Annotated in this window: 51 protein-coding genes and 2 tRNA genes (1 of these 53 only partly in view); 33 read left to right on the top strand and 20 right to left on the bottom strand. The window is 60.1% G+C overall.

What is annotated here, in order from left to right; translation table 11 throughout:
• Positions 1–436, top strand: partial view of an efflux transporter outer membrane subunit gene (locus tag DTI93_RS07500; RefSeq protein WP_043558044.1) — the end only. The gene continues 1073 nt to the left of window position 1, outside the view; only the last 436 of its 1509 coding nucleotides appear in the window; the start codon falls outside the window, past its left edge; the stop codon is at positions 434–436.
• Here the strand turns inward: DTI93_RS07500 and DTI93_RS07495 are convergent.
• On the bottom strand, positions 433–1395 hold the full coding sequence (locus DTI93_RS07495; protein WP_249080152.1) for a glycosyl transferase: 963 nt from the start codon (positions 1393–1395) through the stop codon (positions 433–435). The genes DTI93_RS07500 and DTI93_RS07495 overlap by 4 nt on opposite strands.
• Before the next feature lie 119 nt (positions 1396–1514).
• Between DTI93_RS07495 and DTI93_RS07490 the strand changes: the two genes are divergently transcribed.
• From DTI93_RS07490 to DTI93_RS07465, 6 genes are all read left to right on the top strand, one after another.
• The gene (locus DTI93_RS07490; protein WP_166651579.1) at positions 1515–1673 is read left to right on the top strand and encodes a hypothetical protein; all 159 of its coding nucleotides are present in this window, start codon (positions 1515–1517) and stop codon (positions 1671–1673) included.
• Positions 1673–2602 carry a DnaJ C-terminal domain-containing protein gene (locus DTI93_RS07485; protein ID WP_249080150.1) on the top strand — a complete coding sequence of 310 codons (930 nt, stop codon included), beginning with the start codon at positions 1673–1675 and terminating at the stop codon, positions 2600–2602. Before DTI93_RS07490 ends, DTI93_RS07485 begins: the two co-directional genes overlap by 1 nt.
• 153 nt (positions 2603–2755) lie before the next feature.
• Positions 2756–2902 (top strand): hypothetical protein, encoded by a 147-nt coding sequence (locus DTI93_RS07480; protein ID WP_156878828.1) that lies wholly within the window; start codon positions 2756–2758, stop codon positions 2900–2902.
• A 58-nt stretch (positions 2903–2960) separates the two neighbouring features.
• Positions 2961–4526 carry a peptide MFS transporter gene (locus DTI93_RS07475; RefSeq protein WP_086431322.1) on the top strand — a complete coding sequence of 522 codons (1566 nt, stop codon included), beginning with the start codon at positions 2961–2963 and terminating at the stop codon, positions 4524–4526.
• 252 nt (positions 4527–4778) lie between these two features.
• Positions 4779–6311 (top strand): carbohydrate porin, encoded by a 1533-nt coding sequence (locus tag DTI93_RS07470; RefSeq protein WP_103765273.1) that lies wholly within the window; start codon positions 4779–4781, stop codon positions 6309–6311.
• Positions 6312–6479: 168 nt separating this feature from the next.
• On the top strand, positions 6480–7829 hold the full coding sequence (locus tag DTI93_RS07465) for an outer membrane beta-barrel protein (protein ID WP_081562818.1): 1350 nt from the start codon (positions 6480–6482) through the stop codon (positions 7827–7829).
• A 9-nt stretch (positions 7830–7838) separates the two neighbouring features.
• Here DTI93_RS07465 and queF read toward each other — a convergent pair whose 3' ends face one another.
• Positions 7839–8327: a preQ(1) synthase gene (queF, locus tag DTI93_RS07460; RefSeq protein WP_043558053.1), complete on the bottom strand. Its 489-nt coding sequence runs from the start codon at positions 8325–8327 to the stop codon at positions 7839–7841.
• Between the two features lie 153 nt (positions 8328–8480).
• Between queF and typA the strand changes: the two genes are divergently transcribed.
• Both typA and DTI93_RS07450 read left to right on the top strand, forming a co-directional pair.
• Positions 8481–10301 (top strand): translational GTPase TypA, encoded by a 1821-nt coding sequence (gene typA, locus DTI93_RS07455; protein WP_043558056.1) that lies wholly within the window; start codon positions 8481–8483, stop codon positions 10299–10301.
• A 135-nt stretch (positions 10302–10436) separates the two neighbouring features.
• A complete protein-coding gene (locus DTI93_RS07450; RefSeq protein ID WP_043558466.1) occupies positions 10437–10730 on the top strand; it encodes a putative quinol monooxygenase in 294 nt (97 codons plus the stop codon).
• An 87-nt stretch (positions 10731–10817) separates the two neighbouring features.
• Here the strand turns inward: DTI93_RS07450 and DTI93_RS07445 are convergent, their stop codons facing one another.
• Positions 10818–11846 (bottom strand): NAD(P)/FAD-dependent oxidoreductase, encoded by a 1029-nt coding sequence (locus DTI93_RS07445; protein ID WP_249080149.1) that lies wholly within the window; start codon positions 11844–11846, stop codon positions 10818–10820.
• Between the two features lie 190 nt (positions 11847–12036).
• On the opposite strand from DTI93_RS07445, the gene tsaE reads away from it, so the two are divergent.
• From tsaE to DTI93_RS07415, 6 genes are all read left to right on the top strand, one after another.
• Positions 12037–12507 (top strand): tRNA (adenosine(37)-N6)-threonylcarbamoyltransferase complex ATPase subunit type 1 TsaE, encoded by a 471-nt coding sequence (gene tsaE, locus DTI93_RS07440; RefSeq protein ID WP_283162738.1) that lies wholly within the window; start codon positions 12037–12039, stop codon positions 12505–12507.
• Positions 12507–15578, top strand: a complete 3072-nt coding sequence (gene addB / locus DTI93_RS07435) for a double-strand break repair protein AddB (RefSeq protein ID WP_249080147.1) — start codon at positions 12507–12509, stop codon at positions 15576–15578. Before tsaE ends, addB begins: the two co-directional genes overlap by 1 nt.
• 2 nt (positions 15579–15580) lie before the next feature.
• On the top strand, positions 15581–19294 hold the full coding sequence (gene addA / locus DTI93_RS07430; RefSeq protein WP_249080146.1) for a double-strand break repair helicase AddA: 3714 nt from the start codon (positions 15581–15583) through the stop codon (positions 19292–19294).
• A gap of 243 nt (positions 19295–19537) precedes the next feature.
• On the top strand, positions 19538–19867 hold the full coding sequence (gene trxA, locus DTI93_RS07425) for a thioredoxin TrxA (protein WP_043558061.1): 330 nt from the start codon (positions 19538–19540) through the stop codon (positions 19865–19867).
• A 121-nt stretch (positions 19868–19988) separates the two neighbouring features.
• Positions 19989–21179, top strand: a complete 1191-nt coding sequence (gene rnd / locus DTI93_RS07420; protein WP_043558063.1) for a ribonuclease D — start codon at positions 19989–19991, stop codon at positions 21177–21179.
• Between the two features lie 146 nt (positions 21180–21325).
• Positions 21326–22012 carry a GcrA family cell cycle regulator gene (locus DTI93_RS07415; protein WP_192848392.1) on the top strand — a complete coding sequence of 229 codons (687 nt, stop codon included), beginning with the start codon at positions 21326–21328 and terminating at the stop codon, positions 22010–22012.
• A 94-nt stretch (positions 22013–22106) separates the two neighbouring features.
• Here DTI93_RS07415 and DTI93_RS07410 read toward each other — a convergent pair whose 3' ends face one another.
• Entirely contained in the window at positions 22107–22607 is a 501-nt protein-coding gene (locus DTI93_RS07410) for a polymer-forming cytoskeletal protein (RefSeq protein ID WP_232317282.1), read from the bottom strand.
• 251 nt (positions 22608–22858) lie between these two features.
• On the opposite strand from DTI93_RS07410, the gene DTI93_RS07405 reads away from it, so the two are divergent.
• Positions 22859–23845, top strand: a complete 987-nt coding sequence (locus DTI93_RS07405) for an adenosine kinase (RefSeq protein WP_043558069.1) — start codon at positions 22859–22861, stop codon at positions 23843–23845.
• Positions 23846–23926: 81 nt separating this feature from the next.
• On the opposite strand, the gene hpnK is transcribed toward DTI93_RS07405, so the two are convergent.
• The 4 genes from hpnK to DTI93_RS07385 form a co-directional block, all read right to left on the bottom strand.
• Positions 23927–24763, bottom strand: a complete 837-nt coding sequence (hpnK, locus tag DTI93_RS07400) for a hopanoid biosynthesis-associated protein HpnK (RefSeq protein WP_043558072.1) — start codon at positions 24761–24763, stop codon at positions 23927–23929.
• Positions 24764–24921: 158 nt separating this feature from the next.
• Positions 24922–26346, bottom strand: a complete 1425-nt coding sequence (gene hpnJ, locus DTI93_RS07395; protein WP_043558074.1) for a hopanoid biosynthesis associated radical SAM protein HpnJ — start codon at positions 26344–26346, stop codon at positions 24922–24924.
• Positions 26347–26429: 83 nt separating this feature from the next.
• The gene (gene hpnI, locus DTI93_RS07390) at positions 26430–27605 is read right to left on the bottom strand and encodes a bacteriohopanetetrol glucosamine biosynthesis glycosyltransferase HpnI (RefSeq protein WP_249080144.1); all 1176 of its coding nucleotides are present in this window, start codon (positions 27603–27605) and stop codon (positions 26430–26432) included.
• 172 nt (positions 27606–27777) lie between these two features.
• Positions 27778–28434, bottom strand: coding sequence for an ABC transporter substrate-binding protein (locus DTI93_RS07385; protein ID WP_181005180.1), 657 nt, complete (start codon positions 28432–28434; stop codon positions 27778–27780).
• Positions 28435–28791: 357 nt separating this feature from the next.
• On the opposite strand from DTI93_RS07385, the gene hpnH reads away from it, so the two are divergent.
• The 6 genes from hpnH (at position 28792) to DTI93_RS07355 (ending at position 33798) form a co-directional block, all read left to right on the top strand.
• On the top strand, positions 28792–29991 hold the full coding sequence (gene hpnH / locus DTI93_RS07380; protein ID WP_043558082.1) for an adenosyl-hopene transferase HpnH: 1200 nt from the start codon (positions 28792–28794) through the stop codon (positions 29989–29991).
• A gap of 75 nt (positions 29992–30066) precedes the next feature.
• Positions 30067–31359 (top strand): hemolysin family protein, encoded by a 1293-nt coding sequence (locus DTI93_RS07375; protein ID WP_043558084.1) that lies wholly within the window; start codon positions 30067–30069, stop codon positions 31357–31359.
• Between the two features lie 285 nt (positions 31360–31644).
• Positions 31645–32058, top strand: a complete 414-nt coding sequence (gene dksA / locus DTI93_RS07370; protein WP_043558086.1) for an RNA polymerase-binding protein DksA — start codon at positions 31645–31647, stop codon at positions 32056–32058.
• A 56-nt stretch (positions 32059–32114) separates the two neighbouring features.
• A tRNA-Thr gene (locus tag DTI93_RS07365) sits at positions 32115–32189 on the top strand.
• A gap of 93 nt (positions 32190–32282) precedes the next feature.
• On the top strand, positions 32283–32645 hold the full coding sequence (locus DTI93_RS07360; protein ID WP_043558089.1) for an arsenate reductase: 363 nt from the start codon (positions 32283–32285) through the stop codon (positions 32643–32645).
• Between the two features lie 172 nt (positions 32646–32817).
• Complete coding sequence (locus DTI93_RS07355; RefSeq protein WP_143539921.1) at positions 32818–33798, top strand: hypothetical protein; 981 nt, start codon at positions 32818–32820, stop codon at positions 33796–33798.
• A gap of 21 nt (positions 33799–33819) precedes the next feature.
• Here the strand turns inward: DTI93_RS07355 and DTI93_RS07350 are convergent, their stop codons facing one another.
• Positions 33820–35370, bottom strand: a complete 1551-nt coding sequence (locus tag DTI93_RS07350) for a glycosyltransferase family 2 protein (RefSeq protein WP_249080143.1) — start codon at positions 35368–35370, stop codon at positions 33820–33822.
• Entirely contained in the window at positions 35360–35833 is a 474-nt protein-coding gene (locus DTI93_RS07345) for a hypothetical protein (protein WP_081562809.1), read from the bottom strand. The genes DTI93_RS07350 and DTI93_RS07345 overlap by 11 nt, the downstream gene beginning before the upstream one ends.
• A 143-nt stretch (positions 35834–35976) precedes the next feature.
• Here DTI93_RS07345 and gap point away from each other — a divergent pair, with 143 nt between their 5' ends.
• Entirely contained in the window at positions 35977–36999 is a 1023-nt protein-coding gene (gap, locus tag DTI93_RS07340; protein WP_043558101.1) for a type I glyceraldehyde-3-phosphate dehydrogenase, read from the top strand.
• A gap of 2 nt (positions 37000–37001) precedes the next feature.
• Complete coding sequence (locus DTI93_RS07335) at positions 37002–38195, top strand: phosphoglycerate kinase (RefSeq protein ID WP_043558103.1); 1194 nt, start codon at positions 37002–37004, stop codon at positions 38193–38195.
• A 152-nt stretch (positions 38196–38347) separates the two neighbouring features.
• Here the strand turns inward: DTI93_RS07335 and rpoH are convergent, their stop codons facing one another.
• The gene (gene rpoH / locus DTI93_RS07330; RefSeq protein ID WP_043558106.1) at positions 38348–39271 is read right to left on the bottom strand and encodes an RNA polymerase sigma factor RpoH; all 924 of its coding nucleotides are present in this window, start codon (positions 39269–39271) and stop codon (positions 38348–38350) included.
• 227 nt (positions 39272–39498) lie between these two features.
• On the bottom strand, positions 39499–40500 hold the full coding sequence (locus DTI93_RS07325; RefSeq protein ID WP_081562808.1) for an RluA family pseudouridine synthase: 1002 nt from the start codon (positions 40498–40500) through the stop codon (positions 39499–39501).
• Between DTI93_RS07325 and DTI93_RS07320 the strand changes: the two genes are divergently transcribed.
• Positions 40499–40909, top strand: coding sequence for a hypothetical protein (locus DTI93_RS07320; RefSeq protein ID WP_249080141.1), 411 nt, complete (start codon positions 40499–40501; stop codon positions 40907–40909). The genes DTI93_RS07325 and DTI93_RS07320 overlap by 2 nt on opposite strands.
• Positions 40910–40932: 23 nt before the next feature.
• Here DTI93_RS07320 and DTI93_RS07315 read toward each other — a convergent pair whose 3' ends face one another.
• Complete coding sequence (locus DTI93_RS07315; protein WP_103765261.1) at positions 40933–41259, bottom strand: helix-turn-helix transcriptional regulator; 327 nt, start codon at positions 41257–41259, stop codon at positions 40933–40935.
• Between the two features lie 154 nt (positions 41260–41413).
• Between DTI93_RS07315 and DTI93_RS07310 the strand changes: the two genes are divergently transcribed.
• Complete coding sequence (locus tag DTI93_RS07310; protein ID WP_249080139.1) at positions 41414–42499, top strand: alkene reductase; 1086 nt, start codon at positions 41414–41416, stop codon at positions 42497–42499.
• Between the two features lie 72 nt (positions 42500–42571).
• On the opposite strand, the gene rlmB is transcribed toward DTI93_RS07310, so the two are convergent.
• Positions 42572–43375, bottom strand: a complete 804-nt coding sequence (gene rlmB / locus DTI93_RS07305) for a 23S rRNA (guanosine(2251)-2'-O)-methyltransferase RlmB (RefSeq protein ID WP_248461045.1) — start codon at positions 43373–43375, stop codon at positions 42572–42574.
• Between the two features lie 75 nt (positions 43376–43450).
• On the opposite strand from rlmB, the gene DTI93_RS07300 reads away from it, so the two are divergent.
• A tRNA-Tyr gene (locus DTI93_RS07300) sits at positions 43451–43536 on the top strand.
• A 70-nt stretch (positions 43537–43606) separates the two neighbouring features.
• On the opposite strand, the gene DTI93_RS07295 is transcribed toward DTI93_RS07300, so the two are convergent.
• Positions 43607–44086, bottom strand: a complete 480-nt coding sequence (locus DTI93_RS07295; RefSeq protein ID WP_086442156.1) for a hypothetical protein — start codon at positions 44084–44086, stop codon at positions 43607–43609.
• A 152-nt stretch (positions 44087–44238) separates the two neighbouring features.
• On the opposite strand from DTI93_RS07295, the gene DTI93_RS07290 reads away from it, so the two are divergent.
• Positions 44239–46776: an excinuclease ABC subunit UvrA gene (locus DTI93_RS07290; RefSeq protein WP_249080137.1), complete on the top strand. Its 2538-nt coding sequence runs from the start codon at positions 44239–44241 to the stop codon at positions 46774–46776.
• Positions 46777–46819: 43 nt separating this feature from the next.
• Here the strand turns inward: DTI93_RS07290 and DTI93_RS07285 are convergent, their stop codons facing one another.
• The 3 genes from DTI93_RS07285 to DTI93_RS07275 form a co-directional block, all read right to left on the bottom strand.
• The gene (locus DTI93_RS07285; protein ID WP_249080135.1) at positions 46820–47887 is read right to left on the bottom strand and encodes an NAD(P)-dependent alcohol dehydrogenase; all 1068 of its coding nucleotides are present in this window, start codon (positions 47885–47887) and stop codon (positions 46820–46822) included.
• 102 nt (positions 47888–47989) lie between these two features.
• Positions 47990–48946 (bottom strand): AraC family transcriptional regulator, encoded by a 957-nt coding sequence (locus DTI93_RS07280; protein WP_249080134.1) that lies wholly within the window; start codon positions 48944–48946, stop codon positions 47990–47992.
• A 46-nt stretch (positions 48947–48992) separates the two neighbouring features.
• The gene (locus DTI93_RS07275) at positions 48993–49580 is read right to left on the bottom strand and encodes an NAD(P)H-dependent oxidoreductase (protein ID WP_043558122.1); all 588 of its coding nucleotides are present in this window, start codon (positions 49578–49580) and stop codon (positions 48993–48995) included.
• 257 nt (positions 49581–49837) lie between these two features.
• Here DTI93_RS07275 and DTI93_RS07270 point away from each other — a divergent pair, with 257 nt between their 5' ends.
• From DTI93_RS07270 to DTI93_RS07250, 5 genes are all read left to right on the top strand, one after another.
• Positions 49838–50689, top strand: a complete 852-nt coding sequence (locus DTI93_RS07270) for a response regulator transcription factor (protein WP_166651581.1) — start codon at positions 49838–49840, stop codon at positions 50687–50689.
• Between the two features lie 17 nt (positions 50690–50706).
• A complete protein-coding gene (locus tag DTI93_RS07265; RefSeq protein ID WP_052348897.1) occupies positions 50707–51231 on the top strand; it encodes a flagellar basal body-associated FliL family protein in 525 nt (174 codons plus the stop codon).
• 16 nt (positions 51232–51247) lie between these two features.
• The gene (gene fliM / locus DTI93_RS07260) at positions 51248–52480 is read left to right on the top strand and encodes a flagellar motor switch protein FliM (RefSeq protein ID WP_052348898.1); all 1233 of its coding nucleotides are present in this window, start codon (positions 51248–51250) and stop codon (positions 52478–52480) included.
• Complete coding sequence (locus tag DTI93_RS07255; RefSeq protein ID WP_043558125.1) at positions 52464–53027, top strand: hypothetical protein; 564 nt, start codon at positions 52464–52466, stop codon at positions 53025–53027. Before fliM ends, DTI93_RS07255 begins: the two co-directional genes overlap by 17 nt.
• A gap of 130 nt (positions 53028–53157) precedes the next feature.
• Entirely contained in the window at positions 53158–54120 is a 963-nt protein-coding gene (locus DTI93_RS07250; RefSeq protein WP_043558127.1) for a flagellin, read from the top strand.
• 86 nt (positions 54121–54206) lie between these two features.
• Here the strand turns inward: DTI93_RS07250 and DTI93_RS07245 are convergent, their stop codons facing one another.
• Both DTI93_RS07245 and DTI93_RS07240 read right to left on the bottom strand, forming a co-directional pair.
• A complete protein-coding gene (locus tag DTI93_RS07245) occupies positions 54207–55160 on the bottom strand; it encodes a glycosyltransferase (RefSeq protein ID WP_249080132.1) in 954 nt (317 codons plus the stop codon).
• Positions 55161–55211: 51 nt separating this feature from the next.
• Complete coding sequence (locus tag DTI93_RS07240; protein WP_103765256.1) at positions 55212–56090, bottom strand: glycosyltransferase; 879 nt, start codon at positions 56088–56090, stop codon at positions 55212–55214.
• Positions 56091–56198 lie beyond the last annotated feature (108 nt).

The raw sequence follows: 56198 nt of genomic DNA, 5'->3' as shown, positions 1-56198 counted from the left end.
CATCCTGCATGGGGGTAAATACAGCGCCCAGATCGCCCAGGCCAGAAGTGAGGCGGAGGCCAGTCGCCTGCAATATCGTCAGACCGTTCTGAATGCTTTTCGGGAAGTGGAAGACAGCCTCGATGACTGGCATCAGGACAGCGAGCTGGTGCGGGAAGAACGGGAGGCCGCCACGCAGGCCGGTCTGGCCCTGTCCCGTGCCCGCAAGCTCTATGCCGCCGGGCTGACGGGCTATCTGGATGTTCTCAACTCCCAGCAGACCTACCTGTCCCGCCGGGTGGCCGCCGTGTCGGCTACCGGCAAGCGCATGGATGATGCCATCTCGCTCTACATTGCTTTCGGTGCCGGTTGGCAGGGGCGGGAACTTTCCAACACCACCCTGAAGGTGGAACAGCATGAGAGCAAGGACATGATCCTGCGGGCCTTCAGCCGTTAGGTCATATCTGGCTGGCGGGTGTCCCGGTAAGCCTGCATCGTGCCGAACCGCAGATTGAGGGCCTGTGTTCCTCCTGCCCGGTCGGGCACGTCCAGCGTCACGGTCGGGTCCAGCCGCATGGCGTCGTGCCCGGCGAGATGGACGATGCCGACAGGGCGGTGCGGAAAAGTGACCTCGCAGAGCAGGCCCGTTCGTGAGTCGATCTGCCACGGTCCCAGATAATTGCATCCGGCAGGCATCAGGGCGGTGGCGTAGCCATCGTGATAGCTTGTCAGGGCTATGGCGAGCTGGCCGGAGCTGAATATCTTGCCGTGCCGCAGGGCTTCTTCCTGCCAGTGGCGGAGCCGGGGCCAGTGCGGAGCCGTGCGGGAGAGGGCGAAAACACCGGCATTGAGGGTGGGGCGCACGCCGATATGACGGCATATCGCCCGGGGCAGCCGGGCCAGACGGGAATTCTTGTACAGGATGGTGCGGAGCTGCACGAGGCTGAAGGGCAGCCAGCGCAGCCGGAACAGCGGCTTGTGCAGGAAGAGTTCCGGCGTGATGGCCAGAGCGTGCGGCGTCTGCTCGGCGGCCTGGAAGAGAAGCTCCACGGCCTGACAGTCCTGCACCCAGGCATCTGCATCGATCCATACCAGCGTGTCATGCTCCGGGAAGAGCTGGTCCAGCCACATCTTGGAGAGTTCGATGGCCAGATTGGGACGCCTGCGCATGGCCCATCGTGAGACATGAGGAAAGGCTCTCGGGGTACGGACAGTGATGCCATTCTGCTCCAGCCATGTGACCTGTTTCCGCTTCAGCCCGCCATCAATGCAGGCGACCGGCAGCCCGGCCAGCTCCGGGAAGCGGCGGATGGAAGCGACCAGCTCCTGAAGCAGGGGAAAATAACGGCTGTCGCTGCCTGTAATGATGAGGCGGCGGGAAAGGTTGGCAGGGGAGGGGCTGTCAGCATGCAGCATGAAGAACTGTCTTTCGGCAAGGTCTGGGAAAGTGTCGGGAAATGCACGGGCAAAAATTCATTCTCTATTGACCTTACCTTACAGGCACACCACTTCTTTGGGAAAGAAAGGTTTTTTCCATGACAGGCACACCAGTACAGTCAGCCGCCGATTTCCTGCGCCCCCGGGTGCAGACCCTCATCAGGGAGGCGGAAGCTGCTGGCTATTCCAGAAGCAGGGTTCTGGCCGTGCTGATCGACCTGCTGGATGATACGGATCTGGAGGATACAGGACAGTAATGGCGACTGACCCATATAAGGTTCTTGGCGTAAGCAGTACAGCGTCGGAGAAGGAAATCCGCAGCGCCTACCGTCGGCTGGTCAAACAGTATCACCCTGACCGCAACCCCGGTGATACCAAGGCGGAGGAGCGCTTCAAGGAGATTGGCAAGGCGTACGAGATTGTCGGTGACGAGGAGAAGCGTGCCCAGTTCGATCGTGGCGAGATCGATGCGGATGGCCAGATGAGGGGTCCCTTTGGCGGGGGCGGTTTTGGTGGCGGTGCCGGGGCCGGTGGCCCAGGTGGTGGCTTTGGCGGATTTGGCGGTTTCTCGGGCGGTGGTTTCAATCCGGAGGATCTGGGGGACATTTTCGGTGCCTTTGGTGGCGGGGGCGGTGGTTTCCGGTCTGCCCGTTCCCGGCGGGGCGAGGACCTGCATGGCGAGCTGCGTATCAGCATGGAGGAATGTGCTCTTGGTACCCGGCGTGATGTCAGCCTTGGTGGAGGGCGTGAGGTGTCCGTCACCATTCCTGCGGGCATCGAGGATGGCAAGACGCTTCGTTTGCGGGGGAAAGGTCAGCCGGGGCAGCCCGGCATGGATGGTCGGCCCGGCCCTGCCGGGGATGTGCTGCTGAAGATTCATGTGGCGGAAGACCCCTATTATAGGCGTGAGGGGCGGAATTTGCGTGTCACGCAGGATGTTGACCTCCATACGGCCATTCTGGGTGGCAAGGTGCATGTCCGTACCCCGGGTGGAACGGTGGCGCTGAAGGTCAAGCCACATTCTGACAGTGGCACGGTCCTGCGTTTGACTGGTCGTGGTATTGCGGCGGATAAACGGCATGAGGCGGGAAATCTGCTGGTGACCCTGCGTGTTGTGCTGGGGACCATTTCGCCGGAGCTGGAAGCCCTCGTGCGGCGTGAAGCCGAGGAGAAAACGGAGAGCTGAGGGCCAGTCCCTGCTGGAGTGTGGTGTGTGGCAGGGTGGTGAAAAAGGAAGGCAGGCCCTCTGTCCCGCTTTGGGATGTGAAGGGCCTGCCTCTGGTGTGTTGGTGATGGCCCTGCAAGGGGTTGGGAGTGGCGGGGAAAGGACGGGTTAGCCATGGTCTGGGGGATGTCTTTCTGGCTGCGTGTCAGACAGTCCAGCGTTCTGGGAGCATTGGTGGCCATCGTGTTTGTTGTGGCCCTGTGTGTGCTGGGCCTGGTGGGGATTGCCCATGTGGATGGGTTCCACCTCGCAGGGGGCTGATTTTTGCGCTAGTGAGGAGGGAGCCAGTGTCCTTCCCGTAACGGAGTAGCGTGCCCTCATGACCGATCAGCAACATTCTGCGGCGTCCTTTTTTGTCGCACGGCGGCAGGCTTTTGCTGTCGTCATGGCCATCGAGCTGTGGGAGCGTTTCGGTTATTACGGCATGCAGGCTGTCCTGACCGTTTTCATGGTCACCCAGCTGCACATGCGGGATCATGACGTTAACCTCATGCAGGGGGGACTGGGATTTTTCATCTACAGTCTTCCTGTTTTGGGGGGGCTTCTGGGGGATCAGTGCCTCGGGACAAGACCCACCATGCTTGTGGGGGCCTTCGGGCTGACAGCCGGATATGGTCTTCTGGCCATGTCTCTTGGCAGTCAGGCTGTTTTCCTTCCGGCCCTGACACTGATTGCCCTCTCCAACGGGTTGTTCAAACCCAATGCGGGGACGCTCGTTCGGCGCATTTACGCTGGGGATGGCACGGCACTGGATGCCGCTTTCACACTCTACTATATGGCCATCAATGTTGGATCGACCGTCTCCATGCTGCTGATGCCGTGGCTCCAGCAGCGCTATGGGGCGGCTGTGGCCTTTCTGGCCTGTGCCGGGGGGCTGCTGGTCGGGCTTGGCTATTATGCAATGCGGGCCGGGCGTATGCGGAGGTTTCTTGCCGCACGGGCGGTTGAGGCAGTCCGGCGGCATGGGCCATCCTCCATGCCTGTTCCTCTGGTGGAGCGTCTTTCCACTCCCGTGCTGAAAGGGGCGCTGGGCGCTGGAATCCTGCTGGCCCTGCTGGTGGTCTGGGGATTTTGCACATGGGTGCTGTACAGCCCGGCGCTGGTCCAGCTCTGCATCATTCTGGCAGGGGTGGGGCTTCTTCTGCTCTGGGTCTGGCTTTATGTGCGGGCGAAGGACGGTGAACGGCCCGGTCTGCTGCTGACCTACATCCTCTGTGCTCAGACAATGGCCTACCAGATCTTCTACCAGCAGATGCAGACCTCCCTGACACTGTTTGCCATGCGGGATGTCTCTGGCGTGTACCAGCTGGGGTCATGGCGGCTGTTCACCATGTCGGCAGGCCAGTTCCAGGCGCTCAATCCGATCGCTGTCATGTTGTTCAGCCCGCTGCTGGCATGGCTGTACCGTCGTCATGCGGGTAGGGGGCAGGATGCTTCACCCGCCATCAAGATACTGCTCGGTTATGGCTTGGTCGCTCTGGCTTTTTGCATCTGGTGGTTGGCCGCTGGCCATAGCACGGGGCTTGTTTCGCCGTGGGTCATGGTGGCCGGGTATGGCACCATGTCCCTCGGGGAGCTGCTGACCATCGGTCTTGGGTTGGCCATTGTGGCCCGTTATGCCCCGGCCCGTGTCAGCGCAGTGCTGATGGGGGCCCTGTTCCTGCTCTGGGGGGTCGGCATGTATCTGGGGAGCCTGGTGGCTGATCTCGCCAGTGTTCCGGCCGATGGTGGGGGCAGCCTGGCGGGTTATGCTGCCCTGTTCCGGGAACTGTTTCTGGGGTGTGTGGGGCTGTGTGTTGTGCTGGCCCTGCTTCTGCCGCTGACCCGCCGCCTCGGGCAACAGCATCGTAGCTGGACGGTAAATAAACCGGCAACGGTCACATGAACTTGAAGAGGTGGATGACGACTGATCTGGTATAGACAGATTTCACCACTGGAAGTCAGCGATAAAATTTATATAAAGGGACGGTGTCATCCTTTGCCGCAGTGCCGCTTGTGGCCTGTCTGGCATTGTCGTGCTGAAGGCTGCCATGGCGCATCTGGCCTTCAGGTTCCTGTCCTGATCAACGGCTATGAAGGCTAATCTATGCGTGGAATGTGGCAAAAGGCTGGTACAGCAGCAGTAGGTGTCGCTTGGATGCTGGGAGCCCATGCCGTTTTTGCGCAGGATGCTGCCGGGCCGGCTGCCGTGAAGGAGAAAGCGGCAGCAGGTGGGGAGATCACGACGGCCCAGAGGGATGAGCTGTTGAAGGAACGGAATTACGGTGCGCCTGCAAGGGATGAGCAGCGTGCTTTCGGGTCCGTGCCTCTCCCGATCCCGGGTGACGTCTTCTCCCGCGGGGCCAGTGAGCAGGCTTCACCAGAGAAGCAGAAGGGGCTTTTCCCCAACAGCTGGCACGATTTTGCCAATCAGGATGGTTTTTTTGGTGACCCCTGGGGCGCACGGAGCTGGCTGGCCGATCATGGCGTGACGATCGGCGGGCGTTACTTTCAGGACACCGCAGGCAATCCGTTCGGGGGGAAATCCCGTGCGGTCCGCTATGCGGATGAAGAGGCCCTGTCTCTGGATTTCAACCTGAAGAAGCTGCTGGGCGTTGCCTTCAATGCGGGCACACTGCACTTCCTGACACTGGCCCGTCAGGGGGCCGGGCTGGGAAACACGTTGCCGGCTGTTGACAGCCCGATGGAAATTTACGGGGCCGGTGAGACTATGCGCCTTGGCCGCCTCAGCTGGGAAATGCACTGGAACAAGTACGTACATACCGAGGTTGGTGAGATCAACACGGAGAATGACTTCGAGCAGTCTTCCACCTATTGGGGGGCCAACCTGTACTGCCAGTTCCAGAACAACGGCATCTGCGGGATGCCACAGTCCATTGCCATGAATTCGGGTTACGGCTTCTATCCGACGGCCCATCCCGGTGCGTGGATCAAGCTGTATCCGGCGGGGAATGACCATTATCTGGTGCAGTTCGGGGCTTACAGTGTGGACCCGACGATCACCGGCGTGCGGAATGGCTGGAAGATGAACCTGCACGGGGCGACAGGTACCTATCTGCCGTTCCAGCTGGGCTGGCATCGGGGCGGGACGGATGATTATAGCGGCCCGTTACAGACGAACGTGAAGATCGGCGGCTATTGGGACACGTCCGAGGTCAAGAACGTCTATGGCCAGATGGGAACATATTACATTCCGGCTTCTGCGGCGCAGGATGCGCCCGTCTCCAAGGTGAGGGGCCGGTTTGGTGGGTGGTTCCAGTTTGACCGCATGTTGCAGCGGGATGGAGCGGACCCGCACCGGGGAACGGCGTTTTTTGCCTCCTTCACATGGGGCGATCCCCGCACGGCCATTGCGCCCTATTTTGTGACGGCGGGTATTACCCGGAAGGGAACGTTCGCCAGCCGCCCCAATGATACAATCAGTTTTGGCATGAAGGCCCTCTGGGCCAATCCGAAGGTCACACACTGGATCGAACATCTCCAGCACACGGGCCGGGGTGCCGGGCTGTATGCTCCGCATTCGGAAGAAGCCATCGAACTCAATTATGGATACTGGCCCACACGCTGGCTGCTGCTGCGGCCCGGCTTGCAGTATCTCTGGAGCCCCGGTGCTCTGAAACGGTACAAGGATGCCATGCTGATTGATCTGGAATCAGCCATTTCTTTCTGAGGTCATCCCGCCTGCTGTAGGTCACAAAAGGTCGTCTTTGGGACGGCCTTTTTTCATTTTCGGCAGCAGAATATCACTTTTCATCCCATTCTGTCTGTTCTGGATATTGTCCCGCTTTTCAGAAGGTGGATATACTTACGATACCGGAACAATAGGTGGGGTGGCTCAATGCGGTATTGGCAGTATCTTCTGGTGGTCGGGGTGTGCGGTGGAGCTGTGTCATGGCTGGAAGGCGCACAGGCCGCTCCCAGCGAGCAGGGGGGGCCCGTTCAGGCCACGCTGGCCGGCACGTCCTCTTCTTCCGTTCCGGCAGCTCCATCACCTGCTCCGGTGGCGGCCCCCAGTGCCGTCCAGCCTGCCGCACCGGCCGGGAAGAGCTGGTTTTCCGACATTGATGTCGGTCTCCAGATTGAGGGCGGGGCCATGGCCAATACCGGCCATCCTGGAAATGGCATGAATTTCGGTCAGCTTCTCCAGTCCCACAGTGATACGGGGATGCTCAATCAGGTCGCCCTGACCATTACCAAACCCGTTGACCCGATTGGTGACGGTTACGGGCTGGGGGCGAACATCCAGATGCTTTATGGTTCTGATGCCAGAGCTTACGTCATCACGGGGATTTCAGACCGCTGGCTGGATCATCATCGCTACCAGCTTACCCCCATTCAGGCCAACATCGCCCTGCATATGCCGTGGCTGACGAAAGACGGGCTGGACATGCAGCTGGGCATCCTGTCCTCCCCCATGGGGGTGGAGGTGCTGAATCCGGCAGGGCGGGCCTTCTACACCATGTCCTATACGGCGCAGTATTCCAATCCGTTCGAGCATGTCGGCTTCTATGGGCAGTGGCACCTGAATTCGCATTACGCTGTTCTGTTCGGGATGGATGCCGGGAACCAGAAATCATTTGGCCGGGGCAACAACAATGGCGAACCGGCCGGTTATGTGGGCTTCAATGCCAGCCAGCTGGCAGGAGGTGCCCTGTCCCTGACCTATCTGCTGCGGGTCGGGCCGGAAGACCCCCGCCGTGCGCTGGGCAGCCACCGGGCGCATGAGGCGCAGCGTTTCTGGAACGACCTCAACGCCACATGGCAGATCAACCCCAAATGGAGCCTGACAGCCGAGGCCACGCAGGTTCATGATGAGGGGCTGGATGCCAATACATGGAGCGGCGTCATCTGGGGAGCCTATGCGGCAACATCCACCCTGACCTTCAATGCCCGGGCGGAAGTCTATCGGGACAGCACGGGCCAGTTTGTCGTGCAGTACCCGGAGGACACAGGCTATGGCCGGTCACTGCTCGGCCTGCCCGCCCGGACCTACAGCGCCCCGGCAACGACGTATGGCGACCTGTCCTTCAATGCCGTGTGGCGGCCGAATATCGGCCATCATGTCAAGCTGCTTCAGATCCGTCCGGAAATCCGGTTTGACCGTTCGTTGAACAACACCCGGCCTTTTGCGGATTTCCGGCATCAGAACCGTATTCTGATTGGCGGAGACGTGACGCTCGGTTTCTGAGGGGGAATTTCAGCCACGCCCCCGGTATCCGGGCACATCCTGTGCGGGAATCCAGACATCGTCCGGGGCGGGGCCTGTCTGCCAGAAGACGTCGATCGGCATCCCGCCACGAGGGTACCAGTAGGCCCCGATGCGCAGCCATTCCGGGTCCAGCAGTTCGACAAGGCGTGTGGCGATGGTTACCGAGCAGTCTTCATGGAAGGCTCCGTGATTGCGGAAACTGGTGAGGTAGAGCTTGAGGGACTTGCTCTCCACGATCCAGTCCCGTGGGATGTAGTCGATGACGATATGGGCAAAGTCCGGCTGTCCTGTCACCGGGCAAAGGGAGGTGAATTCCGGAGCGGTGAAACGGACAACATAACGCCGCCCTTTATGGGGAGCCGGGACACGCTCCAGCTCGGCGGTTTCAGGCGACTCCGGCTGTACGGTCTGTCGGCCAAGCTGGCTGAGGCTTTCCGTGCCGGGGGCGGTGGGGCCTTTGGGGGGATGGGTGGTCATGAAACGGCTCCTTTTCTGCTGGAATGAGAAAGATGAAGGCATGAAATACGATGCTGCATGGCTTGATACACGGTTCGGATTTGCAAAAAAATCAGTTTCGGTGCAGTAAGGGCACCATTCTGTCCCAATCTGTCACTTCCTGAAAGATCGTCCATGGACATCCGTAACATTGCCATTATTGCCCATGTCGATCATGGGAAAACAACACTCGTGGATCAGCTGCTCCAGCAGTCCGGCACCTTCCGTGAGAATCAGGCCGTCACCGAGCGTGCGATGGACAGCAATGATCTCGAGCGTGAGCGCGGGATTACCATCCTGGCCAAATGTACTTCCGTCGTGTGGAAGAACACCCGTATCAACATCATCGACACCCCGGGCCATGCCGACTTCGGTGGTGAGGTGGAGCGCATCCTGAGCATGGTCGATGGGGCCGTGATTCTGGTGGATGCCGCCGAAGGTGCCCTGCCGCAGACCAAGTTCGTGCTGGGCAAGGCACTGGCCCGTGGTCTGCGCCCGATGGTTGTCGTCAACAAGGTGGATCGTGGCGACGCCCGCCCGGACGAGGTGCATGACGAGGTGTTTGACCTCTTCGCCGCTCTCGGTGCCAATGACGAGCAGCTGGACTTCCCGATGCTGTATGCGTCCGGCCGCCAGGGCTGGGCGGATACGGAGCTGGAAGGCCCCCGTGAGAACCTGCACCCGCTGTTCGACCTCGTCCTGAAGCATGTGCCCAGCCCGGGCCTGGACAAGGACAAGCCGTTCGCCATGGTCTCCACCATTCTGGAGAGCGACAACTTCCTTGGCCGTATCCTGACAGGCCGCATCGAGCAGGGCCGTGCGAAGGTGAACATGCCCATCCGTGCCCTGCGGGCTGATGGCAGCGTGGTCGAGACAGGCCGCATCACCAAGCTTCTGTCCTTCCGTGGTCTGGACCGTGTGCCCGTCGAGGAAGCCGAAGCGGGCGACATCGTGGCCATTGCCGGTCTCTCCGAGGCCACCATTCCCGACACGCTGGCCGAGCCGTCCATCGAGGAGCCGCTGCCCTCCACACCGATCGACCCGCCGACCCTTTCCATGACCTTCCGCATCAATGATGGTCCGCTGGGTGGTCGTGAGGGCAAGAAGGTGACGTCCCGCCAGATCCGTGACCGTCTCTTCAAGGAGACGGAAGGCAACGTGGCCATCAAGGTGACGGACAGCCCGGAAAGCGAGGCTTTCGAGGTTGCCGGCCGTGGTGAGCTGCAGCTGGGCGTGCTGATCGAGAACATGCGCCGTGAGGGTTTCGAGCTGACCATCGGCCGTCCCCGTGTGCTGTTCCGTGAGAATCCGGAAACGGGTGAGCAGGAAGAGCCGTTCGAGGAAGTCGTCATCGATGTGGACGAGCCTTATTCCGGCGTGGTCGTGGAGAAGATGTCCCTGCGCAAGGGCGTGATGCAGGACATGCGTCAGTCCGGCGGTGACAAGGTCCGCCTGACCTTCATGATCCCCTCCCGTGGTCTGATCGGCTATCACGGCGAGTTCCTGACCGACACCCGCGGGTCCGGTCTGATGAACCGTCTCTTCCACTCCTACCAGCCGCATGCTGGTGCGATTGAAGGCCGCCGCAACGGCTCCCTGATCTCTGCCGAGGATGGTGCGACGACTCCGTATGCGCTTTTCTCCCTTCAGGATCGTGGGACGCTCTTCGTGGATGCGGGTGAGAAGATCTACACCGGCATGATCCTCGGTGAGCATTCCCGTGAGAATGATCTGGAAGTGAACGCCGTGCGTGAGAAGAAGCTCACGAACATGCGTGCCTCCGGCAAGGATGATGCCGTTGTGCTGGTTCCGCCCCGCAAGATGAGCCTCGAGCAGGCCATTGCCTACATCGAGGATGATGAGCTGGTGGAGGTCACGCCGTCTGCCATCCGTCTGCGCAAGCGTTATCTGGACCCGCACGAGCGCAAGCGTGCCGCCCGTGGTGCGAAGGGCTGAGGCCCGGACTTCCGTTTTGGGTCATGAAAAAGGCCGGGGCGTCTGCTCCGGCCTTTTTCCATGTCAGGCTGTATCAGATGTCTGCCCCTCTGTGGCATGATGGCGGGGCTTCACAAGGGAAGAAGGGAAAATGTCATGACCAAGAGTCTCTACGCGACCATGAAAGCCCTGCCCGGCCACCGGGAGAAGGTGGCCAGCCTGCTGACGGCTCTGGCCGAGAACGTGCGGGCCGAGCCGGGTTGCGTGCGGTTCGTGGTGTACACGCTGGAAGATGAGCCGGACCTGTTCCATGTCGAGGAAAGCTACCGGGATGAGGCGGCCTTCAAGGCCCATATGGGGACCGAGCATGGCCGTGTGTTCAACAAGGCCATCGAAACCCTTGTTGAAGGTGGTGCCTCCAGGGTCGTGTTCCTGAAGGGCGTTGCCTGAACGGGGACCATCCGGCAGACGAAAAAAAGCAGGCGTCCCGTCATAGGGCACCTGCTTTTTTCATGGGCGGTGGGTGGGGGAGCCGTATCAGGGCGTGCCCGGCTGGCCCCGGCTTGTGGAATGTTCAAAGCGCAGGGCCTTGTCAGGATGGGCGACATGGTGGGCCGCATGGGCGGCCACGGCTCCCTCCGAGAAGCCCTGAAGGATCAGCTTCATCTTGCCGGGATACTGGGCCACGTCGCCAATGGCGAAGATGCCTTCCAGACTGGTCTGCATGGTGGCGGGATTCACGGGGATGGTGCTGCGCTGTGTCTCCAGCCCCCATGCGGCCACCGGGCCAAGGTCGGTTGAGAGACCGTAGAAAGGCAGCAGCACGTCTGCTTCCAGAGAGCGGACCGTGTCATCCATGGCGATGAGGTCCACATGGGTCAGCTGGCCGTTTTCGCCCTTCAGGCCGTGCAGCTGGTAGGGAACGGCTTTTTCGATGGCCCCGGCGGTGATCTTGGCCTCGATCTGCGCCAGTGTCTCCGGTGCCCCACGGAAGCGGTCCCGCCGGTGGACGAGATAGACCTTTTCGGCAATGTCGGAGAGGGAGAGGGCCCAGTCCAGCGCAGAATCTCCGCCCCCGGCCACGACGATGCGCTTGCCGGTGAAGTCGGCCCGTTTTTTCACATAATACTGCACGGCCCCGCTGCGCTCATAAGCGTCCAGCCCGTCCAGCGGAGGGCGGTTTGGCCCGAAGGCACCAGCACCGGCAGCGATGATGATGGCCTTGGCATGGATGGTATCGCCACGCTCATTCTTCAGGGTGAAGGCCCCCGGCCCACCTTCCAGATGGCTGACCCGGCTGCCGAGAAGGCGGGGCACGCTGAAGGGAGCGATCTGCTCTTCAAGGGCGGCAATCAGGTCACCTCCGGTGATGGAGGGATGGGCCGGAATGTCGTAGATCGGTTTTTCCGGGTACAGGGCCGCACATTGCCCGCCCACACTGTCCAGAACATCCGTCAGGATGCAGTCCAAGCGTAACATCCGGCATTCAAAGGCGGCAAAAAGTGCCGTGGGGCCTGCGCCAATGATGGCGACATCTGTCGTGTGGGAAGAAGCTGCATGTGTCATGCTGGTATTCATAAGCATTTTTTTGCCGCTCGAGTAGAGGTTTGTTTGGCCATGTGAGCCCGGAACAGGCCCCATTGGCTGGTTCTGCTGAGAGAAACGGCCGGGGGTTGTGGGGCTCCCTCTTGTGTCCGGGGGAGGCTTCAGCAATGCTGGCGCCTGTTACGGGTAGCGATACGGGGCGTTGTGTCTGATGGACGTGCATCTTTCTTCTCAGCAGCAGACAGTGCTTCTGGCACGGCATCTTGCGGACATGGTGCGACAGGGGGACTGTGTGGCCCTTCAGGGTGAGATGGGAGCCGGCAAAAGTACGTTTGCCCGGGCACTGATCCGCCATATGGCTGGTGATGAGGCTCTGGAGGTCCCCAGCCCGACCTTTGCGCTTGTCCAGCCTTACGAGACGAAAGCCGGAACGGTGTTCCATTATGACCTCTGGCGACTTTCCGGGCCGGATGAACTTTATGAACTCTCATGGGATGATGCCTGTGAAAGCATCATGCTGGTGGAGTGGCCCGATCGTGCTGAGGATATGCTGCCAGCCGGGGCCCTGCATCTGACATTTGCGCAGGGGACCGGCGAGGAGGCCCGCATCGTGACCCTGCATGGCTGGCCGGAGGAACGGTTGAAGGCCCTGTCCTCTTTTTCTGAAGGGAGGAAAGGCTGATGGGACAGGCACATCCGCTCAATATTGCAACCATTCCGGCATCCTGTCCGTTTCTGGATACGGTCGTGCAGAACTGGCTGGAGCGTGTGGGGGGGGAGGCTGGCCCGGACGGGCGCAGCGGTGGTGACAATGGCACGATTCTGGTGCCTGGCCGCCGTGTGGCCCGTGCCTTGATGGAAGCCTTCCTGCGGGTTCTGGATGGCCGTCCGGCCCTGCTGCCTGCCATCGTGGCTCTGGGAGATGTGGAGCAGCAGAGCCTGTTTCCCATGACGGTTGATGAGACTGTTCCGCCTTCTGTGGGGCCGGTTTTCCGGCTGGCCATTCTGGCCCGGCTGATTCTGGCGGCACCTTTTTTCACGACCGTATCAGGCCGGGACGGCGGTACGATCGACCGGGTCTGGCCGCTGGCGCAGGCTCTGGCAGAGCTGATGGATGATGCCGAGCGGAATGGTGTGGACTTATATGAAGCCCTGCCGAAAGCCGTGGCTGATGATTTTGCCGGACACTGGCAGAAGACGCTGGAGTTCCTTCGGATCGTCACGGAAGCATGGCCTGCCATTCTACGGGAGGAAGAGCGTAGCAACATCATGGCCCGTCAGGTCGCCCTGATTGAGGCGCAGGCCCGCCTCTGGGCGGATATGCCGCCGGATTATCCGCTCTGGGCCGTAGGCTTTGTGGATGGGTCTGCCGGGGTGGCCACGGCGCTGGAGGCTGTGGCGGCCCTGCCACGAGGCATGGTGGTCTTTCAGGGGCTGGATTGCGGCATGGAGGATGAGTGGTGGAACCAGCTTCCTCCCACCCATCCACAGGCCCTGTTTCGTGAATTCCTGTCCCGGGCCGGGATAAATCGGGCGGATATTGCCATATGGGGATATCCGCTGCGGCCGGAGCGGGAAAATCTTTTCCAGCATGTCATGTTGCCAGAGGCAGGCATTGCCTGCTGGGGGCAGCCGGTGGGTGATGTCCGTCCTTCTGGCATCAGTCTGCTGCCAGCAGCGGATTCGCAGCAGGAAGCGCAGGCCATTGCCCTGATCCTGCGGGACGTGGCCAGCCAGCCGGGGCGTTCCGGTGCTCTTGTGACGCCGGATCGTGGTTTGGCCGACCGTGTCCGGGCGGAGCTTCTGCGTTTTGGTATCCATGCGGATGATAGTGCAGGAGAGCCGCTGGTCCGTACCCCTGCGGCCGTATTCCTGCGGCTGATCGCCCAGGCCGTGACGGCCCGGTTCAGCCCGGTGGCATTGCTGTCCGTTCTCAAGCATCCGCTGGCAGCTCTGGGGGGGAGTCCCGGCCGTGCCCGGGCCAGTGCCCGCCTTCTGGAAAGGCGGCTGCTACGGGGGCCGGCTCCCCAGCCGGGGATGGATGGACTGCGCCATGCTCTTGAGGCTTTGCAGGAGGCGCAGCAGACGGATAATGGCTATCAGGCTGATGCACCAGACAGCCCGGAACGCCTCGCAATATTTCTGGACAGGATGGAAGAAGCGTTCAGGCCCCTGCTGGGGCTGGAGTCAACCGCCCGTGTGCCAGAGCTTCTGGCTGCCCTTCTGGAGACAGCCGAACAGCTCGCAGCGGTGGAGGGTGAGGGGTACGGGGCTGACCAGCCCCGCCCTGGGTCCCGCCTCTGGCTGGGGGAAGATGGCGGGGCCCTGTCCCGGCATTTCGTGGAGCTGATGAGCCATACGGGGGACTTGCCACCCCAGCCCCTGAGGGCACTGGAGGGATTTCTGACGGCCAGCATGGCGGGCAAGACTTTGACAGGGCTGCGGGGCTACCAGGGGGGTGTGGAACTCGCCCATCCCCGAATCTCCATCTATGGCGTGCTGGAAGCCCGCCTGCTGGCTTTTGATACCGTCATTCTGGGAGGGCTGAATGAAGGCAGCTGGCCTCCCGCAGCGGAATCCGGCCCGTGGATGAGCCGCCCGATGCGCCAGCGTGTCGGCCTGCCGTCACCGGAGCGGCGGATTGGTGCACAGGCGCATGACTTTGTATCTGCTGCCCTGTCGTCGGAGCAGGTCATCCTGTCCAATGCCCAGCGGCGGGAAGGGTCACCCGCCGTCCCGGCCCGGTGGCTGATGCGCCTTTCAGCGTTTCTGGAAGGGAGGCAGATCACGCTTCCCGTTCACCCGGCACTGGCGTGGCAGACCATGCTGGACATGCCTGCCGGGGAGGCAAAGCCCGTAGCTCCCCCCGAGCCACGGCCTCCCCTGCCTCTGCGCCCCCGGCGGCTGAGCATTACCCAGCTGGATACGCTCAAGCTGGACCCCTACACCATCTATGCCCGTCATGTGCTGGGGCTGAAGGTTCTGGCCCCGCTGGAAGAAGGGGCGGAACACGCCGATTACGGGAAGATCGTCCATACGGCTCTGGAGCGCATGATCAGGGAGCATCCCGGTACATGGCCGGCCCATGCGGCACAGATTCTGCACCGTCATTTTGATGATGCCCTTGATGAGGCTCTGGTGAATCCGGCCCTTGCCAGCTGGTGGCGGCCTCGCCTGCATCGTATTGCCGACTGGGTACTGGCGCAGGAGGAGTGGCGTCGTGTAGGGCGGCTGAACTGTACGTCTCACACAGAGGTCTCTCTGGCATATACGCTACGGGGCCTGCCGGGTGGTGACTTCCATATTACAGGACGGGCCGACCGGATTGATCTGTGGAATACGCCGGGGCAGGAGGACACCATGGGGCGCATCCTTGATTACAAGACAGGAACACCCCCTGAAAGCAACGAGGTGATCGCAGGCTGGTCATCCCAGCTGGTGCTGGAGGCTGCCTTCCTGAAAGAGGGTGCTTTCGAGGGGTTGCCTGCCGTGGAAACGGACGCGTTGGCCTATTGGAAACTGAGCGGCGGAGAGGAACCCGGCAAGGAAGAGGTCATTCCCGCCGTGAACGCAAAAGTGACGCTGGGTGATCTGGTTGGCCCGGCTCTTGAGCAGCTGCGGACTCTTCTGACGGATTATGACGATCCATCCCGGCCTTACCGGTCTCAGCCATGGGCAGGGAAAGAGCACCGTTACAGCGATTACACCCAGCTTGCCCGTGTGGCGGAATGGCGTCTGGCAGGAGACGATTAAGAATGATCCAGCTTGCATCACAGGGACAGGATAACCATCAACGGGCCCTGAAAGAGGCCAATGCGGCACAGAAAAAGGCGTCGAATCCCATGGCTTCCGTCTTTGTGTCGGCCTCGGCAGGGTCGGGGAAGACAAAGCTGCTGATTGACCGGCTGTTACGTCTCATGCTGCCACTGGAACAGATTGGTGAGGATGGGCAGCCTGTCCTTCTGGACGGGTCGGAGCCTTCCCGCATCCTGTGCCTGACCTATACGAAAGCCGCTGCTGCTGAGATGGCGCATCGTCTGCAAAGCCATCTCGGTCGCTGGGTGTCTCTTTCAGATGAAAGACTGGGAGAGGCACTGACTGCACTGGATGTGCCCAACACGGCTGCTACGCGGGAGTGTGCCCGTGGGCTGTTCCTGAAAGTGCTGGATGCGCCGGGCGGTTTGCAGATTGAAACCATTCATGCCTTCTGCCAGTCCCTTCTGCGGCGCTTCCCACTGGAGGCAGAGCTGGACCCGCATTTCGTCCTGATGGAAGAGGCGGACGGACAGATGGCCCTTCGCCGTGCGCTGGAGGACAGTCTGGCGCAGAATCAGGACCCTGTGCAGGTTCTGGCAGGCCTGACCGGTTTTGACAGGCTGATGGGCCTGCTTGGGCAGTTCAATGCTCAGTCAGGTCTGCTTCAGCCCCTGTTGCGGCTTTGGGAGATGTGGCCGGAGCGGGTGCAAGAGGCCTATCAGGGGCTTCTTGATGTAGGGAGCGAGTTTTCAGAGGTTCTGAAGGTCGAAGCCTGCCAGCTGGAAGATGAAGCGGCATGGCGGGCGGACATTCAGGCAGCTTTGCCGCAGCTGGCGCCTTCCAAAAGGGAAAAGTTCGAAACGTTCCTGAGATGGCTGGAGTGTGACAATCCTGCCGAGCGGGATGATGCCTTCCTGCTGTCGCTCCTGTTCAAGCAGAAAGGCGGGGTCATGGACATGAGCCGCCATCTGGGGGCCAAGGCCCGCAAGGCGGCCCCTGATTTGGTACAGCGTCTTCTGGATGAAGCCAGACGCCAGCAGGAGATGCAGGAGCGCATCCGTATCCAGCGGCTTCTGGAGATCAACACGGCTTTTCTGTCCCTTGCCCTGCCGGTCATGGGGCGTTTTGCCGATGAGAAAAGAAACCGTGGCACGGTCGATTATAATGATCTGATCGCCCGGACGAGGGCTGTCCTGCGGGAGCCGGGGGCAGCATGGGTGCTGTACAAGCTGGATGGCGGTATAGACCATCTTCTGCTGGATGAGGTGCAGGACAATTCCGGCCTGCAATGGGAAATTGCCGGGGCCCTGACGACAGATTTTTTCTCTGGTTCCGGCGTGCGGGAGGACATGCCCCGTCCCCGGACCATCTTTGCGGTGGGGGATTTCAAGCAGTCCATCTACAATTTCCAGGGCGCAGAGCCGGAACAGTTCCACAAATGGCGGCAGGAATTCGCTCGCCGTGTGAAGAATGCCGGTCTTCTCTGGGAGGAACCTCAGCTCAATGTGTCGTTCCGGTCCCTCTCGCCGGTTCTGAAATTTGTTGATGCCGTTTTTGCGGGAGAGGCTGCACGGGACGGCCTGCGGGAGCCGGGGGAAGATGGCAGGCTCATCCACCGTTCGGCCCGGTCCGGCGGTGGGGGGCGTGTGGAGCTGTGGCCTCTGGTACCTGTGGATGGGACAGTCGGAGAAGTGCCTGATCCATGGCGTGCGCCGGAGAAGAACGAGGATCAGCGTAGCACCCAGCAGCGTCTGGCCGATGCGCTGGCCACGCATATACGGGCGCAGATCGGCCGTCCGCTCCAGTCGGACACGGCCCCGCTGAAGGCCGGAGAGGTGATGATTCTGGTGCCCAAGCGCTCCGCCTTCCTGCGGGCGCTGATTCGGGCCCTGAAGGCACGGGATGTGCCGGTGGCCAGCTTCATCAGCAGCGGGCTGGTGGAGCAGCCAGCCGTGCAGGACCTGATGACCCTCTGTGATGCGCTGCTTCTGCCGCAGGATGATCTCAGCCTGGCCAGCGTGCTGACATCCCCCCTTGGTGGGTTGAGTGATGAGTCTCTCATGGCCCTGGCCACGGCGGATGGGCAGCGGCGTGAGCTGGGGCGGGGCGGGATGCCGCTCTGGAGTCTTCTGGCCCGGCGGCATGAGGAGCGGCCGGAATGGCGGGCGGCATGGGAGCGGTTGCAGGCCCTCTACAAACGTGTGGATTATGATTCACCCTACGAGATTCTCATGCAGGCGCTGGGTGTGCAGGGGGGACGGACCCGCCTTCTGGCCCGTCTTGGTGCTGAAGCTGCCGAACCGGTGGATGAACTGTTGACGGTCGCCCTGACATATGAAACCCAGCATCCGCCATCCCTCCAGGGTTTCCTGCACTGGCTGCGTGCCAGTACGGTGGAGAGCAAGCGTGAGGTGGAGGCCGAGATTGATGCCGTGCGCATCATGACGGTCCATCGGTCCAAGGGGTTGCAGGCCCGTCTGGTCATTCTGCCTGATATGACAGGTACGGCTGGCCGGCCTGACCCTCTGCTCTGGACAGAGCTGGATGCCGATATGCCGGAGGGTGGCCTTGCGGATGATGCGTTACATGGGCCGCTCTGGATACCACAGGTCAAGATGGGGACGGAGCGGACACGGGAGCTTCTGGCACACCAGCAGGCCCGCCAGAAGGAGGAGAAGAACCGTCTGCTCTACGTGGCTCTGACACGTGCCAGTGATGCGCTGCTCATCTGTGGCTGGAAGCCAAAGAAGAACAGCAGTCAGAGCTGTTGGTATGATCATTGTCTGGCTGGCATGAACCGTCTGAAAGAGCAACTGGGAGAGGAGGCTGTCGGTTCGTCCGGGGATGGGCATGATGATCTGGAGAGTCTCTTCCGGATGGGATTGACGGTGAAGGATGAACCTTTCGCAGGAGACTGGGAGGGGGAAAGTCTTGTGCTGGAGATGCCCGTCATGGCTTCGGCAGTAGCGGGGATACGTCCCGATGCGGCGCCGGTCCGGCCTGCTCTGCCTGCCTGGATGGGACAGGCACCGGACTGGCAGGTGACCCCTGCCCCCCATGAGGATGCCCTGGCCCGTCCGCTGGCCCCAAGCCGACCGGAAGCGGCGGCCTATGGGCCATTGCCTGCGGCCCGGTCCCCTTTGGAGATCATGCGGGAGGGGCTGGTCATTCCACAGCCGGCCCGTCGCCGTCAGGATGCCATGGAGCGGGGGACGCTGGTCCACAGGCTGCTCCAGTTCCTGCCGGACCTGCCCGCATCAGAGCGGCGGCTGAAGGCCGAAGCATGGCTGCGGCATACCATGCCGGGGTTGGCGGAGGAGGACGTGACCAGTCTGGCAGGGCATGTGGTTTCTGTCGTGGAGATGGATGTTCTTGCGCCGCTTTTCGGGCCGGGGAGCCGGGCCGAGCAGGGTGTGTCCGGTACGCTGGGCCGCCCGGGGGACGGGTCGGGTCGGGTCGTGCTGGGGCAGGTGGACCGCTTCCGCTTTGATGGACAGACGGTCTGGCTCTGCGATTACAAGACGGGCCGCCCCCCATCCCGGCCGGAGCGTGTACCATCGGCCTATCTGGGGCAGATGGCCAGCTACCGGCGTGTCATGCAGGGGCTGTATCCCCATTGTCCCGTGCGGTGTTTCATTGTCTGGGTGGATGGGCCTGCCGTGACGGCGCTGCCGGAGTCTCTGCTGGATGTACAGGAAAACCTCCCCCGATGACCGGGGCATGGCATGATGTCTGTTACCCTCTGTTTATCATAGAGAAAACATATTACGCTGCACGGCAATACCTGTTTCTCAAGTAGATGGTCCATCTGCGAAGGTAACAGTACCGGAGAAGTCATGATTGCATGAGGGCGTATGAGGCCCCGGTCATGGTGGGGTGTGCTGCTGGTCACTGCGTCTGATCTATGGCAGAGACACTACAGGTGAGATCGTGTTTGTGTGGGGAAGGATCATATCATGAGCGAGCATACAGTAGCTGTGACGGATCAGAGCTTTGAGGCGGATGTCCTGAAGGCTGAGGGATTTGTTCTGGTGGATTTCTGGGCAGAATGGTGCGGCCCCTGCCGTATGATTGCCCCGGCGCTGGATGAGATCGGCAGGGATTACAAGGGCCGTGTCACGGTGGCAAAGGTGGATATCGACTCCAACCCGGAGACCCCGACGACCTTCGGTGTGCGCAGCATTCCGACGATGATCCTCTTCAAGGCAGGCAAGCCGGTTGCCCAGCAGATGGGCGCCCTGCCGAAGAGCCAGCTCAAGGCATGGCTGGAGGCCCATATCGATTGATGCCGTTTTGCCATGGCGGATGGCATGAGGCCCGGATGGCAGGGGTTACCCTGCTGCCGGGCCGTTTTCATAAAGGGGGAGCGCATGAGGGAGATGGTCAGTTTCCGGCAGACGGTGTAGAATGGCCGCCATGTCAAAAAAGCCTGATTTTCCTGCCCCTGTCATGATCACTACCTCGGCTGGGGTAGCATCCCTCTGTGAGAAGCTGCGTCACGAACCGTTCGTGACGGTGGATACGGAGTTTGTACGGGAAAGAACCTACTGGCCCCGCCTGTGCCTTGTCCAGCTTGGTGGTTGTGAGGATGTTGCCCTGATTGATGCCTGTGTGCCGGGCATTGACCTGTCTCCCTTGGCGGCTCTTCTGGCAGAGCCTGCGTGCGTGAAGGTTTTTCATGCTGCCCGGCAGGACCTTGAGATTTTCCTCCATTTATTCGACCAGCTGCCCGTCAATGTGTTTGATACGCAGGTAGCGGCCATGGTGGCCGGGTTTGGTGAGCAGGTCGGGTATGACAATCTCGTGTCTGCCATGACAGGCCAGGGCATCGACAAGTCACACCGTTTCAGCGACTGGGCAGCCCGGCCTCTTTCAAAGGCGCAGATCGCCTACGCCAGTGCGGATGTGACCCATCTGCGGGTCATTTATGAAAAGCTGTTGGGCCAGCTGGAGGAACAGGGCCGCCTGCCCTGGGTGAAGGATGAGCTTGCGGCTTTGGGGGAAGTCAGCCTCTTCCGGCCGGATCCCAGAGGGCTCTGGATGAAGCTGAAACCCCGCACAGGCAACAGGAAGGTACTGGCTGTCCTGCGGGAGGTGGCTGCATGGCGGGAAGAAGCGGCCCAGCAGGCGGATATGCCCCGCCAGCGAATCATTCGTGATGAAAGCCTGCTGGAGATTGCCGTGGCCCGTCCGCATGATAGCGGGACGTTGGCACGGATCCGTGGTGTCACGGCTGATTTTGCCAGAAGTGATCTGGGGCGTGATCTGCTGGCTGCCGTACAGCAGGGGGAGCAGTGCCCGGAGAGCGAGCGGCCGGAACTGCCGCACAAACGCAAGGCGGAGCGGCCCCGTGCGCCTTCCGGTGTGCTGGCTCTGCTCAAGGTTCTTCTTACGGCCCGGAGTGAGGAAGGGCGCGTGGCAGCCCGGCTGATTGCCTCCTCGGATGAGCTGGAGCGTCTGGCGCAGGGGGAGACGGACCTGCCGGTCCTCAAAGGATGGCGGGCCGAACTGTTCGGGCATGAGGCGCAGGCCCTGCTCCGGGGGGAGAAGGTTCTGTTTGTCAGTAAAGGCCAGTTGCAGGTCGTGGACAGGGGATGAAGCCCTGTTGCCCGGAAACTGCGCTGGTGGATGAGCCACACGGCAGGTGAGGAGATGGGGCCGGTTTTGGGTTGGCCCGGTTTCTGCTAAGCATGGTGGGAGACCGCCATGGCTGTGTGCTGTGGGAACGAGTGGAGAAAACGTGGATGGCTATGGAATGGACAGATGAGCTGATCGCGCGGCTCAAGGAGCTTTGGGAGCAGGGTCTCTCAACGGCTGAGATTGGCCGTCAGCTTTCTATTACGAAGAATGCGGTTGTTGGCAAGGCTCATCGCCTTGGGTTGCCGCCTCGTCCGTCTCCCATCCGCAACAAGGCCGCGGCGGAGGGCTCTGCCAAACCGGCACGTACCCGGACCCGCAAGGCCGAGGCCACATCTGAGGCTGTGGAGGAGAAGGCCGCCTCCGCAGCGCCTGCCAAGCCTGCGGAGAAGAAAAAGGCTGCGGCTCCCAAGGTGGTGAAAGTGTCTCCTGCTGCTGCGGAGGAGCCGGCAAAACCAGCCAGTGTCAAGGCGGACAGACCGGCCGGAGCCGAAAAGCCAGCCAAGGCATCAGCTCCGAAAGCAGCTGCAGCGGCTCCTGCTGAAAATCCCAAAGCAGCCGAGCCAGCGGCACGTCCGGCAGCGCCGGTCGCCCAGCGTAAGGTGGCTCCGCCGCGGCGTGTGCGTGATACGATCGATCGCACCTTGCGGCAGGGGCCGACATGCCAGTGGCCTCTCGGAGATCCCGGCACGCCAGACTTCCATTTCTGCGGTGCCACACCACTGCCCGGCAAGCCTTATTGTGCGGAACATGCCGCCATTGCTTATGTGAAGATTCGGGATCGTCGTCACTGAGAGCGTGACTGCGGCTTGCGGGCTGTCATGAAAAAGGCTGCCATCCCGTGCAGGAATGGCAGCCTTTTCCGTTTCCAGATGATGAGGGGGCAGGTCAGCCCTTGGGCTTGCCTGCTGGGGCCTCGGCCGTTTCATGGGGGTGGTTGTGGGGATGGTCTTTCGTGCCAGGCAGTGGTGCGGTGATCATGCCCAGCTTGCCGGTGATCTGCCCGCCTTCTTCCACCTGCAGGCGACGGCATTCCGCATCGCCAAGCAGGCGTCCGCTGGCCCGAATGGTGAGCGTGTTGCGAACGGTCAGTTCGCCCTCCAGCGTACCGGAGACTTCTGCACTTCCTGCCTCGACCTTGCCACGGAAGCAGCCGTCTGGGGCGACGGCGAGCTCCTTGACGGTGAGGTGGTCTACCTCAAGCGTGCCTTCAATGATGAGGCGTTCGATGTTTTCGACAGTACCACGGATGGTGATGCCATTATGGACAACCAGCGTACGGGCATTATCGGTGTAGCCGCCTTTGTCCTGACCACTGAAGCGGCTGGAGGAAGCCCGTTGGCGGGGCGCAGAACCGGGCATGGGGGAGGGAGGCGTGGGAAGAGACATGATTTCCTTTGGTCGGGTGGTTGGAGTGGGCTGCATCACGGCAGAGCGGTTGAAACATGATGCCGGAACACCGTTCCAGCAGGTGTACGACCCGGATAGAGCCAGAAGATGTTTCTGGCCAGGTGGCGGGACCAGTAAAGGGGGCTTTTTCATAACCTGTCAATGCCGGGTGGCAAAGAGGCATTGATATGCCCGCCACGGGCGTTATGGTATCAGGCTGATCGCCTGAAAACGAAAGAAAGTCGCCATTTATGTCTTCCACTGCTCCCAGATATGACCTTCTCTGCATTGGCAATGCCATTGTGGATGTGCTGGCCACCGTCAGCAGCGAGATGCTGGCCGAGTTTGGTGCCACTCCGGGCAGCATGACCCTGATTGATGCCCCCACGATGGCACGGATCGAACAGCGTATTCGTGTCGAGCAGGTGGCCGGTGGGGGCTCGGCTGCCAACAGTGCCGTTGTGGCTGCCCGTATGGGAACGAAAACGGCCTATCTGGGCAAGGTAGCTGCTGACAGGGCTGGTGAAGAGTTCACGGCTGACATGAAGGCGCAGGGCATTGCCTTTCCGTCTGTTCCGCTCGCCGGGGAAGAGGGAATCCCGACGGCCCGTTGCATTGTGCTGATTACGCCGGATGGTCAGCGTACCATGTTCACCTATCTGGGCGCCTGTGTGGAGTTCACCCCGCAGGATGTGATGGCCGATGTCGTGTCTGGCTCGGCCATCACCTATCTGGAGGGGTATCTGTTCGATCGTCCGCAGGCGCAGGAGGCGTTCTATCAGGCTGCCCGTCTGGCCCATGAGGCGGGGCGCAAAGTGGCCCTGACACTCTCAGATGCGTTCTGCATCCAGCGTCATCAGGCGGCGTTCCGTTCTTTTGTGTCGGAATCGGTTGATATCCTGTTTGCCAATGAAGGGGAAATCCTGGCCCTTTACGAGACGGAAGATTTTGATGAGGCCCTGAAGGCTCTCTCTGGGGATGTGGCGCTGGGTGTCGTGACACGGGGTGAGAAAGGGGCTGTCGTGCAGGCTGGTGCTACACGGCATGATGTTCCGACAAAGCCTGTGAAGGTTGTTGATACGACGGGGGCCGGGGATGCTTTCGCTGCTGGCTTTCTGGCTGGATATGGCCGGAAGCGGTCTCTGGTGGAGTGCGCCACGCTGGGGAATGAGGCCGCAGGCCATGTCATTGCCCGTCTTGGAGGCCGCCCTGATGAAGGCTTCGCCCTGAAAGCCTGAGGCTCATGCAGCCGGGATAGAGAAAGGGCCAGCCCTGCGGTTCGAGGGCTGGCCTTTTTTGCAGGTTGTGGATGGGGAGGGTCAGAGAGCACCCCATGTGGTGGTCTGTATGTTGTGGGCAGCGAGCAGCTCTCTTGTCGCAGGGCTCGTGAGTGTGGCGAGTTCCTGTTCGGGCTGATAGCCGGGCATGAGGCTTGCCATCTGGCTGTTCTGGCCTTTTGCCGGATGAAAATAGATTTCACTGATACCAGATGGCAGTTGTGGGATCAGTCTGTGGATGCGTTCTGGTGTCATATGGCCGGACCAGCGCAGGCCAAAGCAGGAATCATTGGTTTTCATGCCAGCGCGGCGAATCTGGTGGCGCAGGACACGGGTCCACTGCTCCAGGGCCTGGTCGCCAAGGCTGGGCGTTTCCCCCAGTGGGCCGGCAGGTTCCATGGGAGTGCGGATGGCTCGCAGTCCGTAGGTTCTGCCCGTCTGGATCATCATCTGCCCGATGGTTGGGTGCAGGTGCATGTGTTTGTGGGCATTGGCATGATCCAGTTGCAGGCCTGTACGGGCGAACTGCTCAAACTGGGCATGGATTTCCTTTTTCAGGGCAGCACGTGTGGTGGGCGAGAAAAAATACTGGAGGCCCAGCTGTAGCTGATTGCTGCCAAACCAGCCCTTCTGGTCCGTAATGATGGGGAGGTGCAGCAGGGAATCCCCTTCAATGACGACCAGATGAAGCCCCAACCGCAGGTTGGGCAGTCTTTTTGCCCGTCGCAGGGCATCCTCAAAGGCAGGGGCGGCCACCATGAGGCTGGCTGTGCTGAGGAGACCATTGCGGTGGGCTTCCTCGATTGCTTCATTGACTTCCACGCTCATGCCGAAATCATCAGCAGAGAAAATGACGCGGCGGGGGGAGGAAACTGTCATGGTCTGGCTCGTGGGAGGAAGGTGAGAGGGTGGCCCTGTGTGGCAGTGGGCCCGCATGATGCCTCAATCAGGCTCTTATGTGAATGTCAGGGCATGTCATGAAAAAGGCGGCCTCTGGTGAGGCCGCCTTTTCCCTGTTCAGTCGCTTCAGGCCAGTGTCAGGAGGAGTGACGCTGACGGAGGAACTGGAAGAATTCCACACCCTCACGCAGGCGGCGTTTGAGCATCTGTGGGTCCGTAATCATTTCCTTGACGATGGCGAAAATCTTGGAGGGGCGGAAGTAGAACTCCTTGTAGAAGGTTTCCACGCTCTTGAAGATTTCCGTATGGGAGAGATGCGGGTAATGCAGTGGGGCGATCTGCACGCCGTTCTCATCAATCAGCTCAGCCTCGTCTTCATTCAGCCAGCCATTTTCAGAGGCCTGCTTGTGCAGGAAGGTCCCCGGATAGGGAGCTGCCAGAGACACCTGCATGGTGTGCGGGTCAATCTCCTTGGCATATTCGATGGTCTCACGGATGGTTTCTTTTGTCTCACCCGGCAGGCCAACGATGAATGTTCCGTGAATCTTGATGCCCAGCTTGTGGCAGTTTTTCGTGAATTCACGGGCCGTTTCGATGCGCATGCCCTTCTTGATGTTGTGCAGGATCTGCTGGTTGCCGCTTTCATACCCGACAAGAAGCAGGCGCAGCCCATTGTCCCGCAGCACCTTCAGCGTGTCGTAAGGCACATTGGCCTTGGCATTGCAGGACCACGTCACGCCCAGCTTGCCAAGCTCCCGGGCGATGGCCTCGGCACGGGGCAGGTCATCGGTGAAGGTGTCATCATCAAAGAAGAATTCCTTCACCTGCGGGAAATATTTCATGGCAAGCCTGATCTCGGCTGCCACATGCTCCGGGCTGCGTGTGCGGTAGCGATGCCCGCCCACTGTCTGCGGCCAGAGGCAGAAGGTGCAGCGGGACTTGCACCCACGGCCCGTGTAAATGGAGATGTACGGGTGTTTCAGGTAACCGATGAAGTAATCTTCAATTCTCAGGTCACGCTTGTACACTTCCGTCACGAAAGGCAGGCTGTCCATGTCTTCAATCATGGCGCGGTCCTTGTTGGTGATGATCTCACCATTCTCATTGCGCCATGTGATGCCATCCACCTCGGCAAGGGGCTTGCCTTCGGCAATTTCCTTGATGGTGAAGTCGAATTCATTGCGGGCCACGAAGTCGATCGGGCTGCCCTGTGCAAGGCTTTCGTCAGGCTGGACAGCCACCTTGGCTCCGACCATGCCGATCTTCAGCTTCGGGTTGGTTTCCTTCAGCATCTTGGCCACACGGACGTCAGACGGGAAGGACGGCGTGGAGGTGTGCATGATCACCAGATCACGATTCTTCACATCCTCAAGGATGGGGCCCATGCCCATCTTGGCCGGGGGAGCGTCGATCAGGCGTGAGCCAGGCACCATTGCTGCAGGCTGGGCCAGCCACGTGGGGTACCAGAAGGAGCGGATTTCCCGCTTTGCCTGGTAGCGTGAGCCAGCACCGCCATCAAAGCCATCAAAAGATGGGGGCTGCAGAAACAGTGTTCTCAACATGAACGGACACTCCTGATAATGTCGGGCCTGTCAACGCCGGTTTCGTTGACGGGAAAAGGGGCACACAAGGTTAATTGAGCTTGTTATAGGGACTTCGGAAGTTTTTTGCCACGGGAGATGTGCAGCGACTGTCCCCGCCAGGTCACCTGCGTGCCACGGGCGCTGCCAACCATGACAGCGGCCGACAGCCAGTCCCGGAAGATGAGATGGGGGAAAAGGCCGGGCATGGCGCAGTTTGTCAGCCGTCCGATGTGGCATGTCATGGCACTGCGGCAGAGCAGCCCCCCGCCCAGCAGTGCCCAGGAAAAAAACCGGGCTGGTGCAAAAAGGACACAGAGACTGCCCCAGAAGAGCGGCAGCTGGAGGGCGGAAAGACCATAACCGACAGGCTCCACACTGCGGACAGTCCGTCCCCAGCGCAGTTCATGCTGGAAGAGGGCCCCCAGGCCCGTTTCGGCAACGGTTGTCTGGCAGATGGTGGATGCCAGGGCAATTCTGCCGCCATTGTGGCGGATGAGCTGCCCCAGCACGGCGTCATCAGCCACATGCTGGACAAGAGCTTCCAGTCCGCCGATGTCTTCCAGATGCTTGCGCCGCAGGGCCATGGTGGCCCCCAGGCAGTCCTGCCGCCCCATGAGGCGGGACATCATGACACCGGGCAGGAAGTTTGTATTTATGCCACATGCCCCCAGCTTGCGGACGAGCGTATTGCTGGCGGGCAGGCCTGCATAGAGGGTTGTGGCAAGCTGCACGCCGTCTTGCTGGAGTGCCCGTACGATGCTGGCCGTGTAGTCTGCGCTGACATGGATGTCGGAATCAGAAATGATCAGGACATCATGTTTACAGGCAGGAAACATGTTGATGAGATTGCCCACCTTGCGGTTGGGGCCGTGCTCTGTCTGGTCGATGACGACAGATATGTCCCGTTCGGGGTAGCGCTTCTGGAGGCGCCGGACGACGGCCAGTGCCGGGTCGTGTTCATCCTGAAGGCCGAAGACGATCTGATGGGGCGCCGGATAATCCTGCTTGAAGAAACTTTCCAGAGCCTCTTCCAGCAGCGGCTCGTCCCCGTGAAGGGGTTTCATGATGGTTACGGCTGGCAGGGTGCCATCATGGTGCAGGGGGCTCAATGTTTCATCGGGAATATGGGCTGTCCGGCGGAAACGGTGCAGCAGCCCGGTGCCGATGGCCCCCTGGAGATGCCCAGCCAGTGAAAAGATGCCGCTTACGGCAGAGGCGATCGCAAGCAGTGAGGGCATCAGCAGGAGTGTCCGCAGGAATGATGGAACTGGTGTGGAAGAGCTCCGCAGAGGGGCATCATGGTCGTCTGCCTGGCTGGCAGAACAGCTCTGCCAGCCATGTCATGACGTTTCTGATGGCCTGATACGTTGTCAGAGAGAGCTGGAAAGAAAAAAGCCATGCAATCCGGTTTTAGTCTTGTAGAAAATCATCCGCTTTCTTTGTCAGCGTACGAGCCAGGCCATTGGCGCCACTCTGGCTGAAAATGGTCTTGAAGTCGGAACGCTGGGCGGCAACCTGGCTGATATGGCCATCCAGCAGGATGTCCACGATGCGCCAGCCATTCGGGCCTTTGACCATCACATAGTCAATGGGTGTGGCTGATTCGGCGGAGTCATTCCTGTTGCCGATGGTCGTGTGGACGATGGTGCGTCCATCTTCTTCCGTAGTCTGGCTGACAGTGAAAACGGCATTCGTCCCAGGCTTGAACGTGGAGGCATAGCGGGCCACGGTGAACCGTTTGAAAGCATTGATGAGGGCACTGCGTTCATCAGCGGAGAGCTGGTCATAATGCAGGCCGACCGAACGCTTGAGGATGGCATCCATGTCGAAGGCCTGGTCAACCAGCGGGGCGATCATGGCGCTGCGCTTGCCGATGCCAGCCCCGGACTGTTCGGACTGCTCAAGTGCTTTGTAGAGGCCACTGATCGGGGCCTGTGGTGTGGCTGCCCCTGCCGGGGCGGCGGCGGGGGTGCGCCCGGCCGCATGGGCGGAGATAGGGGCGATGGCGGCGGGGACGCCTGCCAGCAAGGCCATCATGCTGATGGAAAACATAAGACAACGTTTCATGTGCATGTTCTTTCCTCCTATGTTCCTGTCCATGCAAGAGGCCATGAGACTCTTGGCACGGGGTCCCTGTAGGATGCCGCGTCACTGTGGTGAATCTGCTACAGTCGGGGCGGCAGTATAGCGCATTATCATTGAATGAACGAGTCTGTCGGCGTTATAGCGGGTGCATGTGGTGCCGGGAGCCTGTGACAACCAGGGGAGGGAGCCTCTCTTGTGCTTGCAATTCCCGGCTGCTTCTGCGAAGGAACCGGCAGGTTTCGTGGTGGGTCCCGGTCATGGAGGGATGTTCCATGGCTGGGCACGGGTGTCCTGATACCGTGATGCAGCCCCGATGGAGAGAATGATCAGAGGATTATAATGGCCGTACCATTGATGCAGGCTGTCCGAGTTGGACGGTACGTTCTCAAGCAGCACCTGACAGGACGCAAGCGCTATCCGCTGGTGCTGATGCTTGAGCCGCTGTTCCGCTGCAATCTGGCTTGCGCAGGTTGTGGCAAGATTGATTACCCCGCAAAGATCCTCAATCAGCGCATGAGCTATCAGGAGTGCATGGATGCTGATACCGAGGCGGGCGCCCCTGTGATCGCCGTGGCCGGTGGCGAGCCGCTGCTGCACAAGGAGATGCCGCAGATCATTGAAGGTCTGGTGGCCCGCAAGAAGTATGTCTATCTCTGCACCAACGCCCTTCTGCTGGAGAAGAAAATCGACGACTACAAGCCGTCTCCTTTCTTCTCATGGGATGTCCATCTGGACGGTGACCAGCAGATGCACGATTCGTCCGTCTGTCAGGAAGGCGTGTACGAGCGTGCGGTCAAGGCCATCAAGCTTGCCAAGTCCAAGGGCTTCCGTGTTTCCATCAACTGCACCCTTTTTGATGGTGTGAAGCCCGAGCGTGTGGCTGCCTTTTTTGATGAGGTCATGAAGCTGGGCGTGGATGGCGTGATGACGGCTCCGGGTTACGCCTATGAGCGTGCGCCGGATCAGGAACACTTCCTGAACCGCCAGAAGACCAAGACGCTGTTCCGTGATATCTTCCGCCTTGGCAAGGGCCACAAATGGCGGTTCACGCAGTCCCCGCTGTTCCTGAACTTCCTGGCCGGGAATGAGACCTATCACTGCACGCCGTGGGGCAAGCCGCTGCGTACCGTGTTTGGCTGGCAGCGCCCCTGCTACCTGCTGGGTGAAGGCTATGCCAAGACCTTCAAGGAGCTGATGGACGACACGGCCTGGGACCAGTACGGCACAGGTGCTTATGAAAAATGCGCCGACTGCATGGTCCATTCCGGGTACGAGTCCACGGCCGTGATGGACGCGGTCCGCCGCCCGCTGCATTTCATCAAGGTGGCTCTTCAGGGGCCGGAGACGGAAAAGCCGATGGCTCCGGAAATCTCTCTGGCCAACCAGCGTCCGGCCTCTTATGGCTACGATGATGAAGTGGCCCGCCAGCTCGAGCGTATCGAAGGCGAAGAAGCCAAAAGCGGCAAGAAGCCGGCCCGTGGGCCGCGTGTCCGCATCAATGGCCGTATGGAAGGCCCGGCTGCTCCGGCTGCCAAGTAAGGCACGCCCTGTCTTCCTGCCCTGACTGTCCCGTCTGTCCTTGTGGCATGGGGCAGATCAGGGCAGGATGGCCTCATGATGATTCCTGTCCTGACAATTGTTCTTCTGATTTTCCTTAATGGCGTTTTCGCCACGGGGGAGCTTGCGCTTATTTCGGCCAAGCGGGCCCGGCTCTCCAATCTGGCACAGAAAAAGGTTGCCGGTGCGGAGCGGGCGTTGAAGCTGGCTGAAAACCCTCAGAATTTCCTGCCGACAGTGCAGATCGGCATGACCCTTGTCTCCATTCTGGAAGGTGCCTTCGGGGGCAGCCAGCTGGAGGAGGGAGTTCAGCATTTTTTTGAACATCTGGCCATTCCACAGCCTTTTGCGGGGGAGCTGGCCATCATCAGTGTCGTGGCGGCGATCACTTTTGCCATGCTCGTCTTTGGTGAGCTTGTGCCGAAGCAGATAGCCCTGCGGCGCCCGGAAACCATTGCCATCCATCTTTCATCCACCCTGGTGGTGCTGGCCTGGTGTACGAGGCCGGTCGTCTGGCTGCTGAGCAAAACGACGGACATGGTCCTGCGGCTGATCGGCCTTGGCTCCATGCCCCGTGTGACGGTGACGGAGGAAGAGCTGAAGGCTGTCCTCCAGGAGGGGATGCAGGCCGGAATACTGGAAACGGAGGAGCGGGCCATCATCGAGCGTCTGCTCCGTCTGGCGGATCGCCCCGTCCGGGCCATCATGACTCCCCGCAACGAGCTGTTCTGGGTCGATCGCAATGCTGATGAGGAAACACTGGCCAGGAAACTGCGCCAGTCATCTTACGGGCGCATTGTGGTCTGTGATGGTGATGTGGACCATCCTGTCGGTGTCATGCTGGCCAAGGATGTGATGGACAGGCTTCTGCTGGGTCTGCCCCTGTCCGTGGACGCTGTATTGCGGACCCCGCCTGCCATTCCGGACAGTCTGACCGCACAGGGGATGATCGAGCGCCTCAAGGGGATTTCCCTCGGGATCGTGTTTGTCTTTGATGAGTATGGCTCTTTCGAAGGGATCGTGACCCCCTCTGATGTGTTCGAGGCCATTATTGGTGATGAGGCGCTGGACGTGGCCGCACAGAAAAATTCTGAATCCGGTGGCAAGGAGGAATATATCCTTGATGGCACCATGCCGATTGATGATGTCTGTGTCCGTCTGGATATCGCCGTACCACCGGATGATGGCCGTTATCATACTCTGGGAGGGGCTCTCATGGCCCTGTTGCGTCGGGTGCCTGCCAAGGGGGACAAGGTGGTTTTCTCTGGCTGGCTTTTTGAGGTGCTGGAAATGGAGCGGCGGCGTGTTCTGCGGGTCCGGGCCAGCCGTTGGGCCTTGGCGAAGAACTGAAAAATCCCCCTTATATGCTGGGGAAAATCAGTTAATATGGATTAAATTACAAGTATAATTTTTGTAAATTCACAATGAATGTCTCTTGTGAATTATATTTCATAAAATAGGGGAAGGAGGAATCTGCCAATATTCTGGGGATGACAGGGAGTATCCATTTAAAAAAAAGCGGTTCTCTGTCTTGGCGTTATCTGGTGGGGTCGATATAACCCGGGCATCCGACTTCTCTGCCCGTCTCGCTTTGGAGCGGTGAGGTGAGGGAAGCTCTGCGAGAGGGAGTTCTGCATGATCACGCTTTCACCTGACTATCGCCCTTCCGATGATGAAGAGTTCATGAATGAACGGCAGCTTGCCTATTTCCGGCAGAAGCTGCTGCATTGGCGGATGGACCTTCTCAAGGAGGCGGGGGAAACTCTGGCCAGCCTTTCCGAGGGTGGGATACGTGAGGCTGATCTGACAGACCGTGCCACCGTGGAGACGGACCGGGCTTTCGAGCTGCGGACCCGGGACCGTGCCCGCAAACTCATCATCAAGATCGACATGGCTCTGGCCCGGATTGAGGATGGTTCTTACGGTTACTGTGAGGAAACGGGTGAGCCGATAGGGCTCCAGCGTCTGGAGGCCCGTCCGATTGCCACCCTGTCGCTGGAGGCGCAGGAACGGCACGAGCGGCACGAAAAGATTTATCGGGACGACTGATTAGGGGTTGCATGGCGGGGGCGAACAGGTTAGTTAACCCGCCATGGGACAGCAGTGCTGCTGTAGCTCAGTGGTAGAGCACTCCCTTGGTAAGGGAGAGGTCGCGAGTTCAATCCTCGCCAGCAGCACCATTCTTCAGTTTTTGATGAAGCCTCTTATCTGTCTCCTGTTTTTTCCTGATAATATGATGTCTTCTGTTTCCTTGCTGGAGAGGCACGGTCATTATGGTTGATACGGTTGTTCTGTACGGGATCAAGACCTGTTCTACGGTGAAGAAGGCCATGAAGTGGCTCGAGGACCGGGGGATTCCCGTCCGCTATCATGATGTTCGCAAGGACGGGCTGACAGCTGCCCTGCTGGAAGGTTGGGTTGAAGCTGTAGGGTGGGAGAAGCTGCTCAATCGTTCCAGCCTGACATTTCGCCGTCTTGATGAGGCACAGAAGCAGGACCTGACACAAGCCCGTGCCGTGGCGCTGATGCTGGAGCATCCAACCCTGGTGCGTCGCCCCGTGCTTGAGAGCGGAAAGACCGTTACGGTGGGATTCCGGCCCGAGCTTTATGAAGGGCTGTTCGCTCCGACAGCCTGACCATGGTTTGTCAGGCATGCAGGGAAGGCTCTTCGCCGTTCCGTTCATGAGATGATAGAGAAGGCTCCAGTTTCGGGGCCTTTATTTTTGAGAAGGAGGTGCAGTTATGGAGGTGTTTTCACGGCGGTCCTCTGTGGCTCCTTCGGTGAGGCCGGAAAAGGGTTTTCCTGTCATGGCGCCCGAGCAGGTACAGCTCCTGTTCCGACGCCGCCTTTCGGAGATATGCGCCCGTTTTGAAGACTGGCAGATGCCCGTTACTGTCAGAGGGGTGATTGGGGAGGTGCGGCCGGACCATTGGCGCCGTCGGGAAAGTACGCCCCTGCTGGATGAAAAGACGGGCACGGCCATTCTGCTGGACATCTCCCCTTCCCTGCTGGAGGGAGACGGGCTTCATGCGGGAGAACGTGTGCGTGTCTGCGGCCTGTTGAGGGCGCATCTGCATCAGGGACAGGTCATGCCCCGTTTTGAGGTTCTGGCCGTCGGGCGGGATGCAGAAGAGAAGGCCGACAGGCAGCGGGAAGAGCTGTTGCAGTTTCTGCGAGGGACGCCGCCCCAGCGGCGCAGCTTTCCAACCCGTGAAGGGGCGCGGATGCTGCTGCTGGGTATTGGTGTCGGGGTGGACCGGCTGAAGAGCATGGAGCAGGCCCTTGGTGGTTTCTGGACAGAACGGAACGTGACATTCCGTGCCGTGCAGGGTGATGGGGCAGCAGGCCAGTCTCTGCATGGGGTGGAAGAGGATATCGTTTTTCTGGTCATTGCCGGTGCACAGGCGGTGGAGACGGAGTCCGCCATGTTCATGAAGGCGCTGCTGCACTGTCCGGCCTATCGTGTTCTGGTCTATGACGCCGCAGCAGATGATGGGCTGCCTTCTGCCATTCTGCCGCATATGGTCGACTGTTTTTTCCGGACGACTGTGGAGGCGGCGACCTTCATAAGGCAGCAGAGCAGCGTGGTGCGGCAGCATCAGGATGAAGAGCGGGCACATCAGGAAGAGCTGGCAGCCTTGCGGGCCAGTCTTGCTGCCCTGGCAGAGCGTCCCGGGGAGACCAGTTCCCCATCACCACTTTTTCTGTTTCTGGCAGGGCTGTGTCTCGGCGGGGGGCTGGTTGCAGCCAGCCTGTGGGGCCTGCACCATCTTTTTCAGGGGGGCTGAGCCCCCCTTTCCTGTGGGGCCTCAGGGCAGGAATTCAGGCCGGGGCCGTAATGGAAGAAATTCCCCCAGCATGGGAGCCAGATTGTGCAAATGTTGGGCAGAATCCGGAGATAGCAGAAGCAGTGCCCGTGCCAGGTCATGTGGTGGAAGGCCGGGGTGCCCGGCAAGCCATGTGAGCAGCCCGTGCACGCTCAGGCCCTCCGGCTCATCAACGGGGGGTAGCGGTGTGAAGAGGCAGGCAGGCGCTGTGCTGGTCGGTATCAGCTCCAGCGGCATGTTGGCATGGCCTGTTTCGTGTGGCAGGTGGATGGCCTGCCTCTGTGTGTTGAAGGTGATGCGCAGGCTGGCCATGCCAAACGGGCAGGGTGCATCTCCAAGTGTGAAGGATGACCTGTCCTGCTCATGGAGAGTGAGAAGATGCGGAGTGCTTTTCAGCCAGAATCCGATGAGTGGTTCGTGGTGGTCCGACTGGTCCCCCGTCAGGAGTCTGCCCTCAGGGAAGCGGAGAAGGACGGTCTGTCCGGCTTCATAGCGGGCTGAAAACTGGTTGTTCAGCAGCAGGCCACTCTGGGTGGAGGGGCGTATCCGCTCGTACTGGAAGGTTCCGTGCTGCACAAGGTCCCGGATGCCCAGTGCTGTGGCATCTTCCTGATAGTGCAGACGTGCTTCTTCAAGCTGCGGCTCCACGAGCTTCTGCAAACGGGAGAGCCCCGCCTTCAGTGCGCTTTCCCGCATCCGGTTGGAGAGCACGCGCATGGCCCGGAGGTCACGTTCCTGTGGAGGGGTGACCTGCTCGTTGCGGTTGTAGTGGGCCCGCATGGGTGGAGGCAGTTCGTCCTCACCATGGGCCAGTGCGCAGATGTAATGCTGGATGCAGCCACCGGCCCAGGGTTTTTCTGGAAGGGTTTCCCTGTCGGGCCGGTAGGGCTCTCCATCCGCCCGGATGATCTGCTCCGGCAGCAGGCCCAGCATATGTGCATCGGTCAGCCTGGCTGGGGTGGGCAGCTGGTCCAGCCGGGCCATGAGCCGGACGAACCGGTGATCGGCAAAAGAGGGCATGGCGTGCCAGAGATGGTTGGCCACCACATGCCCCGGAGGAGGCTGAACATGCCCGGCGCTGCCATAAATCCGCCAATGTATGGCCATGGCAGCGATTTCATCCGTGGATGGGGGGAACAGGCGTGCCAGTTCGCGAGTAGGAGACAGATATTCATCCGCATCCAGAATGATGATCCAGTCCTCTACGGGAATGGTGTCGCCCTCCGCTTCCTCCTGGACGTCCCGAGGCATGTTCTGGGTGATCTGCCGGAGGTGGGTGATGGCCTGCCGGGTCAGCTCAAGGCGCCGTCCTTCCGGGCTCAGCTCTTCCCGGAGCTCCACCGGGTGCCATGAGAGGGGCCAGTCCTGCTGGAGACTCTGGACAATCTGCCGCACATTATCAAAAGCGCCAGCATCAATGATGGCGATATGCTCAATCCCGAGGGCCAGGTGCCATGCCAGCCACCCCGGCAGGGTATGGTCTGCCTGCTTGAGAAGGACGGCACATGTGAGACGGGGGTGCCTATCGGACATAAATACGGACCATGTTGTTCTGGACGGTCGGGCTGGAGCCGACTTTCATCTCCAGCTGGATGGGGCGGGCACCGGCTGCCAGAACATGGCTGGCGACCGGGTTGACGAGCGTCTCTGTCAGCTGCTGGAGGGACTGCCTCTCGGCCTCAGGCGTCTGCTGCATGGGAGCCATGCCCTGGATGATGAACAGGATGTTGCTCTTGCGGCCCAGTGCAAGTTTGGTGGCTTTCTCCACCGCTGGCCCGTAATCCCGTTCTGGCGTGCCGCCAGCAATCTGGAGAAAGGCTGGTTTTTCCGGGGCGGGAGCAGGCAGGGCCGGGGTGGCCGTTCTGGGAGGCCTGCCAGCCTGCGCATCGAACGTGCGTTGATCGATGGGATTGCAGCCGCAGAGGGACGCCGTCAGCAGAAGCAGGGCAGTGGAGCGGAATCGCAGAAGAGAGCGGGGGACAGAGAGAGCCATCATAAAACAACAGGTTACAGGAAGCCGGGCATGACGCAAGAGGGAAGCAGGGCTGCTTCAAAAACTTCATTTTCCCTCTGTTGCTCTCTGGCAGTGGTGCTATGGATAAGGAGTCCTTTAGCTACCAATTACGGAGGAAGCGACCAATGGCCGTTAAAATTGCAATCAACGGGTTCGGACGTATCGGGCGTCTGGTTCTTCGTGGCATCATCGAAAGCGGGCGCACTGACGTCGAGCCGGTTCTGATCAACGATCTCGGTTCCGTGGAGGCCAACGCTCACCTTCTGAAGTACGATACCGTTCATGGTCGTCTGCCGGCTGAGGTCGAGGTCGTCAATGGTGATCTGCTCATCAAGACCCACCAGGGCCGCACCATCGGTCCGATCAAGGTGACAGCCCAGCGCAACCCGGAAGAGATTCCGCTCCAGGGTGTTGATGTGGCCATGGAATGCACAGGCCTCTTCACGGCCCGTGACAAGGCTTCTGCCCTGCTGAAGGCCGGTGCCAAGCATGTGCTGGTTTCTGCTCCGGGCAAGGATGCCGACGCCACGATCGTGTACGGCGTGAACAACGACGCCCTGAAGCCGGGCATGCAGATCGTCTCCAACGCTTCCTGCACGACGAACTGTCTCTCCCCGGTTGCTTCCGTGCTGGATGAAAAGTTCGGCATCGAGCGTGGTTACATGGTGACCGTCCACTCCTACACGGGTGACCAGCGCACCATCGACACGCTGCACAAGGATCCCCGTCGTGCCCGTGCCGCTGCTGTCAACATCATTCCGACATCCACGGGTGCTGCCCGTGCCGTTGGTCTGGTTCTGCCGCACCTCAAGGGCAAGCTGGACGGCACGGCCATCCGCGTGCCGACGCCGAACGTCTCCCTCGTCTCCCTGGACTTCGTGCCGAAGCGCAAGCCGTCCTCCGTCGAGGAAGTCAACGAGGCCATCCGTGAGGCTTCCGAAGGCCGCCTGAAGGGCATCCTCGGCTACAACACGGAGCCGCTGGTGAGCCACGACTTCAACCACGTTCCGTTCTCCTCCACCTTTGATGCCACGCAGACAGCGCTGGTTGATGGTGGTGAGCTGGTCCGTATCTGTGCCTGGTACGACAATGAGTGGGGCTTCTCCAACCGTATGTCCGACACGGCATCTCTGTTCGGGAAACTCTGATCATGGCTTTTCGCACGCTTGATAAGGCGGAGGTACGTGGCAAACGCGTACTTCTCCGCGCTGACCTGAATGTCCCCATGCATGAGGGTGCCATTACCGATACGACCCGTATCGAGCGTGTGCTGCCGACCATCCGTGAGCTGACTGAGAAGGGGGCCAAGGTCATCCTTCTCAGCCACTTCGACCGGCCCAAGGGCAAGGTCGTTCCCGAGATGTCGCTGGCACCGGTTGGCAAACGTCTGGGTGAGCTGCTTGGCCGCCCGGTCGCCTTCGCTGCGGACTGCGTGGGCCCCAAGGCCAAAGAGGCTGTGGATGCGCTGAAGGATGGCGGGGTTCTCCTGCTGGAGAATACACGTTTCCACGCTGAGGAAGAGAAGAACGATCCCGAATTCTCCAAGGCACTGGCTGCCAACGGGGATATCTATGTGGATGATGCTTTCTCTGCTGCCCACCGTGCCCATGCTTCCACAGAGGGCGTGGCCCATCTGCTGCCGGCCTATGCTGGTCGCCTGATGGAAGCTGAGCTGAAGGCTCTTTCCGCTGCGCTGGAAAGCCCGAAGCGCCCTGTCGGCGCCGTGATTGGCGGGTCCAAGATTTCCACGAAGCTGGACCTGATTGGCAACGTGCTGGACAAGGTGGATGTTCTGTTCATTGGTGGGGCCATGGCCAACACCTTCCTCGCTGCTGAAGGCGTGAAGGTTGGCAAGTCCCTCCAGGAATCCGACATGCATGAGACGGCTCGCAAGATTGCCGCCCGCGCCAAGGAAAAAGGCTGCAAGCTGGTCCTGCCTGTGGATGCCGTCGTGGCCCGTGAGTTCAAGGCAGGTGCTGCCTCCGAGGTTGTGCCGGTGGACAAGGTGCCGGAAGACACCATGATCCTTGATGCTGGCCCGAAGACAGCTGAGCTGATCTCCAAACATCTTGCTGACCTGAAGACTCTTGTCTGGAACGGTCCGCTGGGTGCTTTCGAGATCGAGCCTTTCGACAAGGCAACCGTGGAAGTGGCCCGTGCCGCTGCCAAGCTGACCGAAGAAGGCAAGCTGCTGACAGTGGCTGGCGGTGGTGACACCGTTTCTGCCCTGCGTCACGCTGGCGTGGCTGACCGTATGAGCTATGTCTCCACGGCTGGCGGTGCCTTCCTCGAATGGCTGGAGGGTAAGACCCTTCCGGGTGTTGAGGTGCTGCGCGCCAAGTAAGATCGGTTTCGCTGGTTTTACGGAAGAGGCGGTGTCCTTCGGGACGCCGCCTTTTTTGTGTCTACTGTTTCTTCCTGTTGCATGAAAAAACGCAGCCAGGGTATGGCCCCGCTGCGTTCTGTTCAGTGCAGTTCTGAAGGAGGAGGTGGGGATCAGGCTTTGACTTTTTCGGCCACCTCTTCTTCGGAGAAGCCCTGTTCCCTGCGGCGTTCCTTGACGGCGGAGGCCATGGCTTTCTGCAATTTTTCCATGGCACGGGCTTCAATCTGACGGATGCGCTCACGGGAGACACCGTAATGATGGGAGAGTTCTTCCAGCGTGGAGGGGTCTTCCTTCAGGCGGCGTTCTGTCAGAATGTGGCGCTCACGGTCATTGAGCGTCTGCATGGCTTCGGCAAGCAGAGCCTTGCGCCCGCTCATGTCCTCGCTTTCGGCCAGTGTATCTTCCTGATTCTCGTTCTGGTCCACAAGCCAGTCCTGCCATTCCTGCTCGCCATCTGCACGGAGCGGGGCGTTCAGGCTGTGGTCAGGTGCCGTAAGGCGGCGGTTCATGGAGATGACATCCTGCTCCGGCACGCCCAGTGTTTTGGCAATATGATCAATCTGCTCTGGCTGCAGGTCGCCTTCCTCATAAGCCTGCATCTGCCCTTTCAGGCGGCGGAGGTTGAAGAAGAGCTTCTTCTGGGCAGCGGTCGTGCCCATTTTCACCAGAGACCAGCTGTGCAGGATGTACTCCTGAATGGCTGCCCTGATCCACCACATGGCATAGGTCGCCAGCCGGAAGCCTCGCTCCGGGTCAAAACGGCGGACAGCCTGCATCATGCCGATATTGCCCTCGCTGATCAGTTCGCTGACAGGCAGGCCATAGCCCCGGTAACTCATGGCAATCTTGGCAACAAGGCGCAGGTGGGATGTTACCAGTTCATGAGCCGCCGTGCTGTCGTGTTTGTCACGCCAGCGGCGGGCAAGAGCGAGTTCCTGCTCGGAGGTGAGAAGGGGGAACCGCCGGATTTCCTGAAGATAACGGGAAAGGTTGGTCTCCGGGCCGATGGCGGGAAGAGTTGAGGGAGACTTCATGCGACTTCGACTCCTTGCACCCGACTGGGGAAGAGGCGGGCAGATCATACCAGCCTATCCCTTACAGGAACGATGAGACCAGCGCCTGCATTTTAACGCCGGTCAGGCCGTATCTCCATCGCAAATAAGGCAATAGAGACATGTCCATTCTTTATAGGACTTTTTTCGTCCTATTATTCTTTAATTGATTCCTGCCGAGAGTCAAACTTAATAAAAAGTCAGGTGCTTCACCCTTCCGAGAGAGCTTCAATCAGGGTCTGGAGATCATCAGGGAGAGGGGCGGAAAAAAGCAGTTCTTCCTTTGTTCGTGGGTGGGTAAAACCCAGAGTGGCGGCATGAAGGGCCTGACGGGGGAAGTCGAGGGCCTGATGGCGCACGTTCACGGGCAGCTTGCGGGCCGCTGCCGGGACACGGCGCAGATAGACCGGGTCGCCCAGCAGGGGGTGGCCATTATGGGAGAGGTGGACACGGATCTGATGCGTCCGCCCCGTGGCCAGCCGACACTCCACGAGCGATACACCTGCATGGAACGTCTCTTTCGTCGTGAAGCGTGTCAGGGCGTGCTTGCCGCCATTAGGGACGACGGCCATGCGCTTGCGGTCCCGCTTATCCCGTCCGATCGCCCCTTCAAACTCGCCTGAAGGCGGAAGGAGGCCCCACGCCAGGGCGAGATAGGCCCGTTCCATCGTACGGGTCGCAAAGGCTTCGGACAGGGCTTCATGGGCGAGGGGGGTTTTTGCAACGACCATCACGCCGGATGTGTCCTTGTCCAGCCGATGGACGATGCCGGGGCGTTTTTCCCCGCCAATCCCTTCAAAGTCCGGCCCGCAATGGCCAAGAAGGGCATTGACGAGTGTACCTGTTTCATTGCCGGGGGCGGGGTGGACGACCAGCCCGGCTGGTTTGTCCAGCACGATGAGGTCCCTGTCCTCAAAGAGGATGTCCAGCGGGATGCTTTCGGCCTGCGGGCGGGCCGGTTCTGGCGGGGGCAGGCGCAGCTCCAGCGTCATTCCCTCTCGCAGGGCGAAGGCGGGGTCTCGCCGGGGCGTGCCGTTGCAGGTAAGGTGGCCCGTCTCAATCAGGGCTTTGACACGGGAGCGGGAGAGGGTACCGATGGCGTCTGCCAGCATACGGTCGGCCCGCTGCCCTGTCTGCTCGGGCGTGATGGTGAATGAGAAGAGAGCGGGCGCATCCGCAGGGAGAGAATCGGAGATGAGTGAGTCGGACATGGCCCCCAATCTAGTCGAGCCGGGACAAAACAGCGAGTCGAACCCGCCACGTACGCCCAAGGCTCTGGTGGCGGCTGTCATCATCATGGGGGTGATGATCATTCTGGGGACGGTCCTGCTGGTGGGAATCATCATTCATCGGATGATGCACCACTCTTCGGCTTCACCCGCTCCGGCGGCTTCCGAGCTTTCACGGGCAGCGGCAGGGCCTGCTTCTCTGGCAGGGCCAGCCCTGCTGAAACTGCCCAGGCAGGCGGATGAGCAGGTCATGGCCGTCACGGCCCGCCCTGATGGCCTTCTGGCCGTCACGCTCAAGACAGGGCAGGGCGATGCCCGCATCCTGCTCTGGCAGCCGGAGCAGGCCCGCCTTGTGGCGGAGCTGGACCTGACGGGGCCTGCCGCTCATTGATGGGGACGGCCCTCGTTGGAGGGTCAGTCTTTCTCTGGAAACTCTGTCGGACATTCCCGCAGGATAGAGGCCATCAGGCCGGGGAAGCGGTCCTCCAGCACGTCAAGACGGAGCGTGTTGCGGTGCTGGACCCCTTCCACACGGGTGTGCAGGATGCCGGCCTCCCGCAGGACCTGAAAATGGTGCGACATGCTTGATTTTGGCCTGCCACGCAGAAGGGTCGTGCAGTTGGCTTCCTTCAGGCCGTGCAGGTGGCAGATGATGCCCAGACGGACAGGGTCCGCCACGGCCCGCAGAAGGAGCAGGAGGGTGATGTCTTCCGGGGCGGGGTGATGATACAGCGCAGCCATGAGATCGTGTATCGGGAGTCGGGGGGCTGTTTGTCAAGGTTTCATTGTTCTATGTTGATAGAACAAAAAGGAAGTGTTAGCGTTTGAGAAGAACGGGCGGTGACACCATGTGTCCCTGTCTCCCGTCTGGTCATGTTTTTCAGGAGAAAACACCATGCCAACACTTTTCGATCCCATCTCCTTCGGGTCCATCAAGGCGGCCAACCGTGTCGTCATGGCACCGCTCACACGGGCACGGGCAGGCAAAGATGCCGTACCGACACCCATCATGGCAGAGTACTACGCTCAGCGGGCCAGTGCCGGTCTGATCATCTCCGAGGCGGTGGGCATTTCCCGTCAGGGGCTTGGCTGGGCCTATGCCACGGGTATCTGGAATGAGGAGCAGGTGAAGGGCTGGAAGGCCGTTACCGATGCCGTGCATGAAAAGGGCGGCAAGATTGTCTGCCAGCTCTGGCACATGGGGCGGATGGTTCATTCCTCCGTTACAGGCGAGCAGCCAGTGGCACCGTCTCCCTCAACGGCACCGGGGCATATTCATACTTATGAGGGCAAGGCCCCTTATGAGGAAGCCCGTGCGCTGCGTCTGGATGAGATTCCGGGCATCATCGAGGATTACGCCAGGGCTGCCCGCAATGCGATGAAGGCCGGTTTTGATGGTGTGCAGATTCATTCTGCCAATGGCTATCTGCTGGATGAGTTCCTGCGGGACAGCACTAATCACCGGACGGACGCTTACGGCGGGTCTGTTGAGAATCGTCTGCGCCTGCTGCGTGAGGTGACGGAAGCTGTCATCAAGGAAGTTGGGGCCGAACATGTCGGCGTCCGTCTTTCTCCGAATGGGGAAGTGCAGGGCACGATTGATAGCAACCCAGAAGCTGTCTTCATCCCGGCGGCAAAGATGCTGAATGATCTGGGCGTGGCGTGGTTGGAACTCCGTGAGTCCAACCCGTCCAGCACCTTCACATTTGCTGGGGCTACGGAACAGCCGAAACTGTCACCGGAAATCCGTAAGGTCTTTACCCGTCCGTTGGTGCTGAATCAGGAATATACACGGGATGAGGCCCTGAAGGCCGTGGCGGATGGCAGGGCTGACGCCATAAGCTTTGGTCGTGCCTATATTGCCAACCCGGACCTCGTGCGCCGCCTGAAGGACGATCTGCCGCTTCAGGATGATGACATGGCGACATGGTATGGCCCGATTGGAGCCAAGGGCTATACGGATTATCCGTTCGCCAAGTGATGGCCGATAGTATCGCTTGAGAGCGGGGTGGTGACCGGGTTATCCGGTCCCACCCCGTTTTTATGTCTGGGATCAGTCCAGCGGGCGGGTCAGCTCGTACAGGGCAACGGCGGAGGCGTTGGAGACGTTCAGGCTCTCCATCGGGCCGGACATGTGGATGGAGGCGATTTCATCGCAGGTTTCCCGTGTCAGGCGGCGCAGGCCGGCCCCTTCGGCCCCCAGAACCAGAGCCACACGGCGGTCGCCGAGCTGGTTGCGGTCCAGCCTTGTGCCGCCTGCATCCAGCCCCACGACCCAGAACCCGGCTTTCTGAAGGCCCTGTAGGGCACGGGAAATGTTGGTCTCCCGGATGATGGGCACGACATCCAGCCCGCCGGAGGCCGCTTTGGCCATGGTGCCGGTTTCATCAGGTGTATGGCGGTCCTGCACCAGAAGGGCAGCGGCCCCGAAGGCGGCGGCCGAGCGCAGGATGGCCCCGATGTTGCGGGGGTCCGTGACCTGGTCCAGCACCAGAATGGGGCCGGGGCGGTCGATGACATCCACGATGGCGGGATTTTCCAGTGGTTCGACATTCAGGCAGACGCCCTGATGCACGGCGTCTTTCCCGCAGAGGGCATCCAGCTCTTCCCGGCTGACGATGCGGGGCTGATGGGCCGTCTCGGGCAGGGAGTCGGCGGCTTCCTTTGTCGCCAGAAGGTTGTAGATGACCCGTGCAGGGTTGAGCAGGGCGGCCTCCACGGCGTGCTGGCCGTAGATCCAGTAGCCCTTGCCCGTGGCGGGGGCACCGTGCCGGGTCGTGCTGCGGCGGGAGCGGTTGCGGGAGAGATTCTGCGCCTCGGGCAGGGCCACACGGCGGGAGGATGATTTTCTAGCCATAAGTCTTTGTATAATCTTTCTGGCTCGCATTGACATAGCAGTAAATGCATATTATCACACGCACATCCTGAGTTCGGAGGGGTGCCCGAGTGGCTAAAGGGGGCGGACTGTAAATCCGCTGGCGTACGCCTACGTTGGTTCGAATCCAACCCCCTCCACCACAGGTAATCAGAAAAAGCGCAGTGCCGCCCCAGAAACAGGGCGGCTTTTCTTTTTCGAGGCCCCAAAAAATTATTCCCTTCTGGGAGTTTGCAACTCTCGGTTTATTTGGTGCTCAGAGCTATGGATCGACCCCTTTCTGCCGGGGGCTTTGCGTGGTGTGCGGGGTTGTGCTGGGGTATCTTTTGTTACTTCATAGCGGCAGTCATCGTCCGCCAGAAAAAGATCATCCCGGTTCTGCCAGAGCCATTCATCGCAATAGAGTATGGTCCAGTCTGGGAGTTCACCTTTCAGGTCTTTGGCAATGGTTAGACCGGTAGCTGCAAAACCTTTCAGGTCAAAGGGGGTGCGGTCTTTTTTGGGCAGGTAATATTCAAAATCATCGGTAAGGCGTATCCATTTGTCTAGTCTGGTGCGGAGCTGGTCCGTTATGGGCAGGTCTTCCAGAAGAATGGGCTGGCCATTGCTTGTCCAGACAGCTTCTGTCAGATCTCCTCCAAGAACAAGGCATTTATCATCGGGTAATTCAGCTTTATCTGTTATCTGGTTCATGATCTATTATGCTGTTGCCTGTTTCAAAAAGTTCGGTAGAGGGGTGTGTTGGCCCAACTATTTTGCTGCGTATGGTCATGTTAGTATTTTTTTCATGATAGCGACCAGCTCCGATTGTTATGTCTGGAGCTGGTCAGAAGGAGCGCACGGCCATGGTGTCATCGGATAATCAGCCTTCTCACGACTGGAAATCAGCGGACATGATCCGTGTGGAAGGTGCACAGGAGCATAACCTGAAGGATGTCTCGCTGGAGGTTCCACGGGGCTGTCTGGTGGTGTTTACCGGTGTGTCCGGGTCGGGCAAGTCGTCCCTGGCGTTCGGGACGCTCTATGCCGAGGCGCAGCGGCGGTATCTGGAGACGGTCGCTCCCTATGCACGGCGGCTGTTCCATCAGCTGCCTCCACCGAAAATCCGCAGCATCGCAGGGCTGCCGCCCGTCATTGCCCTTCAGCAGCAGGCAGGCACGAGCAGCCGGTCGTCCGTGGGCAGCGTGACGACCCTCTCCAATCTGCTGCGTATGCTCTATTCCCGGGCAGGGACGTATCCAGCCGGTGCGCCCATGCTGGAGAGTGACGATTTCTCCGCCAATACGCCGCAGGGGGCCTGTCCACGCTGTCAGGGCACGGGATGGCTCTATGACGTCGTGGAAGAAAAGATGGTGCCCGACCCGACGCTGACCCTGCGGGAAAAGGCCGTGGCTGCATGGCCCGGTGCGTGGCAGGGGCAGAACCTGCGGGACATCCTCATGATGCGTGGGGTCGATCTGGACACGCCGTGGCAGGACCTGCCCAGGGAAACACGGGACTGGATTCTGTACACGGATGAAACCCCGACAGAACCGATCTACCGGGGCCTGAATTACGCCGAGAGTCAGGCGGCCATGAAGCGGGGGGAACCGGCGACCTATCAGGGCACCTTCGCCAGCGCACGCCGCCATGTGATGCAGAGTTTCCACGGCTCCAAGAGTGCGAAGATGCGTGCCCGTGCGGCGACCTTCATGCAGGCGACACGCTGCCCGGTCTGTCACGGTGCCCGTCTGAAGCCTGAAGCCTTGGCCGTGACGTTTGCGGGGCAGGATATTGCGGCCCTGTTCCACCTGCCGCTGGAACGGCTTCATGCCGTGCTGAAAGACCAGCTGGCAGGAGAGCGGCGGGATGATGCACAGGGGCGTGTGATTGAGGAAATCGGCACGGCCCTGCTCCGGCGGCTGGAGATACTGCTGGAGCTGGGGCTGGGCTATCTTCAGACGGACCGGACCGTGGACAGTCTTTCCCCCGGCGAATATCAGCGTCTACGGCTGGGGACGCAGGTCCATTCCGCCCTGTTTGGCGTGGCCTACGTGCTGGATGAACCCGCCGCCGGACTGCATCCGGCGGATATCGAGGCCCTGCTGAACGTGCTGGCCCGTCTGCCCCGGGCCGGAAACTCTCTGCTGGTCGTGGAGCATGATCCTGTCGTCATGCGGCGGGCGGACTGGCTGGTGGATATTGGTCCCGGTGCGGGCAGCCATGGCGGGCAGGTTCTTTACAGTGGCCCGCCGGATGGCCTGCGGCAGGTGGAGGCCTCCCGCACAAGGCCTTATCTCTTTGCCCCGCCGCCTCTGGAGCGTGGTCCCGGCCGACAGGTGGAGCGGTGGCTCCAGCTTGAGGGCATCACATGGCGGAACATGAAGGACCTGTCCCTGAAGCTGCCACTGGGTGTTCTGGTGAGCGTGACGGGTGTTTCCGGTTCCGGCAAGTCCAGTCTGGTCAGTCAGGCTCTGGTGAGTCTTCTGGGGCGTGCGCTGGGCCAGAAGGTCGAGGAAGCGGACGAACCGCAGGATGGTGACGACACCACGCCACTGGCGGACGAGGCCGTGGAGGCCCAGCCGGAAGGGTGTATCGTGGCAGGGCTGGAGCATGTCCGGCGTCTGGCCATCATCACGCAGAAGCCCATCGGGCGGACGTCACGCTCCAATCTGGCGACCTATACGGGCATTTTTGACCAGATACGCAGGCTCTTCGCCGCAACGGAAGCCGCCCGCAGGGCGAAGCTGGATGAAAGCTGCTTCAGCTTCAATGTGGCCAAGGGGCGGTGCCCGCATTGCGAGGGGTTGGGGACGGTCTCGGTCGGTCTGCTCTTTATGCCCGGTGTGGAGGCTCCCTGTCCGGTCTGTCACGGGGCACGCTACAGGGATGAGGTGCTGGCCATCACGCTGCGGGAGAAGAACATTGCCGACGTGCTGGCCATGACCGTGGAGGAGGCCTGCACCTTCTTTGCTGGAGAAGGGGCACTGGCCCGCGGGCTGGAAACGCTGGAGCAGTCCGGCCTTGGCTATCTCCGTCTTGGCCAGCCTGCACCGGAACTGTCCGGCGGTGAGGCGCAGCGGCTCAAGCTGGCAACGGAACTGCAGAAGCGGCGGCCCGCCCCCATGCTGTATGTTCTGGATGAACCCACGACCGGCCTGCATCCTTCTGATACGGACAGGCTGCTGGGCCAGCTCCAGACATTGGTGGAGCAGGGGCACAGCGTGGTTGTGACCGAACATAACATGCGTGTGGCGGCGGCGAGTGACTGGGTGATCGACATTGGCCCCGGCAGTGGGGAGAAGGGCGGGAAGATCATTGCCTCCGGCCCGCCGGAGGAGGTGGCCAGGAACCCTGAAAGCCGGACAGGGCCATATTTGCGGGAGGTGCTGGCCGGAGCGTGACGGGGTGGCCCCGCCGGGGTTCGGTCCCGGCGGGGTCGGTCGGTCAGTCGGTCTTCAGTGTGGTCATGTCGATCACGAAGCGGTAGTGCGTGTCGCCCTGTTCCAGCTGGCGGAAGGCCTCGTTGATGTCCTGCATGGCGATGGTCTTCGTGTCGGGCAGGATGTTTTTGCGGGCACAGAAGTCCAGAAGCTCCTGCGTTTCACGGATGCCTCCGGCGAGCGAGCTGGTGATGTTGCGGCGGCCATAGACCAGCGGCAGGGTTGAGAGTGCCGGTATGGGGCCGACCTGCCCGACAAGGGAGATCGTGCCGTCCACATCCAGCAGGGACAGGTAGGGGTTGATGTCATGCTCCACCGGTATGGTGTCGATGATGAGGTCAAAACGGCTGGCCGCTTCCTGCATGGCCTTTTCATCGCCAGAGGCGAGGAAGCTGTCTGCCCCCAGGGCGAGGGCTTCCTGTTTTTTCTTCCCGCTGCGTGAAAGGACGGTGACTTCCGCCCCGAGTGCGGAAGCCAGCTTCACGGCCATCTGGCCCAGCCCGCCAAGGCCGATGACGGCAACCCGTGATCCGGGCCCGGTACGCCATGTCCGCAGGGGGGACCATGTGGTGATGCCGGCACAGAGCAGCGGTGCCGCCCTGGAGGCATCCAGCCCTGCTGGCACTTTCAGGACGAATTCCTGCCGGGCGACGAGGTGCTTGGAATAGCCGCCCATGTTGGGAGTTCCGTCCACGGCATCAATGCCACCATAGACCCCATTCATGCCGATGGGATATTTCCTGCCCTCCCGGCAATACTGTTCCTCACCTTTGCGGCACTGGTCACATGTCATGCAGCTGTCCACCATGCAGCCGACGGCAACGATGTCCCCGGCCTTGTGGCGGGTCACCTCCGGGCCGACCTCCAGCACGCGGCCGATGATCTCGTGGCCGGGAATGGCCGGATAAGGCGTATGGCCCCAGTCATTGCGCACCCAGTGCAGGTCGGAGTGACAGACCCCGCAATAGAGGACCTCCATCACCACGTCATTGGGGCGGGGATTGCGGCGGTCAAAATGGAGGGGGGCGAGAGGGGCCTCGGCAGAGGTGCAGGCAAAGCCAATGGTGCGCATGGGATCATCCTTCCCTGAAGAGCGGCGATTGAACGGGCCAGCTGCGAGCCTATGGAACGTTAACCTTCTGTTCAATCTTTCAGGAGGGATGGCAGGTCTGCTTCAGAACCACACATCTTCATGCTGGGCCGTATAGGCATCCACGCCCATGCGGCGGATGTGCTGGAGGTCGGCCTGGGGCGGGCGGCCGAAGGTTTTCCTGTACTCACGGCTGAACTGGGAGGGACTGTCATATCCTACCTGAAAGCCTGCGCTGGCAGCGCTCATCTCTTCATGCACCATGAGGCGGCGTGCTTCCTGCAGGCGCAGCTTCGTGCGGTACTGGACGGGCGTCATGCCTGTCAGCTCTCCGAAGCGTTTGTAGAAGCTGGACTGGCCCATCCCGGCGATCTTTACCAGCGTGCTGATCTCGAACCGTTCCTGAAAATGGTGGCGCAGATGGATGATGGCCCTGTTGATGCGGGAGAGGTCACTCTGGAGGTGGGCCGTTTCCTGAAGGACATGGCCTTGTTGGCCATGAAGAAAGAGATAGAGGAGCTCCTTCTTGTAGAGCTGCGCCAGAAATTTCTGGTCGCTATTCCGGGCGAGCAGCCCGACCAGGCGCAGCAGGGCATCCAGCAGGTCGTCGGTGATCCGGCTCACTCCCATGGCGGATATGGGAGAGCTGTTCTCTTTTCGGAGGGCCAGTTTCCGGGCCTGACGGCTGAGGGCGGACTGGCTCTCCCGGAGGAGCTGCTCCATCTCCGTGGAGGAGAAGCTGATGCACAGGGCCAGATAGGGTCTTTCCGCCGAGGCCCTGGTGATCTGGCCGGAAACGGGCAGGTCCAGTGTGGAGATCAGATATTCGCCTTCTCCATAGGGCAGGGGCTGGTCATGGAGGTGAAGGATTTTCTGCCCCTGCACGACGATGTAGATGCGGGGTTCGTAAACGACCAGAACGGGATCGGTCACGGTCCCGGTGCGATAGAGGGTCAGGAAGTCGAAAGCCGTATGGGTGACTTTTTCCGGGCAGTGGCGGCTGACAGCCGCCTGGAGGGCGGCGAGTCGGTCCTGTGGCATGGTGCAGTCTTTCTCTGTGCCGGTTGTTCCTGATCCGTGGAGCCGGTCAGGCCATGATGATGACCTGCTCGATATGCCGCCGGTAGGCAGCCTCCATGGCTGGGACATCCGGGTTCTTCATGACATCCGTTGCCAGAAAGGTGGGCAGGCGGTCCATGCCGAGAAAGGCATGGGCCCGATAGAACGGGAAAAGCACGGCATCAATGCCACCGCCGCCGAAGAACTGGTCCCTGTCTTCGAAGGCTTCAAGTGGGGCATTCCACGTGGTGGATACCATGAAGCGTTTGCCCTGTAGCAGGCCACCAGAGCCATAACGCTTTGAGGGATCGTGCCGGCTGCGGCCATCATTGCTGTAAAAAAGGCCATGTGCCTGTGTGAAAACCTCATCCATATATTTTTTCAGAGGCCACGGCGTGCCCATCCACCATCCCGGAAACTGGTAGATGACGATGTCCGCTTTCTGGATCGCCCGGATCTCGCTTTCGACATCATAGCCTTCATCAATGACGGTCTGGCTGACGGACAAACCGTGTTCCTGAAGGCAGGTTGCGGCAAGATTCTGGAGGGTCTGGTTCAGTTTTCCGGCAGAGTGGGCAAAAGGTTTCGCTCCGTTGATGAGGTGGATGTGGGTCATTGGGGGACTTTCATGAGGGTTGTGAAGATGTCCAGTTCATTAATCGGAACCGCTGGTGTCAAGGGGAGAAAATGGCCTTTAGTGCTTTGTAAAAGTCCATGGAATTGCCATAATCTCATGGGCTTTGTGGCAGCATTTTAACGAATTTAAAGGAATATTTTGATTGCATTTAAAAGATGGAAGGATATTTTAATGTCGCGTTAGCATTATGTCTTGATAATGAGGAGTACGAAACGATGAAGAAAAGGAAAACTTCCATGAGGTTGATCTGCGTTGGTGATAGTCCAAAGAATATGGACGGACGGCCTTGCTCCACTCTTTCTGAAGCGGTTTCTGAAGGAGGAATCTTTCTGCGCATTTCTGGCAGGGAAGGCGTGCTGAGCGCCCTGCGCAATGATCAGTCCGATGTGGCCGTCATCCAGCAGACCAACCCGGATCCGCTTCTGATCAGAACGATTCGCAACAACCGCTTCAGCCTGCCGATTCTGGTCATTGCCCGGAATCTGACAGCCCACAACGTGGCCGAGGCCCTTGCCGCTGGTGCTGATGACTGCGTGCCCATCACGGTAGGGCCGGTAGAACTGCTGGCCCGGCTGAAGGCGATTGTCCGGCGTGTCATGGATCATGGCGTGACCAGCCAGATCATCACGGTCGGCCGTCTGACGGTGAAGGAAGACACCCGTGAGGTGCTGGTGGATGATGACCTCCTGCCGCTGACACAGGGTGAATATGACATCATGTCCCTCATGGTGCGTCGTCGGGGTAGCCTGCTGAACAAGGCCGCCATCCTGTCCACCCTGTATGCCGGGCGGGAGAAGCCCATCAGCAAGACCATCGATGTCATGGTCTGCCGCATCCGTCAGAAGCTGCGGGCAAGAGGTATCCAGAAGCCCTTCATCACGAGCTGGGGCATGGGGTATCGGCTGAATGAGGAAGCCTTCCTGCCGCTGGGTGCCCGTGCCGAGGATGAGTGCAACCCTGTCCAGCAGGCCATCCGTGAGGCCAGCATGCCCGTATCGGCGGGTCTGGGTGTGACAGCCATGGCAGGCGAGGCGGAAAGCCGTCGCACTGTGGAGAAAGCCGCCAGACAGCCGGTTCATCAGGACTGATAACGGAGCGCAGCGTCATGAGTGATGAGACCAGTCCAGACGCCGGAGGTGATGGTGCAGCCGCTTCGGCTGATGGCAGGAAGGGCATGTCCAGGAAGAAAATGGCCATCATGGCTGCCGTGCCTCTGCTGCTGATAGGTGGGGGCGTGGGTGCCTGGCAGGCCCATCTTCCACCATTCGGCGGTGGCGGGAAGCCTGCCCCCAAGGTTGCCGCAGCGGAAGGCGGGGAGGCGGGCTCACATCGCCTCCTTCTGTCGGTTCCCTCTGCCACGGCCAATCTGGATAACGGGGCCGGGCGGACGGTCTATGTAAAGATGACAGCCAGTGTCGAGGTGGAGGGAGCTGAGACACTGGCAGCTCTTCAGGGGCGTATTCCCGAGGTGCAGGACATTTTCCAGACCTATCTGCACGAAAGCCGCCCGCAGGACCTGCATGGCAGTGGCTTCTATCGCCTGCGTGAGGCCCTGCTGAGGCGCCTGCGTGTGGCGTTTGCCCCGCTGAATGTCACGAACATTTACATTACGGAACTTCTAACCCAGTAAGGTGGATTTGGACCCAATGGCGGATGAAGAGGAGCAGGCACAGGCTGACCAGCCTGACCTGACAGAAGGGCAGGGAGCGGAACAGCCCGGCCCGGATACAGAAGACAATGCTGCACGGACTGAAGCCCCGGAAGAGGAAGGAACATCCTCCTCCGGGGTCGCTGCGCATGGGGGGGATGATGGTGAGGCGGATGGCCATGCGCTGGACCAGTCCGCCATTGATGCCATGCTCGGCAATGCATTTTCCGGTTCTGCCATGCGGGAAGAGAGCGGGATGGAGCGCATCATCAAGGCCGGTTTTGTGGCCTATGAGCGTATGCCCATGCTGGAGAACGTGTTTGACCGGCTGGTGCGTTTCCTTTCCTCGACCCTGCGTGGTTTTACCAACGACAATGTCGACATCACCATGGAGAACATGCGGTCCCTGCGTTTTGGGGACTATATGGGAGAAGTGCCGTCTTCCTCCCTGTTTTCCGTCTTCCGGGCAGAGCAGTGGCGCAATTATGGTCTGGTTGTTGTGGATTCGTCGCTGTCTTATTCCATCGTGGACATCCTGATGGGCGGAGAGCGCGGTGGTGGACCCAAGATCATAGAGAATCGGCCCCACACTGCTCTGGAGAGAGCCCTCATAGAGAAGTTGATTGTCATTACGCTGGCGGATCTCTCCGAGGCTTTTGCGCCAGTGGGCAAGGTGGATCTCTCTTTCGAGCGGCTGGAGATCAGCTCCAGCCTGGCGGTGATTGCCCGGCCCTCCAATGCGGCCATTGCGGCCCGCTTCCATATTGATATGGGCGACAGGAGCGGGGACATGGATATCGTCATTCCCTATGCCACGCTGGAACCGGTAAGAGAGAAACTCTCCCAGCAGTTCATGGGGGACAATTTCGGCAATGACTCCATATGGGAGAATCATCTCATTTCCGAAATCATGGAAACGAGCGTGACCGTTTCCACCGTGTTTGAGACGGCGTCTTTCCCGCTTTCCCAGATTCTGGAGCTGAAGGAAGGTAGTGTCCTCCATCTGCCCAGCAAGGGCGAAGCGCCGCATCGTGTGCGGATGGAATGTGACGGAACGCCAATTTTTGAGGGCACGCTGGGGCGGCTGCATCGGATGCAGGCTGTTCGGATAGACCAGCGCCTCATCCCGCTGGAGGAAGATCTGACGCCGGAACTGCTGGCGTCTCTTGGTTCTGCTTCGGTGGATCAGCAGTCAGCAGAGCAGAGGGGACATCATGCTTCTGAAAAATAGCCAGCTCATCATCGAGATTCTTCTGATGGTCGTCCTGATAGCCGGGATTGTCAGCTCCCGTCTCATTGTCCGGCGGCTTGGGGTCATCCGGGATTCCTATACGGCACTGAATGAGATGGTGGCCACGCTTGATGCTTCGACAGAACAGATGAACCATATGTTCGAGCGGGTCCGGCATGAGGTCACCCAGGGGGACAGGCGCCTGTCTGTCCTGCTGGAGCGTGCCCGCAATGCTGAAGAGGACCTGATGGACCAGCAGAAGATGACGCAGGAGACTGCCGATTCGCTTTCTGGTGTTCTGGAGCGGTCGGAAAAGCAGGAGGCCGGGTTGAACCAGGCCGTGGAGTCGGCACAGGCCATGCTGCAACAGCTGGAAGAACAGCTGGAAATGCAGAAGAAGGCGCTGGAACAGAGCAGGGCCGCCGCCGGGCCTGCCCCGGCTGAAGGTGATTCTGCCCCGCATTTCTCCGATGAGATTGTCATGCCTGTTCCGGGCCGCCTGCGTAGCCCAAGGCCTTATATGAGGCAGAATGAGGCCGATGGTTAAGGCAGGCATTTTGCCATGCCTGTCATTTTGAAATGTCCTCTGTAAGAAACATGTAAGGGTTCTGTGTTTCTATCCATCTGTCAACGATGAGTTCGTTGGTTTCTATACAGATGTGCAAGGAGAGAAGACCATGAGTCTTTCCATCAATACCAACCAGTCTTCCATGGTTGCTCTGGAAACACTGAACACCACACAGGGCGATCTGGCCAAGACGGAAAATGCCGTCTCCACCGGCAAGAAGGTCGCCAATGCTTCCGACAATCCGGCTGCTTTTGGCATTTCCTCCCAGATCGGTGGTGACATTGCCGGCCAGAGCGCTGTCAATGATGGCCTGAGCTACGCTTCCCAGATTGTCAGCTCCACAAACTCTGCTGCCAACAGCATCATCAACATCCTTCAGAACGTCCAGAACGCTGTGACCACTGTCGGTAACAACCTGGGCAACTCTTCTTCCCTCGGCCAGCTCGACAAGGAGCTGACAGGTTACATGAAGAGCATTGACACCATCGCCCGTAACGCCACGACCAAGGGGATCAACCTGCTGGCCGGTGGTACGACAGGTGGTACAGCCGATGGTCTGGGCATCACGGCCAGCAGCCTGACCTTCGTTACGGGTCTCCAGGGTGATACACAGACACTGACCGGCTATGGCGCCCTCGTTTCCGCCACGACAGGTGCCAAGGGTGCGACCCTGACCGACGTTCTGGGCCTGACAACGAATGGTGTGGCCGGTTCTGACCCGACCTCCAACGTCTTCCTGAACGCCAGCGCCACGGGTGCTTCCTTGGCTGACAGCTCCAGCGATCCGAAGAAGGCTGTTGCCGACATGATCGGGCGTGTTCAGAAGGCCATCGTTGCCATGACGAACGTCACGTCTGATCTCGGTTCCAACCAGCAGACCATCGACTCCATGAGCTCCTATGGTCAGAAGTCTTCCGACTCCCTGACAGCTGCTTCCGGCGCTCTGACGGATGCTGACATGTCTGCCGAGTCTGCCAAGCTGACATCCCTGCAGACCAAGCAGTCCCTGGGCATCAAGTCCCTCTCCATTGCCAACGGTCAGTCCCAGAACATTCTGTCCCTGTTCCAGTAAGGGGAAGTATCCGGCCCTGTTGTTGGGCCGGAGCCTTCGGGCGACCATGTGCCAGACGCCACCGTATTTTTACGGTGGCGTTTTTTTTATGCCAGAAGGGCTTTCTCCTCGGGGTCCAGATGGCGTTCCGTCATCTCCCATGAGGCCCCGCACAGAAGGCGGGGTGCCACATGAGAAATATCCTTCATGACGGCAGCCAGAGCGTTTTTGTAATTCTGCACATGGTATCTGAATTCCGGGCAGTCTCCTTCCTTCAGGAAGAGGGCGTGCTCGGCCCTGGGTAGCCACGGCTTGGAGAGGAAAAGGAAATGCTGGACCTGGATGTCCAGTCTGCTCTCTTCGACATCTTTCCGTATCTCCGGCTGGAAGGGGACAACATCCTTGGCGATGTGCGTCATGGCGTAATTCCAGCGGACTGAAAAAAACTGCACGGAATCATGGAAAACGACATTGAGGATGCTTTCGGCATGGCCCTTCCACCTGCGGGAGATGAGCTGGAGGCAGCGTCTGCCATCCTCTGGTCTTATGGCTTTCATGTTGAAGAGCATGAGACCGGCATTGAAATACCGGCTTGTGTCCTTCAGGCCAGTCCTGAGTGTCTGATCATGCAGGGGGCGGGGTACGTTGGGAGGCAGGATGGTGTTGCGGAAGAAGCAGCGGACAGCCCCTATTTTCTTGTCTGCGGGCATGGCGTGGATGAGAGACAGCAGATCGCCCGTCACGATCATGTCGGCATCAAGGAAAAAGACAAAATCATGCCCTGCCATCAGTCCCGGTATGAGCAGTGCATGGTACATTTCTTCTTTTTTCAGGTTATGGCCTGCAAAATGCTCCTGCACGTTGATGAAGGTGATCCGTCCCCCCGAATCGTTCACCAGAGTGGTCATGATCCTGATGGCAGCTGGTGAGAGCTCCTTGTGGAAGATGACGAATTCTATGCGGTTCCTGTCGGATATCGAGTTGAGAACGGACCGTATCGTGGCGATGGCGGGGACGACATACGCCTGATTCAGCGACATGACGATGGGAATGGTCTGCATGATGTGGGACAACTTGCGTGCGTCAGGGGATGGGTCGGACAGTGGCAGGGATCATGTAATGTTCTGCAAGGCGGTCCATATGGGGTCGAAGAGGAGAGGTGGCATCCTGTCCTGTATCTGACGCATGAGGGAGGCTGCGATCTTTCTGTAATCCCGGGCGTGGATGTTGGTCTGCTCCAGGGCTGCTGTCATGTCATCAGGGTCGAGATGGCTGGCGAACTGGCCGAGGTTCATGTTGTTGCGGGCGGAGGTAATGGCTGTCCGTATGGAAGGGATGAAGGCCGCATCCGGCTGCTGGAAGAGCGGCATCTGGAGATTCCATGACTGCGGGAACAGGTGCAGTGCGTGGCGGAAGAGGTAGTTAAGGATGGTTTCGTCCCGTCCCGGCCACTCTTCGTCCAGCAGCTGGATGCAGGCCTGCCCTTCCTCCGGGGAGATGGCCTGCCGGTTGAAGAGAAGCAGGTTGCGGCTGAAATGGCGCTCCGACCTGACAGGCCCGGAGTCGGGCTGGTCCATGAGGGCATGATACATGCAGCGGACAGCCCCGATCTTTGCTCCGGTAGGGAAATCGGACAGAAGGGACAGAATGTCCCCCCGGATGAGTGAACCTGCCCCGATGCTGAGTACGAAATTTCGTGATGTGAAATATTGGGGAATGAGCAGGGGATAAAGACGGTGGGTGCAGATGGTGTCTTTGTAGGTGAAGCCGGAAAGGATGCCGGGCATGTTGATGAGGGAGAAAGCGACGCCATACGAGTTGAGCAGCCCTTTTACCAGCTGTTTCACATGGTCATCGAGTCCCGTATGGAAGAGGGCAAAAGACAGGCGGGACTTGTCCTGCGCATTGCTGATGGTGGACTGTATGGTGACCAGAGCAGGAATGAGGTTGTTTTCATCCAGGCCCGTCGCAACAGTGAGGTGGGCCTTCATGAAAGGGCCGTCCGATCCGCTGAAAGTGATTGTACGTCCATGAACATTCTGATTTTCTTAAAGAAAGTTTGCAAGTTATTTATTAACCAATATGCATGAGGGAGAAAA

The sequence above is a fragment of the Parasaccharibacter sp. TMW 2.1884 genome (assembly GCF_023337695.1).
GTDB lineage: Bacteria > Pseudomonadota > Alphaproteobacteria > Acetobacterales > Acetobacteraceae > Bombella > Bombella apis.
The sequence above is the reverse complement of the archived record's forward strand: the minus strand, read 5'-3'. Positions and strand labels throughout refer to the sequence as shown.

Coding starts and splice junctions, on each gene's coding strand:
- DTI93_RS07495 (WP_249080152.1), bottom strand. CDS start 1,395: ATGCTGCATGCTGACAGCCCCTCCCCTGCCAACCTTTCCCGCCGCCTC.
- DTI93_RS07490 (WP_166651579.1), top strand. CDS start 1,515: ATGACAGGCACACCAGTACAGTCAGCCGCCGATTTCCTGCGCCCCCGG.
- DTI93_RS07485 (WP_249080150.1), top strand. CDS start 1,673: ATGGCGACTGACCCATATAAGGTTCTTGGCGTAAGCAGTACAGCGTCG.
- DTI93_RS07480 (WP_156878828.1), top strand. CDS start 2,756: ATGGTCTGGGGGATGTCTTTCTGGCTGCGTGTCAGACAGTCCAGCGTT.
- DTI93_RS07475 (WP_086431322.1), top strand. CDS start 2,961: ATGACCGATCAGCAACATTCTGCGGCGTCCTTTTTTGTCGCACGGCGG.
- DTI93_RS07470 (WP_103765273.1), top strand. CDS start 4,779: ATGCTGGGAGCCCATGCCGTTTTTGCGCAGGATGCTGCCGGGCCGGCT.
- DTI93_RS07465 (WP_081562818.1), top strand. CDS start 6,480: ATGCGGTATTGGCAGTATCTTCTGGTGGTCGGGGTGTGCGGTGGAGCT.
- queF (WP_043558053.1), bottom strand. CDS start 8,327: ATGACCACCCATCCCCCCAAAGGCCCCACCGCCCCCGGCACGGAAAGC.
- typA (WP_043558056.1), top strand. CDS start 8,481: ATGGACATCCGTAACATTGCCATTATTGCCCATGTCGATCATGGGAAA.
- DTI93_RS07450 (WP_043558466.1), top strand. CDS start 10,437: ATGACCAAGAGTCTCTACGCGACCATGAAAGCCCTGCCCGGCCACCGG.
- DTI93_RS07445 (WP_249080149.1), bottom strand. CDS start 11,846: ATGACACATGCAGCTTCTTCCCACACGACAGATGTCGCCATCATTGGC.
- tsaE (WP_283162738.1), top strand. CDS start 12,037: ATGGACGTGCATCTTTCTTCTCAGCAGCAGACAGTGCTTCTGGCACGG.
- addB (WP_249080147.1), top strand. CDS start 12,507: ATGGGACAGGCACATCCGCTCAATATTGCAACCATTCCGGCATCCTGT.
- addA (WP_249080146.1), top strand. CDS start 15,581: ATGATCCAGCTTGCATCACAGGGACAGGATAACCATCAACGGGCCCTG.
- trxA (WP_043558061.1), top strand. CDS start 19,538: ATGAGCGAGCATACAGTAGCTGTGACGGATCAGAGCTTTGAGGCGGAT.
- rnd (WP_043558063.1), top strand. CDS start 19,989: ATGGCCGCCATGTCAAAAAAGCCTGATTTTCCTGCCCCTGTCATGATC.
- DTI93_RS07415 (WP_192848392.1), top strand. CDS start 21,326: ATGGCTATGGAATGGACAGATGAGCTGATCGCGCGGCTCAAGGAGCTT.
- DTI93_RS07410 (WP_232317282.1), bottom strand. CDS start 22,607: ATGTCTCTTCCCACGCCTCCCTCCCCCATGCCCGGTTCTGCGCCCCGC.
- DTI93_RS07405 (WP_043558069.1), top strand. CDS start 22,859: ATGTCTTCCACTGCTCCCAGATATGACCTTCTCTGCATTGGCAATGCC.
- hpnK (WP_043558072.1), bottom strand. CDS start 24,763: ATGACAGTTTCCTCCCCCCGCCGCGTCATTTTCTCTGCTGATGATTTC.
- hpnJ (WP_043558074.1), bottom strand. CDS start 26,346: ATGTTGAGAACACTGTTTCTGCAGCCCCCATCTTTTGATGGCTTTGAT.
- hpnI (WP_249080144.1), bottom strand. CDS start 27,605: ATGCCCTCACTGCTTGCGATCGCCTCTGCCGTAAGCGGCATCTTTTCA.
- DTI93_RS07385 (WP_181005180.1), bottom strand. CDS start 28,434: ATGAAACGTTGTCTTATGTTTTCCATCAGCATGATGGCCTTGCTGGCA.
- hpnH (WP_043558082.1), top strand. CDS start 28,792: ATGGCCGTACCATTGATGCAGGCTGTCCGAGTTGGACGGTACGTTCTC.
- DTI93_RS07375 (WP_043558084.1), top strand. CDS start 30,067: ATGATGATTCCTGTCCTGACAATTGTTCTTCTGATTTTCCTTAATGGC.
- dksA (WP_043558086.1), top strand. CDS start 31,645: ATGATCACGCTTTCACCTGACTATCGCCCTTCCGATGATGAAGAGTTC.
- DTI93_RS07360 (WP_043558089.1), top strand. CDS start 32,283: ATGGTTGATACGGTTGTTCTGTACGGGATCAAGACCTGTTCTACGGTG.
- DTI93_RS07355 (WP_143539921.1), top strand. CDS start 32,818: ATGGCGCCCGAGCAGGTACAGCTCCTGTTCCGACGCCGCCTTTCGGAG.
- DTI93_RS07350 (WP_249080143.1), bottom strand. CDS start 35,370: ATGTCCGATAGGCACCCCCGTCTCACATGTGCCGTCCTTCTCAAGCAG.
- DTI93_RS07345 (WP_081562809.1), bottom strand. CDS start 35,833: ATGATGGCTCTCTCTGTCCCCCGCTCTCTTCTGCGATTCCGCTCCACT.
- gap (WP_043558101.1), top strand. CDS start 35,977: ATGGCCGTTAAAATTGCAATCAACGGGTTCGGACGTATCGGGCGTCTG.
- DTI93_RS07335 (WP_043558103.1), top strand. CDS start 37,002: ATGGCTTTTCGCACGCTTGATAAGGCGGAGGTACGTGGCAAACGCGTA.
- rpoH (WP_043558106.1), bottom strand. CDS start 39,271: ATGAAGTCTCCCTCAACTCTTCCCGCCATCGGCCCGGAGACCAACCTT.
- DTI93_RS07320 (WP_249080141.1), top strand. CDS start 40,499: ATGGCCCCCAATCTAGTCGAGCCGGGACAAAACAGCGAGTCGAACCCG.
- DTI93_RS07325 (WP_081562808.1), bottom strand. CDS start 40,500: ATGTCCGACTCACTCATCTCCGATTCTCTCCCTGCGGATGCGCCCGCT.
- DTI93_RS07315 (WP_103765261.1), bottom strand. CDS start 41,259: ATGGCTGCGCTGTATCATCACCCCGCCCCGGAAGACATCACCCTCCTG.
- DTI93_RS07310 (WP_249080139.1), top strand. CDS start 41,414: ATGCCAACACTTTTCGATCCCATCTCCTTCGGGTCCATCAAGGCGGCC.
- rlmB (WP_248461045.1), bottom strand. CDS start 43,375: ATGGCTAGAAAATCATCCTCCCGCCGTGTGGCCCTGCCCGAGGCGCAG.
- DTI93_RS07295 (WP_086442156.1), bottom strand. CDS start 44,086: ATGAACCAGATAACAGATAAAGCTGAATTACCCGATGATAAATGCCTT.
- DTI93_RS07290 (WP_249080137.1), top strand. CDS start 44,239: ATGGTGTCATCGGATAATCAGCCTTCTCACGACTGGAAATCAGCGGAC.
- DTI93_RS07285 (WP_249080135.1), bottom strand. CDS start 47,887: ATGCGCACCATTGGCTTTGCCTGCACCTCTGCCGAGGCCCCTCTCGCC.
- DTI93_RS07280 (WP_249080134.1), bottom strand. CDS start 48,946: ATGCCACAGGACCGACTCGCCGCCCTCCAGGCGGCTGTCAGCCGCCAC.
- DTI93_RS07275 (WP_043558122.1), bottom strand. CDS start 49,580: ATGACCCACATCCACCTCATCAACGGAGCGAAACCTTTTGCCCACTCT.
- DTI93_RS07270 (WP_166651581.1), top strand. CDS start 49,838: ATGAGGTTGATCTGCGTTGGTGATAGTCCAAAGAATATGGACGGACGG.
- DTI93_RS07265 (WP_052348897.1), top strand. CDS start 50,707: ATGAGTGATGAGACCAGTCCAGACGCCGGAGGTGATGGTGCAGCCGCT.
- fliM (WP_052348898.1), top strand. CDS start 51,248: ATGGCGGATGAAGAGGAGCAGGCACAGGCTGACCAGCCTGACCTGACA.
- DTI93_RS07255 (WP_043558125.1), top strand. CDS start 52,464: ATGCTTCTGAAAAATAGCCAGCTCATCATCGAGATTCTTCTGATGGTC.
- DTI93_RS07250 (WP_043558127.1), top strand. CDS start 53,158: ATGAGTCTTTCCATCAATACCAACCAGTCTTCCATGGTTGCTCTGGAA.
- DTI93_RS07245 (WP_249080132.1), bottom strand. CDS start 55,160: ATGCAGACCATTCCCATCGTCATGTCGCTGAATCAGGCGTATGTCGTC.
- DTI93_RS07240 (WP_103765256.1), bottom strand. CDS start 56,090: ATGAAGGCCCACCTCACTGTTGCGACGGGCCTGGATGAAAACAACCTC.